Consider the following 57671-nt stretch of genomic DNA (forward strand, 5'->3'; position numbering starts at 1 on the left):
ACATATGATCTTCGGGCAGCGAAAAAGCTGGATAATGAAGTGTTAGTAGGGATAAGAGAATTATAAAGATGCTAAATAGGAAATTCGTTTATTCACTTTTGTAATCGGTTATTGTGATTTAACGTTAATAATTATAATAAAAAGTAATATATTGAATAGAAATGAATAAAGAATAAATAAAAGGTTTAATGACTATGATTTTCGATTCTACCTCGTTTACACGTTACATATAATTATAACAATGGTTCGTCCATATTGTATGGATGAAACCCTTGTTCTACAAATTTAAAAGTGGAGTCAGGGGGTAACAGGTTGGATAAAATTTATGTGTTAGATACGAATGTACTTTTGCAGGATCCTTTATCTATTTTTTCATTTGAAACCAATGAAGTAGTGATTCCAGCAGTTGTATTAGAAGAGGTTGATTCGAAAAAACGTTATATGGATGAAGTAGGACGAAACGCTCGTTATGTATCTAAGTTAATAGATAAATTTCGTGAAATAGGAAAGCTGCATGAAAGTATCCCGCTAGAAAACGGCGGAACATTTCGTATTGAATTGAACCATCGTTCATTTGTTCAACTACAAGATATTTTTGTAGAAAAAACAAATGATAATCGAATTTTAGCTGTAGCAAAAAATCTATCTTTAGAAGAACAGGAAAAAGAGGACGGGAAGTCTGTTATTTTGGTAAGTAAAGATGTACTCGTAAGGGTAAAAGCTGATGCAATTGGTTTGAAGGCTGAAGATTATTTAAGTGATCGCGTAATTGAAGTAGAAAATATATATTCTGGCTTTTTAGAAGGATATATATCAAAAGAACAATTGGATTATTTTTATGAGAAAGGTGAATTGCCTCTATCTGAAATTGCGAATCATCCTTTTTACCCAAATCAGTTTGTAGTGATGAAAGATGCATTAGGGGGCTCTAGTTCTGCTCTTGGCATTGTGGATCACTTAGGTAAGAAGGTAAAGAAACTTATTTTTCACAATGAACAAGTATGGGGGATACGACCACGAAACGTGCAGCAAATTATGGGATTAGAATTGTTGCTTCGTGAAGATATTCCGCTTGTAACGTTAACGGGGAAAGCCGGCACAGGAAAAACGTTACTTGCGTTAGCTTCGGGACTTATGCAAACAGAAGACTTAGGGTTATATAAAAAATTACTTGTGGCAAGACCAATTGTTCCAGTCGGAAAAGATATCGGTTATTTACCAGGAGAAAAAGAAGAAAAGTTAAGACCATGGATGCAGCCAATTTTTGATAACCTAGAGTATTTATTTAATACGAAAAAGCCAGGAGAGTTAGATGCTATTTTAGCTGGAATGGGTTCGATTGAAGTAGAAGCCCTTACTTATATACGCGGGAGAAGTATTCCAGATCAGTTCATTATCATTGACGAAGCACAAAATTTAACAAAGCATGAAGTGAAAACGATATTAACTAGGGTAGGGGAAAAGAGTAAGATTGTATTGATGGGAGATCCTCAGCAAATCGATCACCCATATTTAGATGAATATAATAATGGCTTAACATATGTTGTAGAGAAGTTTAAAGAACAGCGTATTAGTGGTCATGTGAAGTTTGTTAAAGGTGAGCGATCTAATTTAGCTCAACTAGCAGCAGATTTATTGTAAAAAGGAGTGAGCTTAAGCTCACTCCTTTTCTTTAAATAATTGTAAATTTACGGATGTTACGGATTGGATTTTGTTGATTAGATCCATCATTGAAATAGAGATGAACAGGTCCGTCTTCTTTTAATGGTTTTCCTTCTTTTGAAAAGCCTAGTATAGCATTTTTGACAGTTTCTAATGGAAGTGTCATTGTATGATCTACCGTTTCAATTTCAACTTGCGTAGCGTCCTCTAAAATTTCAGCGTTAGCAAGAAATGGATGAAATGGTATACCAAATGTTCCAGTAATCAGCTGTTCTTTTTTATATTTCTTCACACTTTGTTGTATTGGAGGAAAAGCGGCACCATCACGGATTTCGCGATCCCAATGTTCTGAAGTGTTTTTTAAATAAGTTTCTAGTTCAGACGTGTTTTCTCTAGTTTCATCAAAGTAAGTTGTCAAATCTACTTTTCGATCATCAAAGATCCAAACAGTTGGATCAATAGTGATTGGAAAACGTACTTTTCCGTTAATAAATAAAATTTCGCTCATTGTTGTTCCCCCATTTGTGTTATACTCCCACTTTTCAGTATAATAGTATTAGACACTGTTGTCACAAAAAATGTTTCTATTGCAATTTATTAAAACTATCGCTAATATTAATAGATAGGATAGAGGAGAGTAGGACGGAAACGGAGGGAATCAATTTGGCGTCTGAGACAGTAGCAAATCATCAGGAAAAGGCACTAGCCCTTCTACAAGCGGATGCAGAGAAGATTTTAAGACTTATTAAGGTGCAAATGGACCATCTTACAATGCCGCAATGTCCATTATATGAAGAAGTGTTAGACACACAAATGTTTGGACTATCCCGCGAGGTCGATTTTGCGGTTCGCCTTGGTCTTATTGCAGAAGAACAAGGGAAAGCAATGTTAGGTGAGCTCGAACGTGAGTTATCTGCACTTCATGAAGCATTTACAAACAAACAACAATAACGGGTTCAAATAAGGGGGCTCAAACTAAATTAGTTTGAGCTTTTTATTTGTATAATAAAGCAGGAAGAATCAATGTACATATGGAATACAACAATAATTAAATTGAAACAGAAAGAGGAAATGAAATGAAAAAAGTATGGAAATCAATGGATTATTCATTATTACTTCCTCTTGTTATCTTATGTGTGCTGGGAGTAATAATGGTATATAGTTCTAGTTCCATTGTTGCGATTTCGAGGCATAACTGGCCGGCAAATTACTTTTTTAAAAAACAATTAATAACTTTAGCTATTGGAACGGTATTGTTAGTAATTGTAGCTTCGTTACCTTATAAGTTTTGGAGAAAACGAATAATTTTATCGGCGATGGGGCTAGGGAGTATTGCTTTACTAGCAGCAGCCTTGATTTTTGGTAAGGAAATAAATGGTGCAAAAGGTTGGATATTAGGTATACAGCCCGCTGAATTTGTTAAATTATCGATTATTATTATATTAGCTCGCTTTTTTGCAAGGAGACAAGAAACAAATACACCTGTTTTTAAAGGGTCGGGACTTACACTTGGTTTTGTTGGAATGGCAATGTTTTTAATTTTAAAGCAAAATGATTTAGGTACCGATTTGTTAATTGCAGGAACAGTAGGGATTATGTTTCTTTGTTCAGGAGTAAGGATTAATTTATGGATTAAACGAATTGTTTTAACTTCTATAGTATGGATTCCAGCTCTATATTTTTTGGCTAATTATAAATTAAGTGGATATCAAAAGGCACGTTTTTCAGTTTTTCTTGATCCATTCAATGATCCTCAGAATGATGGATTCCAATTAGTAAATTCTTTTATTGGAATTGCTTCAGGAGGGCTAAATGGTCGAGGATTAGGAAATAGTGTGCAAAAATATGGTTATTTACCAGAACCTCAAACAGATTTTATAATGGCAATTATATCTGAAGAATTAGGTTTTATTGGTGTAGCTATTATTTTAATTTGCTTGCTACTTATTATTATTCGTTCATTCAGGATTGCTCAAAAATGTAACGATCCTTTTGGAAGTTTAATTGCAATCGGAATTGCAAGTTTAATAGGAGTACAAACTTTTGTTAATGTTGGTGGTATGTCTGGATTAATACCGCTTACTGGAGTGCCTTTACCGTTTATTAGTTATGGTGGAAGTTCCTTAATAGCTAATCTACTTGCAATGGGAATACTACTTAATATTGCTAGTCACGTGAAACGACAAGAGAAACAACAGAATGGTGTAATGAAAGAAAGAGAACAAAATGGACCACATCTTGTAGTTGTAAAATAAAAACACATTGTGCTTTAGAGCATGATGTGTTTTTTATTTTTAAGTAGTTTTAAATATGATGTACTAATTTCTCTTTCAGTTAAAAGATATATCACATTAAGTTAAATGTGATATACAATTAAGTTGTTAGAAAAGGAAGAGGTATGCTATACTATTTTTGTGAAACAAATTGCACAGAAAACTTATCATTTGTTAGAAAATAAGGTATGATGGATAAAAATAAAGTGAAGCTTTCTAAGTATAATATAATGTGGAAAGTGAAGAACTTCACGCTTTTTAAGGTGTGTATATATTTTATCTCTAGAGTGGTAGGAAAGTAGAGGGGGAAAATCATGACAAAGCTGCAACGTATTCAAAAAGTATTGGTAGCTAACCGTGGAGAGATTGCAATTCGTGTGTTTCGAGCTTGTTCGGAACTTGGATTAAAAACAGTTGCAATCTATTCTAAAGAGGATAGTGGTTCTTATCATCGCTATAAAGCCGATGAGTCCTATTTAGTTGGGGAAGGAAAAAAACCAATTGATGCTTATCTAGATATTGAAGGCATTATTGAGATTGCAAAAAGTAATCATGTAGATGCAATCCACCCTGGATATGGTTTCTTATCAGAAAATATTCAATTCGCTAAACGTTGTGAAGAAGAAGGAATTATCTTTATCGGTCCGAAAAGTAAGCATTTAGATATGTTTGGAGATAAAGTGAAAGCAAGAACACAAGCGCAGCTAGCACAAATTCCAGTTATACCTGGTAGTGATGGTCCAGTAAATTCATTAGAAGAAGTCGAAAAATTTGCTGAAAAGTATGATTACCCGATTATTATTAAAGCATCCCTTGGGGGTGGCGGTCGTGGTATGCGTATTGTGCGTACTAGTGAGGAATTAGGAGAATCATATAATCGAGCGAAATCAGAAGCGAAAGCAGCTTTTGGTAATGATGAAGTTTACGTCGAAAAATTCGTTGAAAAACCTAAACATATAGAAGTACAAATTTTAGCAGATGAAGAAGGCAATGTTGTTCATTTATACGAGCGTGACTGTTCTGTACAACGTCGTCATCAAAAAGTTGTAGAAATTGCACCGAGTGTATCACTTTCAGATGATCTGCGTCAGCGTATTTGTGATGCTGCTGTGAAGTTAACGAAAAATGTAAACTATTTAAATGCAGGAACAGTAGAATTCCTTGTAAAAGATGATGAGTTTTACTTTATTGAAGTAAATCCACGTGTTCAAGTAGAACATACGATTACAGAAATGATTACGGGAGTAGATATTGTTCAATCACAAATTTTAATAGCGGATGGACATTCATTACATAGCAAAATGGTAGGTGTTCCGAAGCAAGAGGAAGTAGTTGTACATGGATTTGCAATTCAATCTCGTGTAACAACTGAAGATCCGCTAAATAATTTTATGCCGGATACAGGAAAAATTATGGCGTATCGATCAGGTGGTGGTTTTGGTGTGCGTCTTGATACAGGGAATAGCTTCCAAGGTGCAGTTATTACACCGTACTACGATTCTTTACTTGTAAAAGTTACAACTTGGGCACTTACTTTTGAGCAAGCTGCTGCAAAAATGGAACGTAACTTAAAAGAATTCCGTATTCGTGGTATTAAAACAAATATTCCATTCCTAGAGAATGTAGTAAAGCATAAAAACTTCTTATCAGGAGAATATGATACTTCATTTATCGATGCGTCACCTGAATTGTTCTTGTTCCCGAAACGTAAAGACCGTGGAACGAAAATGTTAAATTACATTGGTACAGTAACAGTAAATGGTTTCCCAGGAGTAGGGAAAAAAGAAAAACCAATATTCCCAGATGCTCGTATTCCATGTTTAAAACATTCAGAGCCAATCCAAAATGGAACGAAACAAATTTTGGACGAGCGTGGAGCGGACGGATTAGTAAAATGGGTACAGGATCAAAAACGTGTACTTTTAACGGATACAACATTCCGTGATGCACACCAGTCATTACTTGCAACTCGTATTCGTACAAAAGATTTACATCAAATTGCGGAGCCAACAGCGAGAATGTTACCGAACCTATTCTCAGCGGAAATGTGGGGCGGTGCAACGTTTGATGTTGCGTATCGTTTCTTAAAAGAAGATCCATGGGAACGATTACTAGATCTTCGTGAAAAAATGCCGAACGTGTTATTCCAAATGTTACTTCGTTCTTCAAACGCAGTTGGATACAAAAACTATCCAGATAATTTAATTCAAAAATTTGTGGAATGTTCTGCTCAAGCAGGCATTGATGTATTCCGTATTTTTGATAGTTTAAACTGGGTGGAAGGCATGAGAGTTGCAATTGACGCTGTACGAGACACTGGTAAAATTGCAGAAGCAACAATGTGCTACACAGGGGATATTCATGATCCACTGCGTAGTAAATATGATTTAAATTATTATAAAAATTTAGCAAAAGAGTTAGAAGCATCAGGAGCTCACATTTTAGGTATTAAAGATATGGCGGGCTTACTAAAACCAAATGCAGCATATGATTTAGTTTCTGCATTAAAAGAGACAGTGTCGATTCCAATTCATCTGCACACGCACGATACGAGTGGAAATGGTATATTAACGTATACGAAGGCAATTGAAGCAGGTGTTGATATCGTCGATGTAGCAGTGAGTTCTATGGCTGGTCAAACGTCACAACCAAGTGCGAACACGCTATACTATGCGTTAGGCGGAAACGAAAGACAACCAGATGTTAATATAGATTCTTTAGAAAAACTATCTCACTATTGGGAAGATGTACGCAAATACTATGCACCGTTTGAAAGTGGTATGAATGCCCCTCATACAGAGGTATATATGCATGAAATGCCGGGTGGGCAGTATAGTAATCTTCAGCAACAAGCGAAGGCGGTTGGTTTAGGAGATCGCTTCGATGAAGTGAAAGTAATGTACCGCCGTGTGAATGACATGTTTGGAGATATTGTAAAAGTAACACCATCATCAAAAGTTGTTGGTGATATGGCATTATTTATGGTTCAAAACCATCTGACAGAACAAGATGTTTTAGAGCGTGGACATGCGATGGACTTCCCAGGGTCTGTTGTTGAAATGTTCTCTGGTGATTTAGGTCAACCGTACGGTGGTTTCCCGAAAGAATTACAAAAGATTATTTTAAAAGGGAAAGAGCCATTAACAGTAAGACCAGGTGAATTACTAGAGCCAGTAGATTTCGAAGCGTTAAAAGAAGAATTATTCCATAAACTTGGACGCGAAGTAACGATTTTTGATGTAGTAGCATATGCTTTATATCCAAAAGTATTTATGGATTATGAAAAAGTTGCTGAGCTTTATGGAAATGTATCTGTACTTGATACACCGACGTTCTTCTATGGTATGAGACTAGGTGAAGAAATTGATGTAGAAATTGAACAGGGTAAAACATTGATGGTTAAACTAGTATCAATTGGAGAACCTCAGCCGGATGGAAACCGTGTTCTTTACTTGGAATTTAACGGTCAACCACGTGAAATTATCGTGAAAGACGAGAGTGTAAAAGCAACAGTTGCACAACGTGTGAAAGGAAACCGTGAGAATCCAAATCATATTAGTGCAACGATGCCAGGAACGGTAATTAAAGTAGTTGTAAAAGAAGGCGACGAAGTGAAAAAAGGCGATTCTATGGCAATTACAGAAGCGATGAAAATGGAAACGACAGTTCAAGCGCCGTTCAATGGTAAAGTGAAGAAAGTATATGTTAACGATGGTGATGCGATTCAAACGGGTGATTTACTTATTGAATTAGATCACTAAAATAAGAAAAGAGCTGTGTAAATACAGCTCTTTTTTTATTGCAAAAAATCCCTTGCCGAATTGGCAAGGGATTTTAGTTTTAAATTATTTTGTTTGTTTAGAAGTTGATTCGGCTTCTTTGGCATTCACTTTACTTCTTGTTCCTAGCATAACTAAATAGCATAGTACGGCAAACAAGCAAGAAATGAATAGAGAATGTAACAATGCCATTGCTAAACTAGCGTTTGTAAATACAACTAAAACTCCTACTACAGCTTGAAGTGTAACAAGGATAAATGAAATAATCCATCCCCAATATACTACAGATTGCTGCTTGTAATGGCGAATAGCGAGAATCATCGCGTATAGTATCCAAGCGAAAATTAACATCGCTGCAACTCTATGGCCCATTTGAACCCATTCATGTAGTTGAGTTGGCATAGGTCTGTTTTTGCTACATAAAGGAAAGTCTGGACAGGCTAAGCTAGCTCGTTCGTGACGTACTAAAGCACCTGTGTAGACGACGATATAACTGTAAATTGTTACACCATAAATATGAAATTTCATTTTTTTGTCCATAATAAGTGAACGTGCATCAAATTTTTGGTCAATTTCAAAGATAAGACACGTTAATAAAATGACAGAAGCAAATGAAATTAAGGAAATACCGAAATGGATAGCAAGTACAGCTGGCATTTGTCCCCAAACAACTGCTGCTGCTCCCATTAATGCTTGTGCAACTAAAAATACGAAGGATAAAATTGCTAACGTTTTTGTTTCACGCACATGTTTATAATATTTCCAGGACAAAATACAAAGTAGAGTGACAAGAATTCCAGCTGATCCTGATGTTAATCGGTGGCTAAGTTCAATAATAGTTTCCATTGATAAATTAGATGGAACAAATTCACCGTTACAAAGTGGCCATGATTTACCACAACCTTGACCAGAACCTGTTTTTGTAACTAAAGCGCCTCCTAATAAAACTATTAATAAATCAAGGCTTGTAATGACTGCTAACCATTTAATAAAGCGTTGCAATCTCTTTCACCATCTTTCTGCTATGAAGTTATTGCGAAATATTTTCATTCCATTATGTATAGAATAAAACGCGCTAGTTCCTATGATATATAAAAAATAATAAAATAGCAAAGAAATGGAGGGGGAAGGAAAGGGAGAGAAAATAGGTGTAAAAACAGGGTTCGCAAGGAAAATTTTGGGTGAAAAATAGGCTATTTTGAAAAGAAATGGGGAGAATACGTGTTAAATAGGACAAAATAGTTTATTATAGAAGGTAACATCATGTTATGATAAGGACAAGTCAGAATGAAGTTTTTTATATTCGACACAAAAAGTTCATGTTTTCTTCACAAAATGTTCGGGAAATATGATTTAATATATTGGAGTATGGGCGTAGATTAGTAGTAGAATGGGTTAACAATGTTTCTACTGTAATAATATTGCTATATAGAAGCGAATTATTTCATTTGAAATAGGCGCAAAAAGAAAGATGAAAGTTTTAAGAGGGGGTTAGAGTGATGAACCATGCAACAAGTGAGCTGCATGATGAGTCCGCTGTTACAAGTGTACCGGAAACAACTCGGTTACAAGATTTAAAAGCACTCGTTAAAATGGGGATTGTAAACTCAAATACACTTACTGTATTTACAGGATTTTGGTTGGCATTACACTTTAATGGATTAAGTGTAATGGATAATCTGGATAAGTTATTCTTTACAATCGTTGGTTCAGGATTAATTATGGCAGGGGTATGTTGTTTAAACAACTACATTGATCGAGACATCGATCCATTAATGGAAAGAACAAAGACCCGTCCAACGGTTACTGGAAAGTATAAACCAGGATTTGCACTTACATTTGGACTAGTCATATTACTTCTTGGTTTTGTATTTTTATTATTAACAACACCAATGGCAGTCTTAATGGGATTTATTGGTGCTTTCACATATGTTGTTCTATATAGTTTATGGACAAAGAGAAAGTATACACTAAATACTGTTGTAGGTAGTATATCTGGTGCAGTTCCTCCTTTAATTGGATGGGCAGCAATCGATCCATCTTTAGGCCATCCAATTGCTTGGATGTTATTTTTAATTATGTTTATTTGGCAAATCCCACATTTCCTTGCATTAGCAATGAAACGTGTTGATGAATATCGAAATGCAGGAATTCCAATGCTTCCTGTAGTTCATGGATTTGAAATTACGAAACGCCAAATTATGATTTGGACAGTATGTTTATTACCACTACCATTTTATATGAGTGGACTAGGGATAACATTTATGGTAATTGCAACACTGCTTAACATCGGATGGATCGTTTTAGGATTTTATGGCTTCCGTAAGAAAGATGACATCAAATGGTCCGTGCAAATGTTTGTTTATTCCCTAAATTATTTAACAATCTTATTTGTATCAATGATTGTAGTTACATTCTTCTAAGACAACGACATAATTGGATTTCTTTACGTTGAGATTTACTTTACTTAACTATAAAGTACAATCTAATTCACAAGGAAAGTGGGGGTTGTTTGTATGAAGAAACAGTGGCGACTGCTTTCGTTCGTTTCACTGCTGGCTTTACTGTTAGGGGGATGCGGTAAAGCCTTTCAATCTACTTTAATTCCGCAAGGAGAAGTAGCAAAAATGCAATATGATTTACTTCTACTGGCGAGTGCAATCATGGTAGGAGTAGTACTAGTAGTTACTATTATTTTCTTATATGTAATTGTGCGTTTCCGACAAAAGAAAGGTCAGGAAGATTATATTCCAGAGCAAGTTGAAGGGAATCACAAGCTAGAAATTATATGGACAGTTATTCCGATTATTCTTTTACTAATCTTAGCTGTTCCAACAGTTACATATACATTCAAACTTGCTGATGTAAGTGCGATGGAGAAAAAGAATATTGATAAAGATACTATCGTTGTTGATGTAACAGCGAATCTTTATTGGTGGGAATTTTCTTATAAATCAGAAAAGATAGTAACTTCGCAAGATTTGGTCATCCCCACAGGTAAGAAAGTGTATTTAAATTTGAAGGGTGCCGATATTAAACACTCATTTTGGGTTCCATCTTTAGCAGGGAAAATGGATACAAATACAGACAATGTGAACAAAATGTGGTTAAAGGCAGATAAATCGGGCACTTATAATGGTTTTTGTACAGAATTTTGCGGCCCATCACATTCTTTAATGCAATTTAAAGTGAAAGTTTTAGATGAAAGCGAGTACAAAAAATGGCTTGCTGATATGAAGAAGATTGATGGGAAGAAAGAAGTAGCTTCAACAAAGGCGCAAGAGGGCCAAGAGATATTTAATAAAAGCTGTATTGGTTGTCACGCAGTTGGATCTAATGATAGTAGACCACCTTCCGCTCGTATCGCACCAAACTTAGCAAACTTTGCGGATCGCGATATGGTTGCCGGTATTGCCGAAAACAATGAAGAAAACTTAAAAAAATGGCTGAAAGATCCTGAAAATATGAAGCCAGGAAACAAAATGACTGGCAAATATGGCAACTTAACGGATGATCAAATTGATGCATTAAATGCATACTTACAAACGTTAAAAGTTGAAAAGTAAAGAGGGACTATTCGCGAAGGGGAGGTTGAAAACGTGAGTTCTGTAGCAAAAAAACAGGGGATGGGTGCTGTCATATGGGATTATTTAACGACAGTAGACCATAAAAAGATTGCCATTCTCTATTTAATTGCAGGTGGATTGTTTTTTGTAATAGGCGGAATAGAAGCTCTATTTATTCGCCTTCAATTAGCGATTCCTAACAACGCTTTTCTTGTTGGGGATGCTTATAATCAAGTATTAACGATGCACGGTACAACAATGATTTTCCTCGCAGCTATGCCACTCGTGTTTGCATTTATGAACGCCGCTGTACCACTTCAAATTGGTGCACGTGATGTAGCGTTCCCGTTTTTGAATTCACTCGGATTTTGGTTATTTTTCTTTGGTGGAGTATTTTTAAATTTAAGTTGGTTTTTAGGTGGAGCACCTGATGCAGGATGGACATCTTATGCATCTTTAGCTTTAGCCTCTAAAGGTCATGGTGTTGATTTCTATGTACTCGGCTTGCAAATCTCAGGTATTGGTACACTAATTGGAGGAATTAACTTCCTTGTAACCATTATTAATATGCGCGCTCCAGGAATGACGTATATGCGTATGCCGATGTTTACATGGACAACATTTGTAACATCTTCGCTTATATTATTCGCTTTTCCGCCGTTAACTGTAGGATTAGGACTTTTAATGTTAGATCGTTTATTTGGAACAAGTTTCTTTAATCCGGCATTGGGCGGGAATACAATTATATGGGAGCATTTATTCTGGATTTTCGGTCATCCAGAAGTATACATTCTTATACTCCCAGCTTTCGGAATATTCTCAGAAATCTTCGCAACATTTTCGAAAAAACGATTGTTTGGTTATTCATCGATGGTGTTTGCGACTGTATTAATTGGATTTTTAGGATTTATGGTATGGGCGCACCATATGTTTACTGTTGGACTTGGTCCAGTTGCTAATGCTATTTTCTCAGTTGCAACAATGGCGATTGCGGTTCCGACTGGTATCAAAATATTCAACTGGCTCTTTACAATGTGGGGCGGAAGTATTCGTTTTACGACACCAATGATGTGGGCAGTAGCTTTCATTCCATCATTCGTAATGGGTGGAGTTACAGGGGTTATGCTAGCATCTGCACCAGCTGATTATCAATTTCATGATAACTATTTCGTAGTAGCACATTTTCATTATGTAATCGTTGGCGGTGTTGTATTTGGTTTACTTGCAGGAGCTCATTATTATTGGCCACTGATGTTTAATAAAGTATTAAATGAAACATTAGGAAAGATAACGTTTTGGCTATTCTTTATCGGCTTCCATTTAACTTTCTTTATTCAGCATTTCCTTGGCTTGATTGGTATGCCACGCCGTTACTACACATATCTTGAAGGGCAAGGGTTGGAAATGGGGAATATGATTAGTTCCATCGGAGCGGTGTTTATGGCTCTTGGAACGATTGTTCTTCTATTCAATGTAATTAAAACGACAGTATCAAAAGAAAAAGCTGGTCGTGATCCGTGGGATGCACGTACATTAGAATGGACAATGCCAGCACCGACACCAGAATATAACTTTAAACAATTACCATTTGTTCGCGGATTAGATCCGTTTTGGATTGAAAAACGTGAAGGTAATAAAGAAATGACAGCAGCGGAACCAGTTGGTGATATTCATATGCCAAATCCTTCGTTTTCACCATTTGTCATTTCTTTCGGATTGTTTATAGCGGCATTTGGTGCGATGTATATGCAGGGCGGAAAAGATAAGTTCTGGTTATTAGTAGCAATTATTGGTTTAATCATTACATTTGGCACAATGTTCCTACGTTCAGTAATTGATGATCATGGGTATCATATTCATAAAGAAGATTTAGAGGATAAGGGGGGCAAGGCATAATGCATGTAGATGAAAAATTAACGAATGAAACATTTCCAGCAGAGCCTGAAAAAGCAACCCTTGAAGGGAAAAATAAGTTTGTCGGTTTTTGGTTATTTCTTGGAGGCGAAACAGTGTTGTTCGCTTCCTTATTCGGAACATATTTAGCGTTAAAGAATTCTACAAATGGTGGACCAACATCTCAAGAGATGTTCCAAATGCCACTCGTTTTCATTATGACGATGCTTTTATTAACGAGTAGCTTAACGAGTGTATATGCGATGTATCACATGAAAAACTTTAACTTTAAGAAAATGCAGCTTTGGTTACTAGTAACAGTATTGCTAGGTTTAGGGTTTTTAGGATTTGAGATATATGAGTTTTATCATTATACACATGAATTTAAGCATACTATGAGAAGTAGTGCCTTTGGCTCTGCGTTTTATGCTCTTGTTGGTACACATGGACTCCACGTATTGTTTGGGTTATGTTGGATTTTAACATTAATCTTTAGAAATGCGAAGAGAGGTCTAAATTTATACAATGCACCGAAGTTTTATGTTGCATCGATTTATTGGCACTTTATTGACGTAGTTTGGGTGTTTATTTTCACTGTAGTATATTTAATGGGAATGGTGGGATAAACAATGGCGATAAAGCAAACGAATAATCCTAAAGTTGATCTTGTTTATCGGAAGAGAAAAAGTGCGGAGGAAATGAGGCATCAAGTTATTACGTTTGCATTAATGATTTTTTTAACATTAGTTGCATTTGTAGCAGTGGCGTATCCAAAAACTTTTAGTCCGATTTTCTCTGTACCGTTTATTTTACTATTAGCAGTGGTACAAGTAATTTTTCAATTGTATTATTTTATGCATATGAGTCATAAAGGACATGAAGCAGCAAGTTTCTTTCTTTACTCTGGTCTGCTAATAGGGTTAATTACAATTTTAGCTTTTATGACAATCGTGTGGATTTGAAAAGTGAAAAATAAGGGAGCTTGTGTTGTCACAGCTCCCTCTTCATATTATGAGATAACCTTACGAAGGCAGGTGTGAAAATGAGTAACTTGTGGATATTTGGTTTTCAGGCTTTATGGAGTCCAATCTTTTTATTATTTATGCTTTCGATTCTTATTGGGTACTTCTTAATTATTGGACCATATAGAATGCGATTTGAAAATGCGACGAAGGTAAGTAAGAAGCAAATTTTTTATTTTACGACTGGTATTGTTCTTTTGTATTTTGTAAAGGGAGGGCCTATTGATTTAATTGGCCATATTATATTTAGTGCTCATATGTTTGAAATGGCAGTCATGTATATTGCAGTTCCACCGTTACTGTTGCTTGGTATACCAATTTGGTTATATCGTTACATTACTTCTTTTAAGTTCGTTCAAATTATATTAAAGGCATTTGCTAAACCACTTATTGCGTTGTTTGTATTTAACGGCCTGTTTTCTTTTTATCATTTACCAGTTGTTTTTGATACAGTAAAACAAAGTCAAATAGCTCATCCTATTTGTCTCGCTATATTGTTTTTTACAGCAATCATGATGTGGTGGCCGATGTTAAATCCATTACCAGAATATCAAACGTTAAGTGATATAAAGAAACTTGGTTATATGTTTGCTAACGGCATATTATTAACGCCTGCATGTGCGTTAATCATTTTTGCGACAGCCCCGTTATTTGCAACGTATACGGATCCGGCTGCTTGGATGAAAGCGATGGAACTATGTGTACCAGCGGGCACTTTATCAGATTTAAATATAACGGGACCAGAATTTTTGCACTGGATGCCAGTCGTACAAGATCAGCAAACTGGTGGTATCATAATGAAAATTGTCCAGGAAATAGTGTACGGTACAATTATAGGTTATGTATTCTTTAGATGGGCACGTAGAGAACGTGAAAAGGATAAGGAGCAGTTGCAACAATTGCCGCCGTATTTACAGATTAAGTAAAAAAGTGTATGTGATTCCATGCGCTTTTTCTTTTTTAGTTACCTTAAAAAGATTGAATTTTCTAACTTTTTATGTTAAGTTAGTGTAGGCGTGTACTAAAAGTGGAGATAAAATTTACTACTAGCTTTCATGCGTAATAATTCCATATGTAGTGCAAGTTTTTTAGAGAGTTACAAATATATATTGTTATCTTTAATAAACACGAACTATTTTAAGGGGGAGTTTAAATGGGTAGTAGTGGAAGTATGGTAAAGCCGATTAGTGGTTTTTTGACAGCACTAATTCAATATCCAGTACCAGTAGTAGAATCGCGTACAGACATTGATAAACAAATTCAACAAATCATAAAAACAATTCATTCGACCAAATCAGGTTACCCTGGTTTAGAATTGATAGTATTTCCTGAATATAGTACACAAGGGCTCAATACAAAAAAATGGACTACAGAAGAATTTTTATGCACAGTGCCTGGGCCAGAAACAGACTTATTTGCTGAGGCATGTAAAGAATCTAAAGTATATGGTGTTTTTTCAATAATGGAGAAAAATCCTGATGGTGGAGAGCCGTATAATACAGCAGTTATTATTGATCCACAAGGTGAAATGATTTTGAAGTATCGTAAGCTAAATCCTTGGGTGCCAGTCGAGCCTTGGAAAGCTGGAGATTTAGGCTTACCTGTTTGTGATGGACCTGGAGGAAGTAAATTAGCTGTTTGTATTTGTCATGATGGCATGTTCCCTGAAGTAGCTCGTGAAGCGGCCTATAAAGGTGCAAATGTCTTAATTCGTATTTCTGGATATAGTACACAAGTTAGTGAACAATGGATGCTAACGAATCGTTCAAATGCATGGCAAAATTTAATGTATACATTGTCGGTAAACTTAGCGGGTTATGATGGTGTATTTTATTACTTTGGTGAAGGACAAGTATGTAATTTTGATGGGACTACTTTAGTACAGGGTCATCGAAATCCTTGGGAGATTGTTACTGCTGAAGTATATCCAGAACTAGCAGATCAGGCTAGATTAGGATGGGGATTGGAAAATAATATATATAATCTAGGTTCAAGAGGATATGTAGCAACTCCTGGTGGGGTGAAAGAAAATCCATATACGTTTGTAAAAGATTTAGCTGAAGGTAAATATAAGGTCCCTTGGGAAGATGAGATTAAAGTAAAAGATGGATCTATTTATGGATATCCAGTAAAAAAAACGATTCATTCTTAGGGAAGGGAAATGAAACAAGCGCATCATATTGATGCGCTTGTTTTTGTTAATCAATAATTTGAAATTCTTTTAACTCTTTTTCGACATTTTGTAGGAGTTGTTCGCTTTTTTGAAGTACATTCGTTGGGAAAGTCTCATCATCACCATATTCAACGCCGTGAGGATAATAATGTTTTCCTAATAAGGGGGGGAGTAGTTTTACTTCAGCGTGTCTACTGCCAATGTCACCTTCAACAGCAACTCCTTGCACTCGTAAATAATAAACATCCTTTAATATTTCAAATTTATAATCGTATGTAACTCGTTCATAATCCCACTGTCCGGCAAGTACGAAGTGGTTGTTTTCCATGATTTCAGTTAAAAGAGTTAATTCAACGACGGCTCCATTAAATTTCGTATTTGTAAATTGCATATAATACCTCCTTTTTTAATGTTACACCATTATTTTTATAATAGTATGAATAATAAGAAAGTGCAATTCATATTGAGAGAAAAGGGATAATCCAGACTTTTTTCACAAAAATATGATATAGTGAAAAGAGTACGGTACACACAAAAAGAAAGAAAAGGATTTGTGTATATCTCAATTTTATGTTTTGTTCAGGAGGTATATCGTTTGAAGAAATTATTGCGTATCGTAATGATTACATTTTTAATTTTAGCTGTTGATTTATACGGGAAATTACTCGTTTCACAATATATATTAACCCCATCTCAATCAAAGCAAGAAAATAAAATTGTGAAAAAGAAAAAGCAAATTAAGGAAGACTCCTCAGACACTGTTTTAAATATGATTGGTGAAGACTCTGAAAACCTATTAGCGAAGTGGGGAGAACCCTCTCGAATAGAGCCATCTGCATACGGATATGAATGGTGGGTATACAACCAGGATTTAACTCAGTATGTTCAATTTGGAGTTTCTGAACGTAAAGTTGTAACGGCATACGCAGCTGGTGAACAAGTTAAGGTTCCACCTTATTATATAAATGAAAAATATGAAGAAGTATATAAAAAAAGTCCGCTTTCGCATGAAATTTCATTAAAAAGAGGGAAAAATAGTTATCAATTTGAGCTATCTGATACCGAAGTCATGGAACAACCGTTAATACCTGTAGAAGATGGATGGGCGCAATTGTATTTTGATCAATTTACACATGAGCTTGTTGGTGTTCGTTATATGGATGATGAAACTTTATTACGCCAAAGACCGTATCAGCTCGTTTATTCAGGTGAATTAATAGCAGAACAACCATTGACTCCAGAAAAAATAAAACAAGTAGAAAATGGGAATATGCAACAAATTTTTGATTTAACAAATATCATTCGAAGTCGTCATAAATTACCATTATTAACATGGGATCAGGAAACAGCAGATGTTGCTGTTGGTCACAGTAAAGATATGAAAGACAATAATTATTTTTCTCATGACTCACCTACATTAGGTACACTAGGAGATCGTTTGCAGCGCGGGAAAGTAGGATTTCAACTTGCTGGTGAGAACATAGCGGCGCAACATAGTGACGGAATTGCGGCAGTGCAAGGTTGGTTAAATAGTGAGGGGCATAGAAAGAATTTATTAAATGAACAATTTACAGGATTAGGTGTTGGTGTATACGATAAATTTTATACACAAAACTTTATTCGAAAATAAAGCGAAACTGTAAGCGGTGGGGTGTTACATCACCTAATTAGTTACTTCGTATTCACTGAATTGTAGGTGGGAATCTGACCGTATGCAAATAGCAGAAAAAAAGGTGCATGAATCGTCTAAAAATAGGCGAACCATGCGCCTTTTTTTTCTTACTATATAGTAGATATACATGGAGAGGTGAGGATTATGCCAACAACAAAAGGACCGTTACATCCATCGGTTCAACAGTTTAAAGAATTTGTAAACCATCACCCTAAAATGGTTCATGAGGTTAGAAGTGGTCATAAAACATGGCAACAATTTTATGAAGAATGGTACTTACTTGGTGAAGAAGATCCAATATGGGCAACTTATAGACCGGATGGAGCGCCTGCTTTTTCTTCGGTAAAAGAAAATAAAAAAGAAAAAGATAATCGAACTGAAGAGGAAAAAACTGCTGATGTGATGGGGCAAATGCTTTCTTTTTTTAAAAAGTTGGACGTGGAACAAATGCAGAACCATTTAGCCAATGTGACGAGTGCAATTGGGAGCGTGCAACAAGTTATTCAGCAATTTCAAGGTAACCGTACGCAGCAAGAGCAAAGTACTTCAGAAAATAACCCGTTTTTCTTTCAAAAGGATTAGGGGGAAAGATGATGAGAGCAGAAATTATGGAGTTTATAAAGGCTGATGAGGATTTATCTCGTTATATTAGAGAGCAACCGTACTGGTATAGAAAATTAACACGAAATCCTGAAGAAAAAGAGGCTTTTGAGTTAGCGGCGATGCAACATTTCAAAAAAACGATACCAGATAAAGTGGAAAAGTTTCAAAATCAATTGGCCGTTGCTTCGATCATGATTGATATGTTTCAGTATATGAAGCAACAAAACGCAACCTAATTGGAAGTGAAAAATATGTCCGTCATGCAGAACTTTTGTTACAATAGAAGTTGATTATTTAAAAAGGAGTTGCAGCATGACGGAAATTTGTTTAGTACGACATGGACAAACTGATTGGAATTTTCAAGAAATTATTCAGGGGCGAGAAGATATTCCGCTTAATGAAGTTGGTAAGAAGCAAGCGAGTCAAAGTGCAGCTGCTTTACAAGAAGAAACGTGGGATATCATTATAAGTAGCCCGTTAATTAGAGCGCAAGAAACGGCTAATGAAATCGCAACGGCAGTTGGATTACAATCGATTTTATTAGATGAGCGATTTGTTGAACGGAATTTTGGAGAAGCTTCAGGGAAGCCGGTTGCGGCTGTTAGAGAGTTGATTGCTGAGGGTAAAGTAGAAGGTATGGAGCGAGATGAAGAGATTGTAGCTCGTTGCTTTGCTGCTTTAGAAGATGTTGCGACAACTCATTTTGGCAAACGTATTATTATTGTTGCTCACTCACACGCGATAAAAGCGATTTTACATGCCATTGAACCAGATGAAATTACATTTAAGACACCATTAAAAAATGCGTGTATTAGTTATGTGAAACAAAATAGTGGAAAATGGGATGTTCTTAAATATAATATAGCGGAACATATTAATGTATAAGTGTGTACGGATATAGTGTAAAAATAGTTACGTTATATCTTTCTTTTGAGTAAGTCACTTCAATTAGTAGTTCTAATCTAAATGTGGTATGATGGATACTCGGAGGTGTCTCTCATGATTGTAGCGACGCTAGAAAGCGTATTAATATTAGATAAGGCAGAGCAGCTTGCAAAAGCGATTATCTGTTCAGATATAGCAGAAGATTATCGTAAGTATTATAGAGAATTACATGAAGATATGGAACTTCAGACGCTAATTCAGCAATTTACAGCGATGAAAGAACGGTATGAGGAAGTACAGCGTTTTGGAAAATACCATCCTGACTATACTACCGTGTCGATGAAAATGAGAGAATTAAAGCGTTCTGTGGACTTACATGATAAGGTTGCAGCTTTTAAAAGAGCAGAAACTGCTTTGCAGAAGTTATTAGACGAAGTTAGTGTAGCAATCGGTTCGGAAGTGTCTTCTTCCATTAAAGTGCCAACAGGAAATCCATTCTTTGATGCTGGTGGCTGTGGTGGAGGTTGTGGTACTGGCGGAGGTTGTGGTTGTAAAAAAACGGGGTGATGTACCCCGTTTTTTAGAAGTTGGAAGAAAACGTATACAGAGTTTGTCCTGTAATGTTATAAATTTCTGATTGGTTTTCATAGAATATAAAATATATGTTTTTAAAAGGAGAAGATGGAGAAGATTATGTTCGGGCAACGACAAAGTATGATTGTTTATTTACATTCATTGAAACATGCCAAGATTTTAAGGAAATATGGTAACATACATTACATATCAAAACGATTAAAATATGCTGTAGTATATTGTGATATGGAACAAATTGAGCATATGATGCATAAGTTGAACAAACTTCCTTTTGTGAAAAAGATAGAACAGTCGTATCGCCCGTATTTAAAAACGGAATTTGAAAATTCCCGTCCTGATCGAGCAAAAGAATACGATTATAGCTAATAGAAAAAATCCCCTGCTAAATTTAAATTTAGCGGGGGATTTTTCACTTGAAATAACGTGTTATTTCATCGGAGGAATGAAATTGTTCATTCGTAAAATACCAATTAAATGATTAAAAAATAGTTCTTTTTCTGGGAAAGTTGTAGATGGTTTTACAGTAAAGGTAGCCACTTTTTTCCCGAGTTGTTCTGCCGTTTCTTCAAATAAAATGACACGTTTACTTTTTTTATTTTCAAATACAGGAATGCCTTCACGACATATGTATAATGGTTGGAAATCACCAGTAGTAGTTGGTTTTAATATTACAACAAGCGAACACACTTTTTTATCGTTTTTTATCGTTTCAAATTGTAACATATGTGCTATACGTTCTTGATTTGTTTTGGCAATTTCAAGTAATTCATATAAATCAGAGTAGCCTTCTCCAAGTTCTATAAAGCGTTGAATCATATCTTTTCCTCCTCTTTCTTTTACTGTACCATTTCACTTTTTAAATGAAAAGCACACAAAGAAAAAAAACCCTGCATAGCAGGGCCCTTCTTATACTAGCATGTACTAGTAAGAAGGCAAAGGGAGAGGAGAAACCGGAGGAAGAACTTATGGGGAAACGTAAGTCTTCTCCGCGGTTGGCAACAACATCGAAGGTGATGTTGTTATAATTATTTATGTCCAATCTAAATGAAGATATACATAATGAAATTAAATTTTATGTTGGGCTTTTTATTTTTCTTTTTTTTATTTTGTGATAGGATAAAAAAGATAAAGTGGAACTAATATACATATTGGGTTCATATTAGTGAATGATGAGATGAATACATAAAAATAACGAGAGGTTATTTGAGGCCGAGTTTTTCTATAGTTAGGTGAATGTGGTTTGTTAACGGTTACCGAAGTGGGAATGGCTTTCTATAATCGCTCGATAGATTGAAATAAAGGTAGTGACAACAGATGAGAGTAGTTTCAGGAAAATGTAAAGGACACCCACTTAAAGCGGTTCCTGGTAATACAACACGTCCAACGACAGATAAAGTAAAAGAATCTATTTTTAATATGATAGGTCCTTATTTTGATGGTGGTATCGCCCTTGATTTATTTGGTGGTAGTGGTGGTCTTGGAATTGAGGCTTTGAGCAGAGGGATCGATAAAGCAATTTTTGTTGATCGGGATAGTAAAGCGATAAAAGTAATTCATCAAAATTTAGAAAGTTGTAGAGTACAGGAACAAGCTGAAGTATATCGAAATGATGCTGAACGTGCAGTAAAGGCGTTAATAAAACGTGAAATGTCATTCGATCTTATATTAATAGATCCTCCATATAAAGAGCAAAAAATTGTATCTTTAATTAGTGTAATGGATCAACATGGATTGCTACATAGTGATGGATTAATTATGGCAGAGCATGGTAATGATGTAGTTTTACCTAATTCAATAGGAAGGCTTGTAAAAGTACGAGCTGAGAATTATGGGATTACTGCAATATCGATTTATAAGTATGAAGGTGAGGGGACAGAATGACAAGTATAGCTATTTCTTCAGGAAGTTTTGATCCAATTACCCTTGGGCATCTGGATATTATTAAAAGGGGAGCAAAAGTATTTGATGAGGTGTACGTAGTCGTTTTAAACAATTCATCAAAAAAACCATTCTTTTCAGTTGAAGAGCGATTAGAACTAATTCGAGAAGCGACAAAGGATATCCCGAATGTAAAGGTAGATTCGCATAGTGGGCTATTAGTAGAGTATGCAAAAATGCGTAATGCAAATGCAATATTACGTGGTTTACGAGCAGTTTCTGATTTTGAATATGAGATGCAAATTACTTCTATGAATCGAAAATTAGATGAAAATATTGAAACATTTTTTATTATGACAAACAACCAATATTCATTTTTAAGCTCGAGTATTGTAAAAGAAGTTGCGAGGTATGGAGGAAGTGTAGTGGATCTTGTACCTCCTATTGTAGAGCGTGCTTTAAAAGAAAAGTTTCAAACCCCGTTAAAGTGAACGGGGTTTTTCTTTATACGTGCGCAAAAATAATAAAATAACATATAAGTATAGACAAAATAATGTAAAAATTGGTCCATAATGTATAAAAGATGTCCAAATTTCATGTAGTATAGAAGGATGCTCGGATAAAAATACAGGAATATCTTTTGGCATAGGTGAGAAAGAACTCACTTTCTCATAAAATGGTGTCCAAAATACAAATGTAAAAATAGGGGCAAGAATACTTTGAATAATTCGTGCGAAAAAATAGGGTTTAAATCGGATATCTGTTTCAGCTAATATGCTAGCAACTTGTGCCTGAATAGAAAGACCGCTAAATGCTAAAATGAAGCTTGTTACCATAGCTTGTTGTAAGAGCGGTGTTTCATTTATTTGACTAATCATTTGGCTTCCGAGTGTCATTTCGAAAATACCTGATAATATAGGTATACTAAAATCTGTACTTAGTTGGAAGAATGATAAAATATGTTGCATAATAAAAGAAAGAGCTGCTGTAATGTGGAATACAGTAATCATTTTATTTAACACAGAGAATAAAATAATAAATCCGCCAATCATAAGTAATGTTTGAATAGAAGAAACAATGGCATCCCCAAGTAATTTACCAATTGGTCTTTTTTCTTGTAAGCGTGTCTCGTGAAGAATTAAAAAAGGGTTTTGAAAGCGACGTTTTTTTGTAGTGTGTGTATTATTTTTGTAAGCGGTATTATCGCCGTAAAAACGCATAATTAATCCGACAGCAAAGTTACTGAAATAATGGGCAGCGGCTAATATAATTCCTAATTTCGGATTATTAAAAAAACCGATAGACACAGCACCGAAAATAAAAAGTGGATTAGAAGAATTTGTGAAAGAAACGAGGCGCTCTGCTTCAATCTGAGTTAAAAGATTGCTTTTTCGTAGTCTAGCGCTTAATTTGGCGCCTGCAGGGAAACCAGAAGCCATTCCCATCGCCCAAACAAATCCGCCTATCCCTGGAACGCGAAAAAGTGGGCGCATGAGTGGTTCTAATATAACGCCAATAAATTTTACAACACCGATACTAATTAGAAGTTCCGCAATGATGAAAAACGGTAGTAGTGAAGGGAATACAACTTCCCACCATATATTTAACCCGCGAATAGAAGCTTGCAAAGCGGCTTGGGGGTGGAGTACAAGAGAAAAGGTTAAAAATAGCGTTGATATGGTAAGGAAAGCGGTTTTCCATTTTTCATACATGTAAGTAAATCCCCCTTTGTCCCAAAAAACGTTCATTTCAGTATACGTGGATACGTAGTGAATTTAGACCATAAGTATGAAAAAGGAATGAAAAAAATTAAAGGGTGAGAAAAATGAAAGAACCAAAGATTGGTTTAGCACTTGGGTCTGGAGGAGCCAAAGGGTTTGCTCATATTGGTGTAATAAAGGTTTTAAGGGAAGCTGGTATCCCTATTCACATGATTGCAGGAAGTAGTATGGGGGCGCTAATAGGTACGTTTTATGCGGCAAGTAGTAACGTTGAAAGATTGTATAAATTGGCATCTGTTTTTAAGCGGAAGTATTATTTAGATTTCACGGTACCGAAAATGGGATTTATTGCTGGAAAACGTGTCAAAGATATGATTAAAATGTTTACATATAATAAAAATTTAGAAGAGTTAGATATCCCGACGGCTGTTGTGGCTACTGACATATTGAAGGGGGAAAAAGTGGTTTTTACAAGTGGGCCAGTTGCAGATGCGGTGAGGGCTAGCATATCTGTTCCTGGAGTGTTTGTACCAGAAAAAATAGATGGAAGATTATTAGTGGATGGTGGAGTCATTGATCGCATCCCAGTATCGGTTGTGAAAGAGTTAGGGGCCGATATTGTTATCGCTGTTGATGTATCTCCAATTAAGGTGAATGGCGATGTTACGTCCATTTATGACGTAATCATGCAAAGTATTGAAATTATGCAGCATGAGCTTGTAATGAATCGGCAAATTGCATCGGATTTAATGATGCGACCAGCTGTAGAGCAATTTAGTTCACGTGCTTTTACAAACATTGAAGACATTATTCGAGTTGGAGAAGTAGAAGCAGAAAAACATGTTTCAAATATTTATTTATTAATTGAGCAGTGGAAGGAGAAACATAATGTTTAAGCGTTTTCGGTTTATATATGCAATCTTAATAGGGGTTATATTGGCGATGTTACTTGTTTACGTACGTTTACCGTATTATATAACAAAACCAGGAATGGCTGCCAAATTAGAGCCTTATGTTCAAGTTGAGGGTGGAACGAAAGAATCTGGTGATTTTATGCTTGTTACGGTTTCAATGGGACCAGCAAATGTGGTGAATTTAATAGCGGCACAGTTTAATAAATATACACATATTTCGAAAGCGGAAGAAATATTGCAAAAAGGTGAGAGTGATGAAGAATATCAATTTCGCCAAAATTATGCGATGAAAGATTCGCAAAATGCAGCAATTTATAATGCATATAAACGTGCAAATCGCTCAGTATCTTTTGAAAATAAAGGTGTATTAGTTGCTGGTGTGGCAAAAGGAATGCCGTCAGAAGGAAAGCTTAAGCTTGGTGATGTTATTATAGCTGTTGACGGAAAAACATTTGAAAAGACGGAGCAATTTATTGAATATATGACAGGGAAAAAAGAAAACGATGCTGTAAGTATTGAGTACATGAGAAATGGAAAACAATTGAAAGAGAATTTAAATGTAAAGACGATTCCTAATGGGAATGGGCGTGTCGGCATAGGTGTTTCTATCGTTACGGAAAGAGAATTAGTGGTCGATCCGAAAGTGAAAATTAATTCTCATGAAATTGGTGGACCATCCGCAGGTTTAATGTTCACATTAGAAATATATAATCAACTTGTGGAAGAAGACTTAACGAAAGGACATGAAATAGCTGGAACAGGTACAATTAATGAAAAAGGAGAAGTGGGCCCAATTGGTGGTATAAATCAAAAAGTGGTGGCTGCTAGCGATGCCGGGGCTGAAGTGTTCTTTGCGCCAAATGAAAAAGGTGCGGAGAAATCGAACTATAAAGATGCACTTGAGACTGCAAAGGATATTAAAACAAAAATGAAAATTGTACCAGTAGATACGCTGGATGATGCGTTAACATATTTAGAAAAGATGGATAAGGAAAAAACCTCTCTGAAATAGAGAGGTTTTTTTATAGGAATTTTGTAGTTGTTTCATCATAGCGAACAGGATGGTGTGTTATATCCTGTTTTAATAGTTGTGTGCGTAACGGTTCGTGCATGATGGAGAAATATACAGAGTTTGCTTTTTTCTCTATATCTAAAGCGGCATGGTCGAATGTTTTTGTATGAGTAAGGATTGGAAGTTCGATTTTTTTCTTGTTTTTTGAAAGGTAAGTTTGTCCTTTTTGTGACATACCTAGCAGGCGAATATATGGTGCGTGTTGTTCTATATTTGCGCTACGTATTTCCTCTTTTGTTGTGTTTGTTAAAATGTGTGTACAAGCTCTTTGTAATCTAGTCCATGTATAACGTTTTGTTTTTAATGCTTCCATGAATGAATAGAAGGAGGAACTGTTTTGTATTTTTGATAAAATACGATGCTCTAAACCTTCTTCTATTTCATATATATGTCGTAAGTCCCCTGGAGACATCGTCATGAGTCTATATTTAAAAAATGAAAAGTATTGTTCCCAATTATGTAATATCCCGTAATTTTGTTTGTAATTTGCTAAAAGCGAAGTGGTTGCCTGTGGGAGAAAAGGTTCAATTGTTGTAAATGATCCTTCTTCGCTAAAGAGTTGTTTTCGGATGCTTGTCGCGCTTGCAATATGTTGGTCATTAAATGTTTCATCATGATAATGAGAGGCAAATCTTTTTATAGTTTGAGCTTGTATAGAGCTATTTTGTGACAGAATTGCTTTCATATATTGGAAGCCTAAAATATTATTTGGTTGTGACATATCTATGTTTTTTTCAGATGTTAAAATGTGTGAGAAAGCATCCGATGTTGCTTTTGCATAACTATTACCAGCGTCCATGAATTGTTTTACAAGGTAGTTAAAAGTCTCTTCTTCGTTTTTTTGTACGGAGATGGTATTATAAAAATTTTCGATTTGTCCATCCTCACTACCGAAACAAATTTCAGAAACACGTAGGGCATTTAAAATGGAAATAGCACCATTTGCGAAGGTTTCAGCCTTTTGTGTTGCAAAGATGTATGGAAGCTCTACAACAAGGTCTACGCCGTTTGCTAAGGCCATTTTAGTGCGATACCATTTGGAAATGAGTGCGGGCTCACCACGCTGTAAAAAAGGACCACTCATAACGGCAATTATTATATCAGATTGTGTTAACTTTTTTGTCTGTTGCACATGATAAAGATGACCGTTATGAAAAGGGTTATATTCAACAACAATACCACCAGCTTTTATGGTAATCTCTCCTTTCGATGTAGCATCTTTTTGAAAAACGTGATACTCTATATATTATTTACTATGATGACTTCATTATAGTGTAAAGAAAAAACATTGACAAATATAAAATGGCTAGCTATAATTTTGTTTGTTGCCTTGAGGTGATATGATATGAAATGGTCCATCCATCAATTGAATAAATTGAGAAATAAAGGATTGACATTGGATGAGATGGTAGATGTAAGTGAGCTAAAAGAGGTCGAGAAAGATATTCGTGAAATTAATCCTGTTCATGTAACGGGAAGAGTTGATTTTGGCTCCGGTAAGTTTACGTTTCATCTACATATAACTGGAAGCATGGTTTTACCATGTTCTCGCTCTTTAGTAGATGTGACATTACCATTTGACATTAAAACAACTGAGGTGTTCCAAACTTCACAAGAAGAATTTGAAACTGAAGCTGAAATTCATTCTTTAGAAGGAGAAGTACTTGACTTACTGCCCGTAATCAAGGAAAATATACTTTTGGAGATTCCAATGCAAATTTTCAGTGATGATGTTTCTGGTGGAGCACCGACGCAAGGTCAAGACTGGCAAGTGATTTCGGAAGAAGACAAAGAAAAGACTGTTGATCCAAGATTGGCAGGACTTGCAAAGTTTTTTGACAAATAATCGGAAGACTGGTTCAGGCCTTCATATGAAAATAACTATTTCTTTTAAGGAGGTGGGAAGAATGGCTGTACCTTTTAGAAGAACTTCTAAAACAGTAAAAAGAAAGCGTCGTACGCATTTCAAATTATCAGTACCTGGTATGGTAGAGTGCCCAAGCTGTGGTGAAGCGAAATTAGCTCACCGTGTATGTAAAGCATGCGGTACTTACAAAGGTAAAGAAGTAATCAGCAAGTAATTGCGGGAAAATAAACGCAGAAGATATCTTCTGCGTTTATTTTTTTGTCTTAATCTTTAGTTGTTGTATTCTATCTTTTCTAGTAACTGCATATGCTTAATAAAAAATGCATAGGGAGGACTAGAGAGATGGCGACAACAAGACAAGATGCTTGGACTGATGATGAAGATTTGCTTCTGGCAGAAGTAGTACTCCGGCATATTCGAGAAGGTGGAACACAACTTTCTGCCTTTAAGGAAGTGGGGAAAAATTTATCTCGTACACCAGCAGCATGTGGGTTTAGATGGAATTCTTACGTAAGAAAGCAATATAAAGAACGTATTGAGGAAGCAAAGCAACTTCGTAAAGTAGAAAATTATGAAGTGAAAGAGACAAAGGTGTTAGAACCTACGTCAATTACGTTGAATGATGTTATTGATTTCTTGCAAAATTATAAAGATGAAAACTCTTTAACGGTGTTGCAACAACAAGTTGAATCATTACAAACAGAAAGAGAGCGTCTTCTGGAGCGATTATCAGTATATGAAGAAGAGTATAGAACACTACTTGATTATATCGATCAAAAAAGAAGTGTAATGGTAGCGGAAAGAAACAATGCTCGCTCGAATGAGAAGTTAGAGAAGCTTAAGAAATAAAAAACAGCTGTTATACAGCTGTTTTTTTATTTCTTAAGCCGATTCTTCGTTTGTAACCGCATTCAAATTTGCTTCTGGATGCCAAATATAAAAATCTCCATCAGTTACTGATACGGGGTTGAAATTTAATTTATCCCAAAAACCAGCTGAATGAATACGTGCTATCGTTTTAATAGGAAATTGCATTTGTTTCGCATGATTTACAAGCATTTGCCCGAATCCTTGTTTTTGAAAAGTTGGTAATACTTCAAGTTTATAAAGTTCTAGGTAGGGACCTGTAATTTCGAATGGTTCTCCGCCGTTTCTTTTCATATATAGACTCATACGTGCGATTAGTGATCCGCCATAATAAATACCGTAAAATGGAGATTCACTGTCGTTTTCAATAATGTTTGCTTGTAATTCTTCCAGCATAGATAGTTCCTGGGCTCCGCACCCTTTAAATTTTTTGAATTCATCTAACGTTTTATAATTGATGAGCAAGCGCTCAACTTTTGGGAATCCCATTACATCACATCCTTTTCTTGTCTCGTTGAATGCAGAAAAGTAAAAATATTTATAATAATAGTATAACTCATTTTTTTATTTTTATGAAGAAGATAGTATATTTCTTTTTTTATTTTTTTGAGGATTTGCTAAACTAAGAGTAGAAGCGTATTAATAGGTGGTACATACATAGTGAAAAATGAGAGTATATTTGTTGGGCAGAGGACAGCGGAATTATAGGGCGTGCTCAGGTGCTTTAAAAAGATATAAAGGGGGGAAGGCAAGGGCACTTAGTGTGAATTCCTTGTGTGAAAATGAAAATTGGAATTGTCGGACCAGGTGCTATTGGTCTATTGTATACATTTTATTTACAAAAAAATAACCAAGATGTTACGTTGTTTACAAGAACAGCTAAACAAGCTGAAGAATTAAATGAAACAGGTGTAACTTGTATTAGAGATGGAAGATGTGAAACAGTATATCCATCTGTTTTACCGATAGAAAGTATGGTAGCGCAAAATTTAGATTATATATTTATTGCTGTGAAGCAATATCATATAGAGGACGTACTACCGTTTGTGGAAGGGGCATCATCATTAATCTTTTTGCAAAACGGAATGTCGCATCTTCAAAAGATGCTGAACATAGGGAGTAAAAATATAGCTGTTGGTATTGTAGAACATGGTGCGAAAAAAGAGGGAGGGCATATCGTTCATCATACTGGGATAGGGGTAACAAAATTTGGAGTGGTTTGTGGTCAATCTATACATTTTAAAAAAATATTCAATTATTTTCCTGTTGCTTATTTTCCAGTTCAAATAGAAACGGATTGGGAAGAGATTATGCATAAAAAATTAGTAGTAAATGTATGTATCAATCCGTTGACAGCACTATTGGGAGTTAAGAATGGTGAATTAATCACGAATCGTTTTTTTTATCAAATGATGGAGCAAGTGTTTCAGGAGGCAGCATTTCTTATTAGAGGAGAAAAAGAAATGGTATGGCAAATGGTACGAAATGTGTGTGAAGGAACGTCTCGTAATACATCTTCTATGCTAGCGGATGTAAGAGCGAGTAGAAAGACGGAAATTAATGCGATTGTTGGATATGTATTAGAAGAAGCTAAGAAACAGCAACGACCAGTTCCGACACTTCAATTTTTGTTCGATGCAATAAAAGGTTTAGAAACAAGAGTATAAGTGTTATTCTTTGCTTTTACGTGAAACATTGACTACAATGTGGATTGGTGAGAGAACTGGATACGAAAGGAAGAATTATATGGAGATAAAAGAAATCTCTGTTCCGCAACAAGGTATTGTAGCGGACTATATGAACGGTAAAAAAGAGATACAGTCATGTTTTGATTATATGTTAACAGAAGATGCTTTTAAACAACGTTTACATGATTTGCGTGAAAGGGAGTTTTTCCGCCAAGATTTAGTAGCGCATTTATTAGAATATAATAAAAAATTACAAGCGGGAGAATCTACACTTCAAAATGTAAAAGCGCTTGGAGATGAAAATACATATGTTGTTATAGCTGGACAACAAGCGGGGTTATTAACTGGACCGCTTTATACAATTCATAAAGTTATTTCAATTTTACAGCTTGCAAAGGAAAAGGAAGAAAGTTTAGGAGTTAAAGTTGTCCCTGTCTTCTGGATTGCGGGTGAAGACCATGATATGGATGAGATTAATCATACTTTTGTAGCGAAAAATAAAAAGATGAAAAAAACTATTTTTTATGACCGTAATCCGAAAAAGGCAAGTGCTTCTGAGTCTGAACTTTCTGTTGAAGATTGTAGAAATTGGATTGAAGAGATTTTTAAAACATACCCAGAAACAAATTTTACAAAAGATGTATTAAAATTTGTTGATGATGCTTTGAAAAAATCGAATACGTATGTAGATTTCTTTGCTCATCTTATTACGAAAATCTTTGCTAATTCTGGTTTAATCCTTGTTGATTCACATCATCCTGAATTAAGAAAGTTAGAAATTCCATTTTTCAAGCGAATTATAAGTAAGTATAAAGAGGTACAAGAGGGCCTTCGTAATCAGCAGGAAGTAATTAAAGAACTAGGATACAAACCGATTATTGAAACGAAGTCTCATGCAGTGCATATATTCATGGAAATAGATAATGAACGAGTATTGCTTGAAGAGCATCAAGGTAAGTTTGTTGGAAAGGATGGGGCGCATTCCTTTTCATACGAAGAGTTGATTGAAGAGATGGAGAGAAATCCGGCACGTTTTAGTAATAATGTTGTAACACGTCCTCTTATGCAAGAGTATGTATTTCCTACGCTCGCATTTATTGGAGGTCCAGGGGAATTAGCTTATTGGAGTGAATTACAACAAGTATTCCATACTGTCGGTTTTCAAATGCCACCTGTCGTTCCTCGTCTTACAATTACTTATGTGGAGAGAGATATAGCGACAGATTTATTCGATCTGCAATTGAGAGAAATTGATCCGTTTTTAAATGATGTCGATAAACTGCGTGAAAACTGGTTGTCTAATCAAATAGAGGAACCGATTGATGATCATTTTGAAAAGGCGAAAAAAGAAATTGCCGATATTCATACATCTTTACAGCAATTTGTAAAGAAAATAGAGCCAGGGTTAGGTGCGTTTGCAGGGAAAAACGAATTGAAAATTAATGAACAAATTGAACTGTTGGAAAGAATGTTGAAAAGAAATGTTGAGAAAAAGTATGAGGTTCAGCTAAATAAATTCCGCCGTATACAATTCGCACTTCGTCCATTAGGTGCGCCGCAAGAACGTGTGTGGAATGTATGTTATTATTTAAATCAGTTTGGTTTGGATTTCGTTGATCGTGTAATGGAAAACCCTTTTTCTTGGGACGGAAAACATCATGTTATAAAACTATAAAATCTTGCTCTTTGGAGCAGGATTTTATTTTTATTCCGTTGAATTTACTGTGAAGTGATTTTTTTCTGAATTATCAATCAAAAAATGTTAGATATGGCAATTGTGTTGGATACTTAAATATATGACAAAATAGCACAAAATGTAAACGTATTATTCGCTTTTTCGACAGTTTTTTATTTAAATTCCCGCAAAAGATGATAAAATTTAGTATATAATAAAAGAAAATAGCGATTTGTATAGTATGTTGCCTTTGTTGGTAAGTTAAATGAGTCGTTCTTTCGTATTATTTCATTCTCTAAGCGTGAAATATGTGTTTAGAGGAAGGGATACATTCAACATAATTAATTGGAAAAAGAGTAGGTGCAACAATGTTTAAACACGTAACAGTGCTTTTAAAGGAAACAGTAGACGGCTTAGATATAAAGCCAGATGGTACATATGTAGATTGTACACTGGGGGGAGGAGGACATAGTTCTTATTTATTATCCCAATTAACTGAAGGTGGAAAATTAATAGCGTTTGATCAAGATGAGATAGCGATTCAAAACGCGAAAGAAAAGTTCTCTTCATACGGTGAACAGTTTATAACAGTAAAGAGTAACTTCCGTTATTTAGCTGAAAAACTGCAGGAAATAGGTATAACAGAAGTAGATGGTATTTTATTTGATTTAGGTGTTTCATCCCCACAATTAGATACACCAGAACGAGGCTTTAGTTATCATCATGATGCACCGCTAGATATGCGGATGGATCAAGATGCCCCATTAACAGCGTATGATGTTGTAAATAGCTGGTCATATGAACAACTTGTAAGGATTTTCTTCCAATACGGTGAAGAGAAATTTTCAAAACAAATTGCAAGAAAAATTGAAGCTTATCGTGAGAATAAAGCTATTGAAACGACAGGAGAATTAGTAGAGCTAATTAAAGAAGGTATTCCGGCTCCAGCTCGTAGAACGGGTGGGCATCCTGCTAAGCGAGTGTTTCAGGCAATTCGTATAGCTGTAAATGATGAATTAAAAGTATTTGAAGAAGCATTGGAATCTGCTATTGAGATGGTTAAGCCAGGTGGAAGAGTTAGTGTTATAACATTCCATTCATTAGAAGATCGTATTTGTAAAACAACGTTTAAGCGAAATAGTACAACGCCACAATTGCCGCCAGGATTACCGATTATTCCTGATGAATTTAAGCCGAAATTAAAGCTTATTACAAGAAAACCGATTTTACCTTCTGATATAGAGCTAGAAGAAAATAATCGTGCGCGTTCTGCGAAGTTGAGAATCGCTGAAAAACGATAAAAGGGAGAGAGAGGTATGACTAATTTAGCTGTAAAGTACAAACAACAAGCGCAAGAAGAGGTGCAAATTCAAACGCCCCCACAGCAGATGGCTAAGCCGAAGGTTAAAGCGAAAATTACAAGAATCGAAAAACTGTTGTATGTAGCGTTTATTGGCTTTTTATTGTATGCCTGTGTCGCGTTTATTGGAAATAAAGCAGGCCTTTATCAAGTTAATGTAGAAGCAGCGACGATAGAAGAAAAAATTGTACAGCAGCAAAAAGAAAATCAAGAATTACAAGCTGAAGTAGAGAAGCTAAGTCGCTATGAACGAATCGCTGAAGTTGCAAAAAAACACGGGCTAGAAATTAATGCGAATAATGTGAAAGGCCTCAAATAAGGCAATAGGTGTGAAGGAACGATGAAGAAGAATATGACTAAATTTCATACCAATAAGGGAGCAGGTTATTTTATGATATTTTTCCTCCTGCTCTTTTTGCTGTTATTAGCCCGATTTTTTTACATACAATCAACAGGAACAGTTCATAATCAGGATTTAGATGCACTTGCTAAACAAAAGCATAGTAAAAAAGGAGTTCTTGAAGCGAACCGAGGAACCATTTATGATCAAAACGGTCATGTGTTAGCGCAAGACGCAAACTCTTACAAAATGGTAGCTGCACTAAAAGGTGCTAACTCAGTTGAGAATAAAGAAGATACTGCAAAGAAAATTGCAGGAGTACTTGGAAAAGGCGAAGAGGATATTTTAGCGACGTTAAATAAAGATAAAAGTCAAGTGGAATTTGGGAAGATAGGTAAGGGCTTGACGAAAGAAAAGAAAGAACAAATAGAAGCATTGAAATTGCCAGGGGTTTCTTTTATTACGGAAAATGCGAGAGTTTATCCAAATGGTGATTTCGCATCTTATGTTATAGGGCATGCGAAACCGAATGAAGATGGAATTGCAGTAGGTCAATTTGGATTAGAAAAAAGTTTGGATAAATATTTAGGAGCTTCAAATGGAGAGGTAGCTTATACAGGTGATCGTAGGGGGGTATCTCTTGACGGTGGGAAAGTGAATGTGAAGGCACCTAAAAATGGAGATAATGTATATTTGACAATGGATCAACGTATTCAAAGTTATTTAGAAGACGCGATGAAATCGGCGAGTCAACATTATGAGCCGGAAAGTTTAATTGGAATTGTGGCGGATCCGAAAACGGGGAAAATATTAGCAATGTCTAGTAAACCTAGTTATGATCCGAACATAGAGAATAATAAATACTTTTATAATGACGCAATTGCCAATGCATTTGAACCTGGATCAACAATGAAAATTTTCACGTTAGCGGCAGCTATTAATGAAGGTGTGTACAAAGGCCAAGATTATTATCAGTCCGGGACATATCAAGTCGGAAATAGGAAAATAAAAGATCATAACGGTGGTGCTGGTTGGGGCTCTATCACGTTTGATGAAGGGGTAGAGCGTTCTTCAAACGTAGCGTTTGCAATTTTAGGAGATCAAAAACTTGGTCCAGAACGTTTCCGAAAATATATTCATAGTTTTGGATTAGATGAAAAAACGAACATTGATTTATCAGGTGAAGGATCGAATACAATTTTATTTGATCAGCAAATACAACAAGTGACAACAGCTTTTGGACAAGGTTCCACTGTAACACCAATTCAGCTTGTACAAGCTGCAACGGCCATTGCAAATGATGGGAAAATGATGAAACCTTATGCAATTGATAAAATTGTAGATCCGATAACAGACAAAGTAAAATTAGAACATAAGCCAGAAGAAGTAGGAAAACCTGTTACAAAGGAAACAGCAGCGCAAGTAAGACAATTATTAGAACGTGTTGTTACATCTCCGAAAGGTACAGGGACAGCTTATAAAATTGATGGATATTCAGTTGGTGGTAAAACAGGTACAGCGCAAATTCCGGATGGAAAAGGCGGCTATATGACAGGGAGACAGAATTATATATTCTCATTCTTAGGTATGGCACCAATGGACGATCCACAACTTGTTGTGTATGTAGCTGTTAAACAGCCTAAATTAAAAGATGATGAGAACGGTGCACAACCGTTAGCTGATATTTTTAAATATGTAACAAAAAATAGTTTAGAGTATTTAAAGATTAAGCCAAATGAAGTTAAAGATCCGAAAAAACATCTGAAAGAACAACAAACTACTGTTCCGGATGTAAATGGTAAAACGATGGCTGAAGCGGGGAAAGCGATTGATAAAGCAAAACTTCGTCCAATCGTGCTAGGTGAAGGGAAAGTACAGCAACAAGTACCAAAAGCGACTGAACAAACATTAAAAGGCGACCGAGTCTTCTTGGTAGGAGATAAGCCTACAATGCCAAATATACAAGGATGGGCACTGCGTGATGTTATGAATTTAGCGAAGACATTACAGCTTAACTTGAAACCTTCTGGTACAGGATACGTAACAGAACAAAGTGTGGCGGAAGGAACATTATTACAACCTGGTACAGAATTAGGTGTCACACTCGTACCGCCACTCGAACCACAGCAAGAAGCAGAAAAGCCGTAATGGTAAAAGAGAATAAGTTCTAATTAAATAAGTACAAGCATATATTGGAACAAGCTAGGCGTAAGGGAGGCTTGTTCCAATATGCGTGTATCAAATGTAACAGTTAGAAAACGACTTATTTTTATACTTATATCAGGTATACTTATTTTCACGATTATCGATATTCGTCTTGGATATGTGCAATTTTTTCTTGGGAATATGTTAACAGATCGTGCGAAAGATTCATGGAGTCGTAATATTACTTTCGAACCCGAACGTGGGAAAATTTTAGACCGAAATGGTGTGGAACTTGCCACGAATAAAAGTGCTCCAACTGTCTTTGTTGTACCGAGGCAAATTGAAAAACCAGCGGAGACTGCAGAGAAGTTAGCTGCAGTATTAGGTGTGGAAAAAGATGAGATTTATAAAAGGATTACAAAAAAAGAATCGATTGTAAGGTTAGATAAAGGCGGAAGGAAAATATCACATGACAAAGCGAAAGAAGTACGAGGATTAAGTCTGAAGGGCGTGTATATCGCAGAGGATTCTATCCGGTACTATCCATTTGGAAACTTTTTATCACATGTATTAGGTTTTGCAGGTAGCGATAACCAAGGTCTTATGGGACTAGAAAAATATTATGATAAAGAGCTAAATGGGGACAAAGGTCATGTGCGTTTTTTTGCAGATGCGAAAGGACAAAGGATGCCTAATGTTGGTGATGATTTCAAAAAGCCAGAAGCCGGTTTAAATTTAGGATTAACAATCGATGCGCGTATTACAAGGATTATGGAAAGAGAAATGAATATTGCGGAGTCAACTTATAATCCTGACGGTATGATTGCGATTGCAATGAACCCTAAAAATGGTGAAGTTTTAGGGATGTCTAGTCGACCGAGTTTTGACCCAGCGGATTTTCAAAGTGTCTCTCCAGAAGTGTATAACAGAAATCTACCTGTATGGAGTACGTATGAGCCTGGTTCAACATTTAAGATCATTACATTAGCTGCAGCATTGAATGAAAATTTAGTAGACTTAGAGAAGGATACGTTTTATGATGATGGAGCAGCTGAAGTAGGTGGAGCTAGATTGAAATGCTGGAAAGCAGGAGGTCATGGCAGTCAAACGTTTTTAGAAGTCGTTCAAAACTCATGTAACCCGGGATTTATTGAACTTGGTGATCGCCTTGGTAAAGACCGATTATTTAAATACATTCGTAATTTTGGTTTTGGGCAGAAGACTGGAATTGACTTGCAAGGTGAAGGCAGTGGGATTTTATTTAATTTAGATAAAGTTGGTCCAGTAGAGCAAGCAACAACTTCATTCGGCCAAGGAGTTTCTGTTACGCCGATTCAACAAGTAGCAGCTGTAGCGGCGGCTGTAAATGGTGGAACATTGTATCAGCCGTATATAGCTAAGGAGTTTATTGATCCGAAAAATAATCAAGTTGTTAGTAAAAAGACACCTGTTGAGAAAAGAAAAGTTATTTCCAAGGAAACTTCAGAAAAAGTTCGTTATGCATTAGAGAATGTTGTAGCGAAAGGTTCTGGTAAAGGTGCTTATATTGATGGATATCGCGTAGGTGGAAAAACGGGTACTGCTCAAAAGGTGAAGGATGGTAAATATTTAGAGAATAATTATATAGTATCTTTTATCGGATTTGCTCCAGCGGATGATCCAGAGATTGTTGTGTATGTAGCTGTTGATAATCCAAAAGGGGTTACACAGTTTGGTGGAGTGGTAGCAGCTCCGATTGTCGGGAATATCCTTCGAGATGCGCTTCCTGTTATGGGAGTGAAACCGAGAAAAGAACAAGTTGAGAAAGAATATAAATGGGGCGATACACCAACTGTGGAAGTTCCGAATTTAATTGGAATGAAAAAGAAAGACTTACAAACACAACTCGTCGATTTGAAGCTTGATATAAGTGGAGATGGAGAGAAAGTAATTAAACAATCACCAGAAGCGGGAGCTAAAGTAAAAGAAGGCTCAAAAATTAGAATTTACTTCGGGAATTAAAGGTAACATAGTACGTTTTATGGTACAATTGGTGGAAGTGAGTTCTTTATAGAACAGTTACTTAATTTGAGACAGTAAGTGTCTCATTCATAAATAGGTCAGTAGCACTTACCTCCTTATATAGGAGGTAATGTGTTGCTTACTGAAAAAAGATAAATAAACAATGTAGAGAGGGTTTAGTGAAATGAAGTTGCATACACTTGTATCATGTTTGCATGATTTTCCAGTTGTTCCAAAAGAAAATCCAGAAATCACATCTATAGAAGCTGATTCACGTAAAGTGAAAGAGGGAAGCTTATTTGTATGTATGAAAGGATATACGGTTGATAGCCATGATTTTGCTAAGCAAGCAGCGGCACAAGGAGCGGCTGCTATTGTTGCGGAAAGACCAATTGATGTTGACGTTCCAGTTGTACTTGTGAAAAATACTTTTCGTTCGTTAGCGGTTTTAGCTGATTATTTTTATGGTCAACCGACACACAAGTTACATTTAATCGGAATTACAGGTACAAATGGAAAGACAACAACATCGCATATTATGGATGAGATTATGCGAGCACATGGTCATAAAACAGGGCTAATTGGAACGATTAATATGAAAATCGGTGATGAAACATTTGAGGTGAAAAATACAACACCAGATGCACTAACACTTCAACAGACGTTTTCAAAAATGGTTGAACAAGGTGTGGACAGCACGGTAATGGAAGTTTCGTCACATGCGTTAGATCTTGGTCGTGTACACGGATGTGATTACGATGTAGCGGTGTTTACGAATTTAACACAAGATCATTTAGACTATCATAAAACGATGGAAGAATATAAACATGCAAAAGGGTTACTATTTGCACAGCTTGGCAATAGTTATAATCATAATCGTGAAAAGTACGCTGTGCTGAATAGCGATGATAATGTAACAGAAGAGTATATGAGAAGTACTGCAGCAACAGTTGTAACATATGGTATTGATACAACAAGTGACATTATGGCAAAAAATATCGTTATGACGAGTGGCGGGACTACATTTACGCTTGTCACACCATATGAAAGTGTAAATGTTACGATGAAATTAATAGGTAAATTTAATGTATATAACGTACTTGCAGCAACAGCAGCAGGACTTGTTTCGGGTGTGAAATTAGAAACAATCATTGCTGTTATAAAAGAACTAGCTGGGGTTCCAGGGCGTTTTGAAGTTGTTGATGGAGGACAAAATTATACAGTTATTGTTGATTACGCACATACGCCGGATAGTTTAGAAAATGTATTAAAAACTGCAAAACAATTTGCAAAAGGTGATGTGTATTGTATCGTTGGTTGTGGCGGCGATAGGGACCGAACGAAGAGACCGATAATGGCAAGTGTTGCAACAAAATATGCAACTCATGCAATTTACACATCAGATAATCCAAGAAGTGAAGATCCAGCGGCTATTTTAGATGATATGGTACATGGTGCAAGTGGGAAAAATTATGAAGTGATTATTGATAGAAAAGAAGCGATACACCATGCAATCACTAAAGCGAAAGCAGATGATATCATTATTATTGCTGGTAAGGGTCATGAAACGTATCAAATTATTGGTAAAGAAGTTCATCATTTTGATGATCGTGAAGTTGCTAAAGAAGCAATTAAAGGGCGTTTAAGCAACGAAGAGTAACAACGTGAGAGGAGGACTACATGTGCTTGAGCAAGGTTTATTAGTAACGGCTGGGGTAGCATTCTTAATTTCTGTTGCCCTTTCGCCATTGTTTATTCCATTTTTAAGAAAATTAAAGTTCGGACAGAGTATTCGTGATGAGGGACCAAAGTCACATCAAAAAAAATCAGGGACACCGACAATGGGTGGTATCGTCATATACGTATCTATGATGGTAACTTCACTTATTATGGCGATTAAGTTTAATTATTTAGGTGCAGAGGTTTCGTTATTACTATTAGTGACGTTTGGTTACGGCTTGATTGGATTTTTAGATGACTACATAAAGGTAGTTAAGAAGAGAAATCTTGGTTTAACATCAAAACAAAAATTAGTAGGTCAGCTTGTTATTGCTATTGCATTCTTTTTAATTGGAAAAGGGCAAGCGTTCCACACATACATCATGATTCCGGGAACGGATGTTAAGTTTGAATTAGGTTGGGCGTATTTCGTACTTGTACTATTTATGCTTATTGGTGGATCAAATGCAGTTAACTTAACTGACGGTTTAGATGGTTTATTATCAGGAACAGCTGCTATTGCATTTGGAGCATTTAGTATTATTGCTGTGGCACAAGAGCAATTTGGAGTGGCGATATTCTGTATGGCAGTTGTAGGAGCTGTACTTGGATTTTTAGTATTCAATGCGAATCCAGCAAAAGTGTTTATGGGAGATACAGGTTCATTAGCTTTAGGTGGAGCCATTGCAGCTGTAGCGATTTTATTAAAACAAGAATTGCTACTTGTAATTATCGGCGGAGTATTCGTAATGGAAACTTTATCGGTTATCATTCAGGTCATTTCATTTAAAACAACAGGAAAACGTGTCTTTAAAATGAGTCCATTACACCATCATTATGAATTATGTGGTTGGTCAGAGTGGCGTGTTGTTGTGACGTTTTGGTCTGCAGGATTTTTATTAGCTGTGTTAGGAATTTATATCGGGGTGTGGATGTAATTGAAAACTGTAACTGAATTTCAAAATAAGAATATTCTTGTATTAGGCATTGCAAAAAGTGGTTATGCAGCAGCTACATTGTTACAAAAGTTAGGGGCAAATGTTATTGTAAATGACGGAAAGCCTTTAGCAGAGAATGTACTTGCTGCAGAATTACAAGCAAAAGGAATGGACGTTGTATGCGGTGGTCATCCTTTAGAATTATTAGAGAGAAATATTTCTCTTGTAGTAAAAAATCCAGGAATCCCGTATTCTAATCCAATATTAGTTGCTGCGAAAGAAAAGCAAATTCCGATTGTTACGGAAGTTGAATTAGCATATCGTATTTCAGAAGCACCATTTGTTGGGATTACGGGGTCTAACGGTAAAACGACGACGACAATGCTGACATTTGAAATGCTAAAAGAAGGACAAAAGCATCCTGTAATTGCAGGGAACATTGGAACTGTAGCGTGTGAAGTAGCACAGGATGCAAAAGAAAATGAAGTTGTAGTTACAGAACTTTCATCGTTTCAATTGATGGGAGTAGAATTGTTCCAACCTAAAATTGCTGCGTTTTTAAATTTATTTGAGGCCCACTTAGATTATCATGGGACGAAGAAAGAATATGGTTTAGCGAAAGCAAATATTTTTAAAAACCAAACAGAAAATGATTATAGTGTAATAAATGCGGATGATGCAGATGTGATGGCTTTGTCTGCGTATTCTAAAGGTCAAAAAATCCTGTTTTCGACAACGAAAGAAATTGAAGATGGCGCGTGTATAAAAGATAACGCTCTTTATTTCAAAGGTGAAAAAGTTGTTGAAGTAAGCGATATCGTTTTACCTGGTCAACATAATCTAGAAAATATTTTAGCTGCGATGAGTATTGCGAAATTATTAGGTACTTCTAATGAAGCAATTACGGTCGTGTTAAAACGTTTTACGGGTGTAAAACATCGTTTAGAATATGTAACAACGATTAACAACCGTAAGTTTTATAACGATTCAAAAGCAACGAATATGTTAGCGACTGAGAAAGCACTATCTGCGTTTACACAACCGATTGTGTTACTAGCAGGTGGGCTTGATCGCGGAAATGAATTCGATGATTTAATTCCGTATTTCAAAAATGTAAAAGCGATTGTAACATTTGGACAAACAGCTCCCAAACTAGTAAGAGCGGCAGAAAAAGCGGGATTAGATATAATTGAAAGTGTCGATACTTTAGATGAAGCAGTGGTGAAGGCTTATGCTCATTCTAAAGATGGCGATGTCGTTCTTCTTTCTCCAGCGTGTGCAAGCTGGGATCAATTTAAAACATTTGAAGAAAGAGGAGACATTTTTATACAAGCTGTGCATAAACTTATATAAAGTAAATCAAAACATCAGTAGGCTAACACCTACTGATGTTTTGTTACATAGGGCAAAAGGTTCTGCCTAAAGAGGTGGTGTTTGTGGGTAATGAAGAAAACGCCTGATTTTATTCTCATCATCGTAACACTTTCATTGTTGACAATCGGAATGATTATGGTTTATAGTGCGAGTGCAGTTTGGGCCTCTTATAAAATGGGGGACTCATTCTTTTTTGCAAAAAGACAATTACTGTTTGCGGGTCTTGGTGTAGTAGCTATGTTTTTTATTATGAAAATTGATTATTGGGTGTGGCGTACGTATTCAAAAGTGATTTTGCTAGTTTGCTTCATTCTTCTTATTCTCGTTCTTATTCCTGGAGTAGGTCTTGTTCGAGGAGGAGCACGAAGTTGGATTGGAATCGGAGCATTTTCGATTCAACCGTCAGAATTTATGAAGTTTGCGATGATTATTTTCTTGGCAAAGTTTTTAGCAGAACGTCAAAAATTGATTACATCTTTTAAACGTGGTTTATTACCGGCTCTTAGTTTTGTTTTTCTTGCTTTTGGGATGATTATGTTACAGCCAGACCTTGGGACAGGAACGGTAATGGTTGGGACATGTATCATTATGATATTCATTTCGGGAGCGAGGGTCTTTCACTTTGCAATGTTTGGTTTGATTGGTGTAGCAGGATTTGTAGGGTTAATTGCATCAGCACCGTATCGAATGAAACGCATTACATCATATTTAGATCCGTGGTCAGATCCGCTCGGAAGTGGATTTCAAATTATCCAATCATTACTTGCAATTGGACCTGGTGGATTATTTGGGCTTGGACTTGGACAAAGTAGACAAAAATTTCTTTATTTACCTGAACCGCAAACTGACTTTATATTTGCGATCTTATCCGAGGAATTAGGTTTTATTGGTGGTTCATTTGTGTTATTATTATTTAGTCTATTATTATGGCGCGGGATTCGTATCGCATTAGGAGCGCCAGATTTATATGGTACGTTTTTAGCAGTAGGTATTGTGGCGATGATTGCGATTCAAGTAATGATTAATGTTGGTGTTGTAACAGGACTGATGCCTGTTACGGGTATTACCTTGCCGTTTTTAAGTTATGGTGGATCAAGTTTGACATTAATGTTAATGGCAGTAGGTGTATTATTAAATATAAGTCGCCATTCTCGCTACTAAACCCTGTTTATAAGACAGGGTTTTTCGTATGTGTGTAAAAATGCAATATGTATATAGAAATAAATATAATGGAAATAAGAAAAGAGAAGCGGAGGAGTTAGTAGTGCGTGTATTAGTGAGTGGTGGGGGTACTGGTGGTCATATTTATCCAGCTCTTGCTTTAATTAGAGAAATAAAAAAGTTAAATCCAGAAGCAAGATTTTTATATATTGGTACGGAAAATGGACTAGAGAGTACAATCGTTCCAAAAGCAGGTATACCATTTCAATCTATTGTTATAAGTGGATTTAAACGAAAAATATCATTAGATAATGTGAAAACAGTAATGCGTTTTCTAAAAGGTGTACAGGATAGTAAACGATATATTCGTCGTTTTAATCCGGATATTGTAATTGGAACGGGTGGATATGTATGTGGACCAGTTGTATACGCTGCAGCCAAATTAGGTATTCCAACTATTGTACATGAACAAAATAGTGTACCAGGTGTAACGAACAAGTTTTTAAGCCGTTATGTTGATAAAGTTGCTGTTTGTTTTGAAGCAGCTATAGAGCATTTTCCAGAGTCAAAAGTGGTAATGACAGGTAATCCACGAGCATCAGAGGTAATGGATCAAAATGGAATGAAGGGGAAACGTTCAGTTGGGCTTTCTCTTCCTAAAAAGTCTGTACTTATATTTGGTGGAAGTCGTGGGGCTAGACCGATTAACGATGCCTTCGTTGAAGCAATTGAACAGTTTGGGAACAAAAGCTACGAAATACTATATGTAACGGGTGAAGTACATTATGATAAAGTGATGGAAGCCGTGAAGCAAAAAGGGAACCCAAGCAATGTTATTATTAAGCCGTTCATTCATAATATGCCAGAGGTACTAACTGGTGTAGACCTTGTTGTTTCAAGGGCTGGGGCAACAACACTTGCAGAATTAACAGCGTTAGGAAAACCAAGTGTGTTAATACCGAGTCCATATGTAACAAATAATCATCAGGAAAAGAATGCACGTTCAGTTGTTGATAAAGGAGCGGCAAAAATGTTACTTGAAAAAGATTTAACAGCTGAAACGCTTATTCGTGATATTGATGAGATTTTATTGAATGCACAAACATTACAAAATATGAAGCTAGCGGCTAAGCAACTAGGTATTCCAGATGCAACAAATAAGCTGTATGAAGTAATGAATAAGCTTGTAAAAAAATAAAGTGAGGCTTTAATTAGTGGGGAGTGATTCTCTCTCGTTGATTATTATCTTTCACTAATCGGATGTTTACTGACATCCTGATTCCGCCTAATTTCTTTGTTATCGCCGAATTTTGATTTAGGAGCTGTACTGCCCGTAAATAGAGGGATAACGTTAGGTGAACGCCCTGCATATTATTGTCATAAGGAGACTTAATATGGGGGAGATTGTCTATGGAACAATTAGTAAATGAGCTTATAGAAGCAGACGTTGGTCGTGTTTTAGTTAACGAGCCGTTAGCACGTTATACAACTATGAAAATAGGTGGACCAGCGGATATTTTAATTGTGCCAAAGCATGTAGCCGGTATTGAAAAAACATTACAGTTAGTAAAGCAATACAAAACGAAGTGGACTGTAATTGGTCGCGGTTCAAACCTTCTTGTATCTGATCAAGGCATAGAAGGTGTTGTTATTCGTTTAGGAGAAGGATTAGATCACTTAGAGGTCGAAAAACATAAGGTAAGAGTTGGTAGTGGATATCCTCTTATTAAATTGTCAACTTTACTTAGTCGTCAAGGGTTAGCTGGATTGGAGTTTGCGAGCGGTATTCCAGGAAGTGTCGGTGGTGCAGTATATATGAATGCAGGTGCACATAAATCGGATATATCGAGTGTATTATCGAAGGCTCTCATTCTGTTTGAAGACGGTACAATTGCCTGGTTAACGAATAAAGAACTGGAGTTTTCTTATCGGTCATCTGTATTGCAAACGACACGTCCTGGTATTGTTTTAGAGGCGGAGTTTCAATTACAGGCGGGAAAACGTGAAGAAATTGTACGTAGCATGCAAAATAATAAAGACTACCGCCGTGAAACGCAACCATGGAATCATCCGTGTGCAGGAAGTATATTTCGGAATCCAATCCCACATTTTGCAGGAGATTTAGTAGAAAAAGCAGGGCTTCGTGGTTATAGGATTGGTGGAGCTCAAATTTCTGAAATGCATGGCAATTTTATTGTTAATACCGGGGGAGCTTCAGCGCAAGATGTATTGTCTTTAATTGAATTAATAAAACATACAATTAAGGATAAATTTGATGTAGATATGCACACAGAAGTAGAAATCATTGGAAGATAACGGTTATTCGTTCCGCTCATTATCATTTATGTTATAATAAGAAGATAAGAACGGCATGAGGAACATGCCGTTCTTTATGTTACATAGGGGGATCGTACATGAATAATAGTAAAGTGATTAAACTACAAGATCGTGTACCAAAATTGAAAAATCAAAAGAAAAAAAACAAAAAAAATGTTAATCATCGATTGATTTTATACATATCAATTTTATTTTTATTAGTGCTCTTTTTAATTTATTTTCGGTCTCCGCTTAGTAATATAAAAAAGATTAGTGTGTTTGGAAATCACTATATGACGGATGAGCAAGTAATGAAGGATTCAGGCGTGACATATGATACAAGTTATTTCCGAGTGACAGCACATAAAGCTGAAGAAAACTTAACGAAGCGAAAAGAAATTAAAGCAGTAAATGTAAAAAAACGTTTTCCAAACAAGATTGATATTCATATCGAAGAATATTTAACGATTGGTTATATAAATAAAGAGGGAAAATTACAACCGTTATTAGAAAATGGAAAAACGCTTGATGTACTACCTAATGGAAAACTTCCTGTTGCAGCACCGATTTTCGAACCTTTTAAAGAAGAGAAAATGAAGGAGTTAATTGCTGAACTAGAAAAATTAACACCAGCTATTTTAAAATCTATTTCGGAGATTCGCTATTCACCAACGAATGCGAATGAAGATCATCTTACTTTATATATGAATGAAGGTTATGAAGTGAGCACTACGATTCAAAATTTCGCAAAACGTATGGAAGCCTATCCACTTATTTTAAAAACAATTGAGCCAGGTAAGAAGGTATTAATTGACTTAGAAGTAGGTGCATATACGAAAGAATTAGGTGCGGAAGAAAAAAAAGAATAGAATGGTAGTTTTCGTTGCTCATAGCAGAAAAAACGAAACGAATGTTCTATTATATGTATACGAATTTAGAAGAATGGTTCATTTGATGAAAAATATGTAAAAATTCTTAGATTCATACTAGTATTGGTACAAGTTTCACTTTTCTATGAGTACATCTTAGTGTAGACTTATACTTGGCGGTAAACTTTACACTCGAAATAGAATTATTTCAAGATAAGCAGTTATTCATAGTTTACTGCGATATTCTTAATTGAATGCTAAATAAAAATAAGAAAAATATAGGGTTAAAAAAGGGAAACGTATAAAGACGTTGAATATTTTTCTTATAAATAGTAAAGTTGCGATTGTTGTTCCATATATTGAGTTGTATGGTATAAATAAAGAAGGAGGTGCCAAAGAATGAACAGCAATGAAATATATGTTAGTCTTGACATCGGTACATCCAATGTTAAAGTCATCATTGGTGAAATGGTTAATGACAGCTTAAACATTATTGGTGTTGGAAATGTAAAATCAAATGGTTTAAAGAAGGGATCGATAGTTGATATAGACGAGACTGTTCGATCAATTAAAAAAGCAATTGAACAAGCTGAGCGCATGGTGGGAATCCACATTGAGCAAGTTGTAGTAGGTGTCAATGCAAACCAGGTACAGCTACTTCCTTGTCACGGAGTAGTCGCTGTTTCAAATGAAGATCGTGAAATCGGGAATGAAGATGTCTTACGCGTTCTAGATGCAGCACAAGTTGTGTCAATTGCTCCAGAACGTGAGTTTATTGATGTGGTACCTCGACAGTTCATCGTAGACGGTCTTGACGAGATTAACGATCCACGCGGGATGATCGGTGTAAGATTAGAAATGGAAGGTACACTTATTACAGGCTCGAGAACTTTACTACATAACCTACTTCGTTGTGTAGAAAAAGCAGGTCTTGAAATTGTTGATATTTGCCTTCAACCTTTAGCGGCTGCAACAGTTGCTATATCTTCAGATGAAAAAAATAGAGGAGTAGCCCTTGTTGATATGGGGGGAGGATCTACAACTTTATCTATTTTTAAAGATGGAGAGTTACAAGCGACGAGCGTATTACCATTAGGTGGAGACCATATAACGAAAGATATTGCGATTGGGTTGAAAACTTCAACAGAAAATGCAGATCAAATTAAGTTGAAATATGGACATGCTTTTTATGATACAGCATCTGAAGAAGAGATGTTTACGGTTCCTATTATGGGAAGTGATCAAACAGAACAATATTCTCAGTTGGAATTATCGGATATAATAGAGGCTCGTGTAGAGGAAATTTTAATGTTTGTTCAAGATGAAGTGCGTAAGTTAGGAGTAAAGCAAGTGGCTTCTGGTTATGTACTAACTGGCGGAATTGCTTCTATGCCAGGTGTTCTTGATCTTGCATATGATATTTTACATGAAAATGTTCGTGTAGCAACTCCTGATTATATTGGTGTGCGTGAGCCCCAATATACAAGTGGAGTTGGATTAATTAAACATTCTTATCAAAAAGCTAAATTACGTGGGAAAAATGTGCAGGAAAAGCAAGAGCATTTTGAACCAGTACCAGCACCAGCACCAACGCCGGTACAACAGCAACCCGCGAAACAAAAAACTCGTAATCAAAACAATAATAATCAAAATGATGACCGCATGATGTCAAAAGTAAAACGTGTATTCCGTTATTTATGGGATTAAAATTGGACACGAAAAATGAGGTTCTAGGGGGATTTCGACATGTTAGAGTTTGATACTACTCAAGATCAATTAGCGAATATAAAAGTTATCGGTGTCGGCGGTGGCGGAAACAATGCTGTAAACCGTATGATTGAACACGGTGTACAAGGTGTAGACTTTATCGCTGTGAACACTGATGCACAAGCATTAAATCTATCAAAAGCTGAAACAAAAATGCAAATTGGTGGAAAATTAACGCGTGGACTTGGTGCAGGCGCAAACCCTGAAGTAGGGAAAAAAGCTGCAGAAGAAAGTAAAGAACAGATCCAAGAAGCACTTCGTGGTGCGGATATGGTCTTCGTAACTGCCGGTATGGGCGGTGGAACTGGAACTGGTGCAGCTCCAGTTGTTGCTCAAGTTGCAAAAGAATTAGGTGCTTTAACAGTTGGTGTTGTAACACGTCCATTTACTTTTGAAGGACGTAAGCGTGCGACGCAAGCAGCATCTGGTATTGCAGCATTTAAAGAAAATGTAGATACTCTTATTGTAATTCCAAACGATCGCTTATTAGAGATTGTTGATAAAAATACGCCAATGTTAGAAGCATTCCGTGAAGCTGATAACGTATTACGTCAAGGTGTTCAAGGTATTTCGGATTTAATTGCAACGCCAGGTTTAATTAACTTAGACTTTGCAGACGTAAAGACAATTATGTCTAATAGAGGTTCTGCTTTAATGGGTATTGGTTCTGGTAACGGGGAAAATCGTGCTGCAGAAGCTGCGAAAAAAGCGATTTCTAGTCCATTACTAGAAACATCTATTGATGGAGCTCAAGGTGTTATCATGAACATTACGGGTGGCGCTAACTTAAGCTTATATGAAGTACAAGAAGCGGCAGATATCGTAGCTTCAGCTTCAGATCCAGAAGTAAATATGATCTTCGGTTCTGTTATTAACGAAGGATTAAAAGATGATATCGTTGTAACTGTAATTGCAACTGGTTTTGATGATAGCATTGCAACTCAACCACCAAAACCAATTATTCGTCCGAATGCGAACCACACGCAACAACAGCAACAACCAGTAGCTCAACCTTCAAAACAACGTGAAGTAAAACGTGAAATGAAGCGTGAAGAGCCAGTTGTACATGAGCGTCATTCAGATTCAGATGATATCGATATTCCAGCATTTTTACGTAACCGTCGTAGACGATAAAAAAAGGAGCTTTCATGCTCCTTTTTTGTTTTTTAAATGGAAAAGACCTGCTAAGCAGGTCTTTTTTTTTATTTGGTATATTTTGTTGGTGAAAATAAGAGTATATCATTCTATGAATTTGTACTTTTATTTTTTACCGACAGATTATGTCTAGAAATCACAAAATAACAAAAAAACACCTCCGCAAATTGACACACTTTCCTATTGGATATGCATTATACTAGTCTCAACTTGAAAAAAGAGGTGAATTGTTTGGTTGTTTACGCCGACGTTGTTTGGTTGTTAAACGCCTGCATTGATTTTCTTTTGCTTTTATTAACAGCTACCGTGTTAAAAAAGAAAATCAAAAAATGGAGGCTTGTGTTAGGGGCATTTATAGGTTCAACTATTGTTATTTTTGCCTTTACTCCTTTTGCTTCTATGATGACACATCCAATTATGAAACTACTGTACTCGTTACTTATTGTGTATACAGCATTTGGGTTTACAACATTTAGAAATTATGCACAAACTGTTTTTACTTTTTACTTTGTAACCTTTATGGTTGGCGGAGGATTAATTGGAACTCATTTCTTTTTGCAAACGAATGAAATGGTAAATGGATTGGTTCAATCTCAGTCAATTTCTTACGGTGATCCAATTAGTTGGTTATTTGTTATTTTTGGTTTTCCAGTAATTTATTATTTTTCTAAAAAGCGTATTGAAAGCGTAGAGGTCACGAAAATACACTATGATCAAATTGTGAAAGTAAAAATTCAATTAGCAGAAGAAGAACTAGAACTGGCAGGTCTTATTGACAGTGGGAACCAACTTTATGACCCATTAACAAAAACACCCGTTATGATTATGCATGTTTCATCATTAGAACATTGCTTACCATCTTGGTTAACAGAACAAATTTATTCCAAAACAGAAATTCCTCAAATACCAGAAAATGATTCTGGTTGGGCGACAAAATTACGCTTAATTCCTTTCCGTGCAGTAGGAGTAGAGAGTCAATTTTTGTGGGCAATTAAGCCTGACAGTGTGCAAGTTGACCATGAAGGTAGTTCTATTGTTGTAAACAAAGTATTAATTGGATTAAATACACAACAGCTTTCTACTAATGGGGAGTATCAATGTATTGTGCATCCAAAAATGTTGATTTCGCAAAAAATGGTAATCGCTTAATAATGAGAGGCGGGATAATATGATGAAATTAAAATTTTATTTAGTATACCTTTGGTATAAAGTATTGCTGAAATTAGGAATTAAGACCGATGAAATTTATTATATTGGTGGAAGTGAAGCGTTGCCACCACCGTTAACAAAAGAAGAAGAGGAAGTTCTTTTGAATAAATTGCCAAAAGGAGATCAGGCAGCAAGGTCATTACTTATTGAACGTAACTTAAGGCTCGTTGTATATATAGCAAGAAAGTTTGAAAATACAGGGATAAATATTGAAGATTTGATTAGTATAGGAACAATCGGCCTTATTAAAGCGGTAAATACATTTAATCCAGAAAAGAAAATAAAATTAGCAACATATGCATCGCGTTGTATAGAAAATGAAATTTTAATGCATTTACGTCGAAATAACAAAAATCGTTCGGAAGTTTCTTTTGATGAACCACTAAACATTGATTGGGATGGGAATGAACTGTTATTGTCTGACGTGTTAGGTACAGATGATGATATTATTACAAAAGATTTAGAAGCTACTGTAGATCGTCACCTTTTAATGAAAGCATTACACCAATTAAATGATCGTGAAAAACAAATTATGGAACTTCGGTTTGGGCTTGCTGGAGGAGAGGAAAAGACGCAAAAAGATGTGGCTGATATGCTTGGGATTTCACAGTCATATATTTCGCGTTTAGAAAAAAGAATTATAAAAAGATTACGAAAAGAATTTAATAAAATGGTGTAAAGAATAAGACCAGCCGTTATGTAGGCTGGTCTTATTCTATTTAGTTGTATTAGGAAAGATAATTTAAATAACAAATCGTGAAAAAACCACATGCATAAAATCCCCTTCAAAGGAAATACTTTACACTGTACAGCAACTCCCGATAGGAGGGAACACTTTGACGAGAAACAAAGTAGAAATTTGCGGTGTTGATACAGCTAAACTTCCAGTATTAAAAAATGAAGAGATGCGTAAATTATTTCGTGAAATGCAAAGTGGAGAGATAAGCGCAAGAGAAAAATTAGTGAATGGAAACTTACGTCTTGTACTGAGCGTCATCCAAAGATTTAATAACAGAGGAGAATATGTTGACGATTTATTTCAAGTTGGTTGCATCGGACTTATGAAATCAATTGATAATTTTGATTTAGGCCAAAATGTAAAATTTTCAACGTATGCTGTGCCGATGATTATTGGGGAAATACGCAGATATTTGCGTGATAATAATCCGATTCGCGTATCGCGCTCATTGCGAGATATTGCGTATAAAGCTTTGCAAGTAAGAGAAAAGTTGATTGCAGAAAATTCAAAAGAACCAACAGCAATGGATATTGCAAAAGTGCTAGAAGTAACTCATGAAGAGATAGTATTTGCTTTAGATGCAATTCAAGATCCAGTTTCATTATTTGAACCGATTTATAATGATGGGGGAGATCCTATCTTTGTTATGGATCAGTTAAGTGATGAAAAACAAAAGGACGAGCAGTGGGTTGAAGAATTAGCATTGAAAGAAGGAATGAAGCGTTTAAATGATAGAGAGAAAATGATTATTAGAAAACGTTTCTTCCAAGGAAAGACACAGATGGAAGTTGCAGAAGAAATTGGGATTTCCCAAGCGCAAGTATCACGTTTAGAGAAGTCAGCCATTAAACAAATGAATAAAACGATTCAAGGATAAGGTCTCACCAATTATGGTGAGACCTTTTTATATGTAATATGGTTTGTGCTCATAGTAGGGGATTTGTGTTCATATAATGAAACTAGCATGGTGTTTCGTGTAGGTGGCTTCCTGTAAATATGAGAAACAGTTTCCAATTTGTCATATAAGGGAGAGGATAAAAATGGTGATACGAATTTCAGAGTTACAGATGAAGGATGTTATAAATATTTCAGATGGAAAAAGGATTGGGAATATTGGAGATATTGAAATTGATATGAACACAGGGAAAATTTGTTCTGTTATTATTTCCAAACAGACACGTATGCTAGGTATTTTTGGAAAAGATGTTGAGATTGTAATTCCTTGGAAGGAAATTGTGAAAATTGGGGAAGATGTCATACTTGTAAGAGTAAATCCTGTTAATTCTGTAACAGAATCAATACAAACACCGACAATTTCATAAAGAATATTACAAATTCCTCTTTTTTTTCTGTTAGGATTATGAAAAAATAAAAGTATGGTAAAATAGACAGGAAGTACCATGCTTTTTTCTGTTATTTTAATTAAAAGGAGCCGCTTTATTATGAGAGAACCATTTAAATATGTGGACGGTATACTGTATTTACAAGCGTGGAAAGAACTTGGAAACATTACTGCTGGATTTACGACAAAAGATGGTGGGATAAGTACGGGCTCCTTTCATGCGATGAATTTAGGATTACATGTGAATGATATCGTGGAGAACGTTCATGAAAACAGACGCATTTTAGCAAATAAGTTACAAAAACCATTAGAAAATTGGATTTGCTCTGAACAAGTTCATGCTCATCATGTTGAAAAAGTAGGGCAACAGGAAAAGGGAAGTGGTGTCTATTCATATGAGGACGGCATTTCAAAAACAGATGGCATTTATACGAGTAATGAAGATGTTCTGTTAACGTCTTGTTACGCGGATTGTGTTCCGCTCTATTTTTATGCACCATCACATGGTATGATAGGACTTGCGCATGCTGGATGGAAAGGCACTGTACAAGAGATTGCAAAGGAAATGATTCAAAAGTGGAATGCAGAAGGTATTTCAAGTGATGAAATTCATGTTGCAATTGGGCCGTCGATCGGATCTTGTTGTTATGTTGTGGATGATCGTGTATTAACAGCAGCACAGGAAGTAGTTAGGGGTGCTGTTCCTCATCAAAAAATTTCTGACGGGCAGTACGCAATTAATTTAAAAGAAATTAATCGTATATTATGTGTACAAGCAGGCATAAAAGAAGAGCATATTGTAATGTCATCTCTTTGTACAAGCTGTGAAGAGCAACTATTTTTCTCTCATCGTCGTGATCAAGGTAAGACAGGAAGAATGTTGAGTTTCATAGGTTTTAAGGAGGAAGAAAGCAAGTGACAGTACAAGAAAATTTAGAAATTGTAAACGAAGCTATTAAAGAATCTTGCGCTCGAGCTGGACGTTCGTTGCAAGATATTAAACTTGTTGCAGTTACAAAAACTGTAGGGATTGAAAAAACAAACGAAGTAATTGAAGCTGGAGTTATCGATTTAGGTGAAAATAGAAATGAAGGTTTCTTACAGAAATACGAGCATTTCGGTTCAAAAGTTAATTGGCACTTTATTGGCTCATTACAAACGAGAAAAGTAAAAGAAATCATTAATGAAATTGATTATTTACATTCGTTAGATCGTCTTTCACTGGCGAAAGAAATTCAGAAACGTGCTGATAAGAAAGTGAAATGCTTTATTCAAGTGAAAACCTCATCTGAAGAATCGAAGCAAGGATTGGCAATAGAAGAGGTTGTTTCTTTTATTCAAAGTTTGCAAGAATTCGATAAAATTGAAGTGGTTGGACTAATGACGATGGCTCCATTTACAGAAGAAGAGGAAGAAATCAGACGCTGTTTTAAGGAATTACGTATGCTGCAAACAGAGGTGCAGGAGCTAGAGTTATTACATGCGCCATGTAAAGAATTATCAATGGGAATGTCCAACGATTACAAGATTGCAATTGAAGAAGGGGCTACATATATTCGTTTGGGAACGATTTTAGTAGGAAAAGCGTAAAAGGAAGGAGAATCTTATTATGAGTTGGTCAAAAGTAAAATACTTCTTTTTTGATACACCGGAAGAAAAAGAAGCAGCTCAATATGGTTATGAAAAGGAGCAAACAGACATGAAAAAGCAGCAAGATCCACCAGAACAACAAGACGTTACGTTTCCGAAAGCGCAACCGAAGCAAAATGTTGTGAGTATTGAAACAGCAAAACAATCTTCAAAAGTTGTTTTATTAGAACCACGCACATATTCGGAAGCACAAGGGATTGCGGACCACTTAAAAGGTAGACGAGCTGTTGTAATTAATTTGCAGAGAATGTCTACTGATCAAGCGGTACGTATCGTTGACTTTTTAAGTGGTACTGTATACGCTATAGGCGGGGACATTCAAAAAATAGGGCCGAAAACATTTATGTGTACACCTGAAAATGTAGATATTGTTGGTGCGATTTCAGAGTTATTCGGTGAAGAAGAAGAAACAAATATAAAGAGGTGGTAATACGCCATGACAACAGTTTTTATAGTGTTAAGTTATGCTATCGAGATTTACTCGTGGGCACTTATTATTTACATTCTCCTATCATGGTTTCCTGGTGCAAAGGAATCATCTTTTGGAGAGTTCCTGGCACGTATTTGTGAACCGTATTTAGAACCATTCCGCCGCTTTATTCCGCCGCTTGGAATGATTGATATTTCTCCAATCGTTGCAATCTTTGCGTTGAAACTTGCTAAAACTGGTTTGTTCAGTTTATTAAGCTATTTCTTATAGTAAGAAGGTAAATACATGAGCATCTACGAACATTTTAGGCCTGATGAGGAGGTCTTTGTGGATAAAGTGCTAGAGTGGAAGCGAGCGGCGGAGTACCATCAAGTGAAGTTAACGGATTTTCTTGATCCTAGGCAACAACAAATTGTTTCTATGGTAATAGGACAAGGTGATGTTGCTGTGCAATTTGGTGGTGCAACGCCTAATGCAGAGCGTAAAAGAGCACTTATTTATCCAGACTATCTAGAATTAAATGAAGAAGAATTTCAAGTAGAAGTATTAGAAATTGACTATCCTTCCAAGTTTTATACGCTAGAACATAGGCAAATATTAGGTACATTTATGTCTCTTGGTTTAACAAGAGAAAAATGTGGTGATATTTTGCTGCAAGAAAATCGTGCCCAAATTGTAGTTGCGAAAGAAATTGTATCGTATATTGAGATGAACTTACAATCAATAGGGAAAGTAAAAGTCTCTTTAGCGTCAGTGCAAGGAGAACAAATTCTACAGATACATGAAACGTGGGGAGAGAAATCTGGAACGGTTTCTTCACTTCGTTTAGATGTTATGTTAGCTGAAATGTTACATTTATCTAGACAGAAAGTACAACCTTTCATAAAAAATGGTTTAGTAAAAGTCAATTGGAAAACAGTGGAGCAAACTTCTTATGAATGTTATCCAGGAGATGTTTTTTCTGTTAGAGGATATGGCCGAAGTAAATTATTTTCTGTAGAAGGTAGAACAAAACGCGACAAATGGAGAATTTTGTATGGTATACTAAAATGATTGGTTTTTTAGAAGGAAATCCTCCTATTTTGTCGAAGAAAAGATATAATTGAAAGAGGAAATTTAGATAACTACTTGGAGGTGGCGTTGTGCCGTTAACACCATTAGATATTCATAACAAAGAATTTGGTCGCGGATTCCGTGGCTATGATGAAGATCAAGTAAATGAGTTTCTTGATCAAATTATCAAAGATTATGAATTGGTCATTCGTGAGAAAAAAGCTTTAGAAGAAAAAGTTGCGCAGTTAGAAGGGAAGTTAGATCATTTCTCTAATATTGAAGATACGTTAAACAAATCTATCGTTGTTGCACAAGAAGCAGCGGAAGAAGTAAAACGTAATGCGCAAAAAGAAGCGAAATTAATTGTGCGTGAAGCTGAAAAGAATGCTGATCGTATTATTAACGAAGCATTAGTAAAATCAAGAAAAGTTGCTTTTGATATTGAAGAGCTAAAGAAACAAGCGAAAGTATTCCGAACTCGTTTCCGTATGTTATTAGAAACACAGCTTGAGATGTTAAACAACGATGATTGGGATAAACTAATTGAATTAGAAGACGAAGTAGATGAACTGTTGAAAAAAGAAGAAACAGTGTAAGCTTGACGTTTTTCTCATTATTACATATAATTTTAAACAACATATTTATTAAGAAAAACGAAGATAGGGATAAGTACCTTTTCAAACCTTATATAGCGAACTGAGGATGGTGTAAGCTCAGGATAAGGAGATAGTGGGAATATCACCCTGGAGTTCCGCGCTGAACAAATAGAGTAAGCGTAGGCGTGTATTCGCGTTAAGAATATAAAGAGGATTCTATACATATGTATATAATCTACTAGGGTGGTACCGCGGGAGACTTTCTCGTCCCTTTTGGGGATGAGAAGGTCTCTTTTTTATTCCGTTTTTTAAGTATTTCTTTTATACATGTAAGGAGGAATTGAGCATGGAGTACAAAAATACATTACTGATGCCAAAAACAGAGTTCCCAATGCGTGGGAATTTACCAAAACGTGAGCCTGCAATGCAAGAAAAATGGGCTGAAATGAATATTTACGAAAAAGTACAAGAACATACAAAAGGTCGTCCTTTATTTGTATTGCATGATGGACCTCCATATGCGAATGGTGATATTCATATGGGACATGCATTAAATAAAGTATTAAAAGACTTTATTGTTCGTTATAAATCAATGACTGGTTTTAGTGCGCCATATGTTCCGGGATGGGATACGCACGGTTTACCAATTGAACAAGCTTTAACAAATAAAGGTGTAAAACGTAAAGAAATGACAGTTGCTGAGTTCCGTAAGTTATGTGCAGAGTATGCATATGAACAAGTAGAACGTCAACGTGAACAATTTAAGCGTCTAGGTGTACGTGCAGATTGGGATAATCCATATATTACTTTAGAGCCAGCTTATGAAGCACAACAAATTAAAGTGTTTGGTGACATGGCGAAAAAAGGTTATATCTATAAAGGTCAAAAACCAGTTTACTGGTCTCCAACGAGTGAATCTGCTTTAGCGGAAGCTGAAATTGAATATCAAGATAAAAAATCAGCATCTATTTACGTAGCATTCCCTGTAAAAGATGGAAAGAACGTATTAGAAGGTGATGAAAAGTACATCATTTGGACAACAACACCTTGGACATTACCTGCAAACTTAGGTATTTCTGTTCATCCAGAGCTTGAATATAGCATTGTAAAAGTAAATGATGAGAAATATATCATTGCTTCTGAGCTGTTTGAGACAGTTGCAAAAACGTTAGAGTGGGAAAATGCTGAAGTTGTGAAAACAGTAAAAGGTAGCGAACTTGAGTATACAGTTGCAAAACATCCATTCTACGATCGTGATTCATTAGTTATGCTAGGAGATCACGTAACAACAGATGCAGGTACAGGTTGTGTTCATACAGCACCAGGACACGGGGAAGATGACTTCGTTGTTGGTAAAAAGTATGGATTAGAAGTACTTTGCCCAGTCGATGATAAAGGTGTATTAACAAATGAGGCACCTGGATTTGAAGGCTTATTCTATGATAAAGCTAACAAACCAATTACAGAAAAATTAGAAGAAGTAGGCGCGTTACTGAAACTAACATTCATTACACATTCATACCCACATGATTGGAGAACGAAAAAACCAATTATTTTCCGTGCGACAGCACAGTGGTTTGCATCTATTGAAGCATTCCGTAAAGAATTAATAGAAGCTGTAGCAGAAACAAAATGGGTACCAGCATGGGGAGAAACTCGTCTTCATAATATGGTTCGTGACCGTGGTGACTGGTGTATTTCTC

At 35.9% G+C, this 57671-nt stretch carries 58 protein-coding genes and 1 other annotated feature (2 of these 59 only partly in view); of the genes, 51 read left to right on the top strand and 7 right to left on the bottom strand.

Going from position 1 to position 57671, the window contains the following annotated elements; all coding sequences use genetic code 11:
* Positions 1–66, top strand: the 3' end of a protein-coding gene (locus tag AC22L0_RS16985) for a pyridoxamine 5'-phosphate oxidase family protein (protein WP_000024597.1). Its footprint begins 390 nt before the window's first position; the window shows 66 of its 456 coding nt (coding positions 391–456); its start codon lies off the left edge, out of view; its stop codon occupies positions 64–66.
* A gap of 246 nt (positions 67–312) precedes the next feature.
* Positions 313–1641, top strand: a complete 1329-nt coding sequence (locus AC22L0_RS16990; protein WP_000358083.1) for a PhoH family protein — start codon at positions 313–315, stop codon at positions 1639–1641.
* Between the two features lie 31 nt (positions 1642–1672).
* On the opposite strand, the gene AC22L0_RS16995 is transcribed toward AC22L0_RS16990, so the two are convergent.
* Positions 1673–2170 carry a molybdopterin-binding protein gene (locus AC22L0_RS16995; protein ID WP_001289809.1) on the bottom strand — a complete coding sequence of 166 codons (498 nt, stop codon included), beginning with the start codon at positions 2168–2170 and terminating at the stop codon, positions 1673–1675.
* A 155-nt stretch (positions 2171–2325) separates the two neighbouring features.
* Here AC22L0_RS16995 and AC22L0_RS17000 point away from each other — a divergent pair, with 155 nt between their 5' ends.
* From AC22L0_RS17000 to pyc, 3 genes are all read left to right on the top strand, one after another.
* On the top strand, positions 2326–2613 hold the full coding sequence (locus AC22L0_RS17000; RefSeq protein WP_000135694.1) for an Fpa/YlaN family protein: 288 nt from the start codon (positions 2326–2328) through the stop codon (positions 2611–2613).
* A gap of 125 nt (positions 2614–2738) precedes the next feature.
* Positions 2739–3917, top strand: coding sequence for an FtsW/RodA/SpoVE family cell cycle protein (locus AC22L0_RS17005; protein ID WP_000758413.1), 1179 nt, complete (start codon positions 2739–2741; stop codon positions 3915–3917).
* A gap of 332 nt (positions 3918–4249) precedes the next feature.
* The gene (gene pyc, locus AC22L0_RS17010; protein WP_000164087.1) at positions 4250–7696 is read left to right on the top strand and encodes a pyruvate carboxylase; all 3447 of its coding nucleotides are present in this window, start codon (positions 4250–4252) and stop codon (positions 7694–7696) included.
* Between the two features lie 84 nt (positions 7697–7780).
* On the opposite strand, the gene ctaA is transcribed toward pyc, so the two are convergent.
* Positions 7781–8716 carry a heme A synthase gene (ctaA, locus tag AC22L0_RS17015; protein WP_001188747.1) on the bottom strand — a complete coding sequence of 312 codons (936 nt, stop codon included), beginning with the start codon at positions 8714–8716 and terminating at the stop codon, positions 7781–7783.
* A 497-nt stretch (positions 8717–9213) separates the two neighbouring features.
* On the opposite strand from ctaA, the gene ctaB reads away from it, so the two are divergent.
* From ctaB to AC22L0_RS17050, 7 genes are all read left to right on the top strand, one after another.
* Positions 9214–10137: a protoheme IX farnesyltransferase gene (gene ctaB / locus AC22L0_RS17020; RefSeq protein ID WP_001015056.1), complete on the top strand. Its 924-nt coding sequence runs from the start codon at positions 9214–9216 to the stop codon at positions 10135–10137.
* A gap of 93 nt (positions 10138–10230) precedes the next feature.
* Positions 10231–11280, top strand: coding sequence for a cytochrome c oxidase subunit II (gene coxB / locus AC22L0_RS17025; RefSeq protein WP_487272362.1), 1050 nt, complete (start codon positions 10231–10233; stop codon positions 11278–11280).
* Positions 11281–11340: 60 nt separating this feature from the next.
* Positions 11341–13176, top strand: a complete 1836-nt coding sequence (gene ctaD, locus AC22L0_RS17030; RefSeq protein WP_153578907.1) for a cytochrome c oxidase subunit I — start codon at positions 11341–11343, stop codon at positions 13174–13176.
* On the top strand, positions 13176–13799 hold the full coding sequence (gene ctaE / locus AC22L0_RS17035; protein ID WP_000557861.1) for a cytochrome c oxidase subunit III: 624 nt from the start codon (positions 13176–13178) through the stop codon (positions 13797–13799). Before ctaD ends, ctaE begins: the two co-directional genes overlap by 1 nt.
* Positions 13800–13802: 3 nt before the next feature.
* Positions 13803–14135, top strand: coding sequence for a cytochrome c oxidase subunit IVB (gene ctaF, locus AC22L0_RS17040; RefSeq protein WP_000985706.1), 333 nt, complete (start codon positions 13803–13805; stop codon positions 14133–14135).
* An 80-nt stretch (positions 14136–14215) separates the two neighbouring features.
* Positions 14216–15121 (top strand): cytochrome c oxidase assembly factor CtaG, encoded by a 906-nt coding sequence (gene ctaG / locus AC22L0_RS17045; protein WP_000069022.1) that lies wholly within the window; start codon positions 14216–14218, stop codon positions 15119–15121.
* Between the two features lie 227 nt (positions 15122–15348).
* Positions 15349–16347 carry a formamidase gene (locus AC22L0_RS17050; RefSeq protein ID WP_000535813.1) on the top strand — a complete coding sequence of 333 codons (999 nt, stop codon included), beginning with the start codon at positions 15349–15351 and terminating at the stop codon, positions 16345–16347.
* 46 nt (positions 16348–16393) lie between these two features.
* Here AC22L0_RS17050 and AC22L0_RS17055 read toward each other — a convergent pair whose 3' ends face one another.
* Complete coding sequence (locus AC22L0_RS17055) at positions 16394–16759, bottom strand: YugN family protein (protein WP_001160947.1); 366 nt, start codon at positions 16757–16759, stop codon at positions 16394–16396.
* Between the two features lie 204 nt (positions 16760–16963).
* On the opposite strand from AC22L0_RS17055, the gene AC22L0_RS17060 reads away from it, so the two are divergent.
* The 6 genes from AC22L0_RS17060 to AC22L0_RS17085 all read left to right on the top strand — a co-directional run bounded on the left by AC22L0_RS17060 (position 16964) and on the right by AC22L0_RS17085 (position 20488).
* Positions 16964–17998, top strand: a complete 1035-nt coding sequence (locus AC22L0_RS17060; RefSeq protein WP_000735378.1) for a CAP domain-containing protein — start codon at positions 16964–16966, stop codon at positions 17996–17998.
* A gap of 186 nt (positions 17999–18184) precedes the next feature.
* Positions 18185–18622: a YlbD family protein gene (locus AC22L0_RS17065; RefSeq protein WP_001143346.1), complete on the top strand. Its 438-nt coding sequence runs from the start codon at positions 18185–18187 to the stop codon at positions 18620–18622.
* An 11-nt stretch (positions 18623–18633) separates the two neighbouring features.
* Complete coding sequence (locus AC22L0_RS17070) at positions 18634–18879, top strand: YlbE-like family protein (RefSeq protein ID WP_001200990.1); 246 nt, start codon at positions 18634–18636, stop codon at positions 18877–18879.
* Between the two features lie 76 nt (positions 18880–18955).
* Positions 18956–19528 (top strand): histidine phosphatase family protein, encoded by a 573-nt coding sequence (locus tag AC22L0_RS17075; RefSeq protein WP_000134947.1) that lies wholly within the window; start codon positions 18956–18958, stop codon positions 19526–19528.
* A gap of 114 nt (positions 19529–19642) precedes the next feature.
* Complete coding sequence (locus tag AC22L0_RS17080) at positions 19643–20095, top strand: YlbF/YmcA family competence regulator (RefSeq protein WP_000634366.1); 453 nt, start codon at positions 19643–19645, stop codon at positions 20093–20095.
* Between the two features lie 126 nt (positions 20096–20221).
* The gene (locus AC22L0_RS17085) at positions 20222–20488 is read left to right on the top strand and encodes a YlbG family protein (protein ID WP_002082261.1); all 267 of its coding nucleotides are present in this window, start codon (positions 20222–20224) and stop codon (positions 20486–20488) included.
* A gap of 60 nt (positions 20489–20548) precedes the next feature.
* On the opposite strand, the gene AC22L0_RS17090 is transcribed toward AC22L0_RS17085, so the two are convergent.
* Positions 20549–20938, bottom strand: a complete 390-nt coding sequence (locus AC22L0_RS17090; RefSeq protein ID WP_000616017.1) for a DUF7147 family protein — start codon at positions 20936–20938, stop codon at positions 20549–20551.
* A gap of 498 nt (positions 20939–21436) precedes the next feature.
* Between AC22L0_RS17090 and rsmD the strand changes: the two genes are divergently transcribed.
* Both rsmD and coaD read left to right on the top strand, forming a co-directional pair.
* Positions 21437–22003, top strand: coding sequence for a 16S rRNA (guanine(966)-N(2))-methyltransferase RsmD (rsmD, locus tag AC22L0_RS17095; RefSeq protein WP_001266979.1), 567 nt, complete (start codon positions 21437–21439; stop codon positions 22001–22003).
* A complete protein-coding gene (gene coaD, locus AC22L0_RS17100) occupies positions 22000–22491 on the top strand; it encodes a pantetheine-phosphate adenylyltransferase (protein ID WP_000200601.1) in 492 nt (163 codons plus the stop codon). The genes rsmD and coaD overlap by 4 nt, the downstream gene beginning before the upstream one ends.
* Here the strand turns inward: coaD and ylbJ are convergent.
* Positions 22483–23712 carry a sporulation integral membrane protein YlbJ gene (gene ylbJ, locus AC22L0_RS17105; protein ID WP_000273083.1) on the bottom strand — a complete coding sequence of 410 codons (1230 nt, stop codon included), beginning with the start codon at positions 23710–23712 and terminating at the stop codon, positions 22483–22485. The genes coaD and ylbJ overlap by 9 nt on opposite strands.
* 113 nt (positions 23713–23825) lie before the next feature.
* Between ylbJ and AC22L0_RS17110 the strand changes: the two genes are divergently transcribed.
* Together AC22L0_RS17110 and AC22L0_RS17115 are read left to right on the top strand one after the other, a co-directional pair.
* Complete coding sequence (locus tag AC22L0_RS17110) at positions 23826–24617, top strand: patatin-like phospholipase family protein (protein WP_000662590.1); 792 nt, start codon at positions 23826–23828, stop codon at positions 24615–24617.
* Positions 24610–25647, top strand: a complete 1038-nt coding sequence (locus AC22L0_RS17115) for a SepM family pheromone-processing serine protease (RefSeq protein WP_000476280.1) — start codon at positions 24610–24612, stop codon at positions 25645–25647. Before AC22L0_RS17110 ends, AC22L0_RS17115 begins: the two co-directional genes overlap by 8 nt.
* Before the next feature lie 10 nt (positions 25648–25657).
* On the opposite strand, the gene AC22L0_RS17120 is transcribed toward AC22L0_RS17115, so the two are convergent.
* Complete coding sequence (locus AC22L0_RS17120) at positions 25658–26839, bottom strand: nucleotidyltransferase (RefSeq protein WP_002103536.1); 1182 nt, start codon at positions 26837–26839, stop codon at positions 25658–25660.
* Between the two features lie 213 nt (positions 26840–27052).
* On the opposite strand from AC22L0_RS17120, the gene AC22L0_RS17125 reads away from it, so the two are divergent.
* From AC22L0_RS17125 to AC22L0_RS17135, 3 genes are all read left to right on the top strand, one after another.
* A complete protein-coding gene (locus tag AC22L0_RS17125; protein WP_000872149.1) occupies positions 27053–27553 on the top strand; it encodes a YceD family protein in 501 nt (166 codons plus the stop codon).
* Positions 27554–27614: 61 nt separating this feature from the next.
* The gene (gene rpmF / locus AC22L0_RS17130) at positions 27615–27788 is read left to right on the top strand and encodes a 50S ribosomal protein L32 (RefSeq protein ID WP_001984764.1); all 174 of its coding nucleotides are present in this window, start codon (positions 27615–27617) and stop codon (positions 27786–27788) included.
* Positions 27789–27916: 128 nt separating this feature from the next.
* Positions 27917–28423, top strand: a complete 507-nt coding sequence (locus AC22L0_RS17135; protein WP_000246468.1) for an RsfA family transcriptional regulator — start codon at positions 27917–27919, stop codon at positions 28421–28423.
* A 33-nt stretch (positions 28424–28456) separates the two neighbouring features.
* Here the strand turns inward: AC22L0_RS17135 and AC22L0_RS17140 are convergent, their stop codons facing one another.
* Complete coding sequence (locus AC22L0_RS17140) at positions 28457–28930, bottom strand: N-acetyltransferase (protein WP_000506692.1); 474 nt, start codon at positions 28928–28930, stop codon at positions 28457–28459.
* A 293-nt stretch (positions 28931–29223) separates the two neighbouring features.
* Here AC22L0_RS17140 and panE point away from each other — a divergent pair, with 293 nt between their 5' ends.
* From panE to ileS2, 26 genes are all read left to right on the top strand, one after another.
* Positions 29224–30108 carry a 2-dehydropantoate 2-reductase gene (gene panE, locus AC22L0_RS17145; protein ID WP_139894729.1) on the top strand — a complete coding sequence of 295 codons (885 nt, stop codon included), beginning with the start codon at positions 29224–29226 and terminating at the stop codon, positions 30106–30108.
* Positions 30109–30187: 79 nt separating this feature from the next.
* Positions 30188–31804: a bacillithiol biosynthesis cysteine-adding enzyme BshC gene (bshC, locus tag AC22L0_RS17150; protein WP_087967393.1), complete on the top strand. Its 1617-nt coding sequence runs from the start codon at positions 30188–30190 to the stop codon at positions 31802–31804.
* Positions 31805–32172: 368 nt separating this feature from the next.
* Entirely contained in the window at positions 32173–33105 is a 933-nt protein-coding gene (rsmH, locus tag AC22L0_RS17155) for a 16S rRNA (cytosine(1402)-N(4))-methyltransferase RsmH (protein WP_000472508.1), read from the top strand.
* A gap of 15 nt (positions 33106–33120) precedes the next feature.
* On the top strand, positions 33121–33483 hold the full coding sequence (gene ftsL / locus AC22L0_RS17160) for a cell division protein FtsL (RefSeq protein WP_000182804.1): 363 nt from the start codon (positions 33121–33123) through the stop codon (positions 33481–33483).
* Between the two features lie 21 nt (positions 33484–33504).
* Positions 33505–35652: a penicillin-binding protein gene (locus tag AC22L0_RS17165; RefSeq protein ID WP_000739961.1), complete on the top strand. Its 2148-nt coding sequence runs from the start codon at positions 33505–33507 to the stop codon at positions 35650–35652.
* An 81-nt stretch (positions 35653–35733) separates the two neighbouring features.
* Positions 35734–37650, top strand: coding sequence for a stage V sporulation protein D (locus AC22L0_RS17170; RefSeq protein WP_001266237.1), 1917 nt, complete (start codon positions 35734–35736; stop codon positions 37648–37650).
* Positions 37651–37834: 184 nt separating this feature from the next.
* Positions 37835–39310 (top strand): UDP-N-acetylmuramoyl-L-alanyl-D-glutamate--2,6-diaminopimelate ligase, encoded by a 1476-nt coding sequence (gene murE / locus AC22L0_RS17175; RefSeq protein WP_000766316.1) that lies wholly within the window; start codon positions 37835–37837, stop codon positions 39308–39310.
* 22 nt (positions 39311–39332) lie between these two features.
* The gene (mraY, locus tag AC22L0_RS17180; protein WP_000893060.1) at positions 39333–40307 is read left to right on the top strand and encodes a phospho-N-acetylmuramoyl-pentapeptide-transferase; all 975 of its coding nucleotides are present in this window, start codon (positions 39333–39335) and stop codon (positions 40305–40307) included.
* Positions 40308–41660, top strand: coding sequence for a UDP-N-acetylmuramoyl-L-alanine--D-glutamate ligase (gene murD / locus AC22L0_RS17185; protein ID WP_000860116.1), 1353 nt, complete (start codon positions 40308–40310; stop codon positions 41658–41660).
* A gap of 90 nt (positions 41661–41750) precedes the next feature.
* Positions 41751–42842, top strand: coding sequence for a stage V sporulation protein E (spoVE, locus tag AC22L0_RS17190; protein ID WP_000753520.1), 1092 nt, complete (start codon positions 41751–41753; stop codon positions 42840–42842).
* 103 nt (positions 42843–42945) lie between these two features.
* On the top strand, positions 42946–44040 hold the full coding sequence (gene murG, locus AC22L0_RS17195) for an undecaprenyldiphospho-muramoylpentapeptide beta-N-acetylglucosaminyltransferase (protein ID WP_487272431.1): 1095 nt from the start codon (positions 42946–42948) through the stop codon (positions 44038–44040).
* Between the two features lie 212 nt (positions 44041–44252).
* Entirely contained in the window at positions 44253–45158 is a 906-nt protein-coding gene (gene murB, locus AC22L0_RS17200) for a UDP-N-acetylmuramate dehydrogenase (RefSeq protein WP_087967395.1), read from the top strand.
* A 98-nt stretch (positions 45159–45256) separates the two neighbouring features.
* Complete coding sequence (divIB, locus tag AC22L0_RS17205) at positions 45257–46027, top strand: cell division protein DivIB (RefSeq protein WP_001065789.1); 771 nt, start codon at positions 45257–45259, stop codon at positions 46025–46027.
* A gap of 399 nt (positions 46028–46426) precedes the next feature.
* Positions 46427–47734 carry a cell division protein FtsA gene (gene ftsA, locus AC22L0_RS17210; RefSeq protein WP_001087557.1) on the top strand — a complete coding sequence of 436 codons (1308 nt, stop codon included), beginning with the start codon at positions 46427–46429 and terminating at the stop codon, positions 47732–47734.
* A gap of 39 nt (positions 47735–47773) precedes the next feature.
* Positions 47774–48928, top strand: a complete 1155-nt coding sequence (ftsZ, locus tag AC22L0_RS17215; protein ID WP_000888984.1) for a cell division protein FtsZ — start codon at positions 47774–47776, stop codon at positions 48926–48928.
* Between the two features lie 252 nt (positions 48929–49180).
* Positions 49181–50098: a sigma-E processing peptidase SpoIIGA gene (spoIIGA, locus tag AC22L0_RS17220; protein ID WP_000261970.1), complete on the top strand. Its 918-nt coding sequence runs from the start codon at positions 49181–49183 to the stop codon at positions 50096–50098.
* Between the two features lie 19 nt (positions 50099–50117).
* The gene (gene sigE / locus AC22L0_RS17225) at positions 50118–50837 is read left to right on the top strand and encodes an RNA polymerase sporulation sigma factor SigE (protein WP_000976948.1); all 720 of its coding nucleotides are present in this window, start codon (positions 50118–50120) and stop codon (positions 50835–50837) included.
* A 157-nt stretch (positions 50838–50994) separates the two neighbouring features.
* Complete coding sequence (gene sigG / locus AC22L0_RS17230; RefSeq protein ID WP_000197755.1) at positions 50995–51774, top strand: RNA polymerase sporulation sigma factor SigG; 780 nt, start codon at positions 50995–50997, stop codon at positions 51772–51774.
* Positions 51775–51937: 163 nt separating this feature from the next.
* Positions 51938–52219, top strand: coding sequence for a YlmC/YmxH family sporulation protein (locus AC22L0_RS17235; RefSeq protein WP_000236745.1), 282 nt, complete (start codon positions 51938–51940; stop codon positions 52217–52219).
* Between the two features lie 120 nt (positions 52220–52339).
* Complete coding sequence (pgeF, locus tag AC22L0_RS17240) at positions 52340–53158, top strand: peptidoglycan editing factor PgeF (RefSeq protein WP_001209006.1); 819 nt, start codon at positions 52340–52342, stop codon at positions 53156–53158.
* Positions 53155–53829: a YggS family pyridoxal phosphate-dependent enzyme gene (locus AC22L0_RS17245; protein ID WP_000218000.1), complete on the top strand. Its 675-nt coding sequence runs from the start codon at positions 53155–53157 to the stop codon at positions 53827–53829. The genes pgeF and AC22L0_RS17245 overlap by 4 nt, the downstream gene beginning before the upstream one ends.
* A 19-nt stretch (positions 53830–53848) precedes the next feature.
* Complete coding sequence (locus tag AC22L0_RS17250) at positions 53849–54319, top strand: cell division protein SepF (RefSeq protein WP_000119129.1); 471 nt, start codon at positions 53849–53851, stop codon at positions 54317–54319.
* 6 nt (positions 54320–54325) lie between these two features.
* Positions 54326–54589, top strand: coding sequence for a YggT family protein (locus AC22L0_RS17255; RefSeq protein WP_000214233.1), 264 nt, complete (start codon positions 54326–54328; stop codon positions 54587–54589).
* 15 nt (positions 54590–54604) lie between these two features.
* Positions 54605–55372 carry a YlmH family RNA-binding protein gene (locus AC22L0_RS17260; protein WP_002098127.1) on the top strand — a complete coding sequence of 256 codons (768 nt, stop codon included), beginning with the start codon at positions 54605–54607 and terminating at the stop codon, positions 55370–55372.
* An 89-nt stretch (positions 55373–55461) separates the two neighbouring features.
* Entirely contained in the window at positions 55462–55968 is a 507-nt protein-coding gene (divIVA, locus tag AC22L0_RS17265; RefSeq protein WP_001131611.1) for a septum site-determining protein DivIVA, read from the top strand.
* A 51-nt stretch (positions 55969–56019) separates the two neighbouring features.
* Positions 56020–56243 (top strand) — a binding site (T-box leader).
* Between the two features lie 71 nt (positions 56244–56314).
* Positions 56315–57671: the beginning of an isoleucine--tRNA ligase gene (gene ileS2, locus AC22L0_RS17270; protein WP_000455952.1), read on the top strand. The gene runs 1409 nt beyond the window's last position; 1357 of the gene's 2766 nt are visible here — the first part of the coding sequence; its start codon is at positions 56315–56317; its stop codon lies beyond the right edge, outside the window.

Source organism: Bacillus sp. LQ01, assembly GCF_057624735.1.

Excerpts from the sequence above, each read along its gene's own strand:
- AC22L0_RS16995 (WP_001289809.1), bottom strand. The coding sequence starts at position 2,170 with ATGAGCGAAATTTTATTTATTAACGGAAAAGTACGTTTTCCAATCACT.
- AC22L0_RS17005 (WP_000758413.1), top strand. The coding sequence starts at position 2,739 with ATGAAAAAAGTATGGAAATCAATGGATTATTCATTATTACTTCCTCTT.
- pyc (WP_000164087.1), top strand. The coding sequence starts at position 4,250 with ATGACAAAGCTGCAACGTATTCAAAAAGTATTGGTAGCTAACCGTGGA.
- ctaB (WP_001015056.1), top strand. The coding sequence starts at position 9,214 with ATGAACCATGCAACAAGTGAGCTGCATGATGAGTCCGCTGTTACAAGT.
- coxB (WP_487272362.1), top strand. The coding sequence starts at position 10,231 with ATGAAGAAACAGTGGCGACTGCTTTCGTTCGTTTCACTGCTGGCTTTA.
- ctaD (WP_153578907.1), top strand. The coding sequence starts at position 11,341 with ATGGGTGCTGTCATATGGGATTATTTAACGACAGTAGACCATAAAAAG.
- ctaE (WP_000557861.1), top strand. The coding sequence starts at position 13,176 with ATGCATGTAGATGAAAAATTAACGAATGAAACATTTCCAGCAGAGCCT.
- ctaF (WP_000985706.1), top strand. The coding sequence starts at position 13,803 with ATGGCGATAAAGCAAACGAATAATCCTAAAGTTGATCTTGTTTATCGG.
- ctaG (WP_000069022.1), top strand. The coding sequence starts at position 14,216 with ATGAGTAACTTGTGGATATTTGGTTTTCAGGCTTTATGGAGTCCAATC.
- AC22L0_RS17050 (WP_000535813.1), top strand. The coding sequence starts at position 15,349 with ATGGGTAGTAGTGGAAGTATGGTAAAGCCGATTAGTGGTTTTTTGACA.
- AC22L0_RS17055 (WP_001160947.1), bottom strand. The coding sequence starts at position 16,759 with ATGCAATTTACAAATACGAAATTTAATGGAGCCGTCGTTGAATTAACT.
- AC22L0_RS17065 (WP_001143346.1), top strand. The coding sequence starts at position 18,185 with ATGCCAACAACAAAAGGACCGTTACATCCATCGGTTCAACAGTTTAAA.
- AC22L0_RS17070 (WP_001200990.1), top strand. The coding sequence starts at position 18,634 with ATGAGAGCAGAAATTATGGAGTTTATAAAGGCTGATGAGGATTTATCT.
- AC22L0_RS17075 (WP_000134947.1), top strand. The coding sequence starts at position 18,956 with ATGACGGAAATTTGTTTAGTACGACATGGACAAACTGATTGGAATTTT.
- AC22L0_RS17080 (WP_000634366.1), top strand. The coding sequence starts at position 19,643 with ATGATTGTAGCGACGCTAGAAAGCGTATTAATATTAGATAAGGCAGAG.
- AC22L0_RS17085 (WP_002082261.1), top strand. The coding sequence starts at position 20,222 with ATGTTCGGGCAACGACAAAGTATGATTGTTTATTTACATTCATTGAAA.
- AC22L0_RS17090 (WP_000616017.1), bottom strand. The coding sequence starts at position 20,938 with ATGATTCAACGCTTTATAGAACTTGGAGAAGGCTACTCTGATTTATAT.
- rsmD (WP_001266979.1), top strand. The coding sequence starts at position 21,437 with ATGAGAGTAGTTTCAGGAAAATGTAAAGGACACCCACTTAAAGCGGTT.
- coaD (WP_000200601.1), top strand. The coding sequence starts at position 22,000 with ATGACAAGTATAGCTATTTCTTCAGGAAGTTTTGATCCAATTACCCTT.
- ylbJ (WP_000273083.1), bottom strand. The coding sequence starts at position 23,712 with ATGTATGAAAAATGGAAAACCGCTTTCCTTACCATATCAACGCTATTT.
- AC22L0_RS17110 (WP_000662590.1), top strand. The coding sequence starts at position 23,826 with ATGAAAGAACCAAAGATTGGTTTAGCACTTGGGTCTGGAGGAGCCAAA.
- AC22L0_RS17115 (WP_000476280.1), top strand. The coding sequence starts at position 24,610 with ATGTTTAAGCGTTTTCGGTTTATATATGCAATCTTAATAGGGGTTATA.
- AC22L0_RS17125 (WP_000872149.1), top strand. The coding sequence starts at position 27,053 with ATGAAATGGTCCATCCATCAATTGAATAAATTGAGAAATAAAGGATTG.
- rpmF (WP_001984764.1), top strand. The coding sequence starts at position 27,615 with ATGGCTGTACCTTTTAGAAGAACTTCTAAAACAGTAAAAAGAAAGCGT.
- AC22L0_RS17135 (WP_000246468.1), top strand. The coding sequence starts at position 27,917 with ATGGCGACAACAAGACAAGATGCTTGGACTGATGATGAAGATTTGCTT.
- AC22L0_RS17140 (WP_000506692.1), bottom strand. The coding sequence starts at position 28,930 with ATGGGATTCCCAAAAGTTGAGCGCTTGCTCATCAATTATAAAACGTTA.
- panE (WP_139894729.1), top strand. The coding sequence starts at position 29,224 with ATGAAAATTGGAATTGTCGGACCAGGTGCTATTGGTCTATTGTATACA.
- bshC (WP_087967393.1), top strand. The coding sequence starts at position 30,188 with ATGGAGATAAAAGAAATCTCTGTTCCGCAACAAGGTATTGTAGCGGAC.
- rsmH (WP_000472508.1), top strand. The coding sequence starts at position 32,173 with ATGTTTAAACACGTAACAGTGCTTTTAAAGGAAACAGTAGACGGCTTA.
- ftsL (WP_000182804.1), top strand. The coding sequence starts at position 33,121 with ATGACTAATTTAGCTGTAAAGTACAAACAACAAGCGCAAGAAGAGGTG.
- AC22L0_RS17165 (WP_000739961.1), top strand. The coding sequence starts at position 33,505 with ATGAAGAAGAATATGACTAAATTTCATACCAATAAGGGAGCAGGTTAT.
- AC22L0_RS17170 (WP_001266237.1), top strand. The coding sequence starts at position 35,734 with ATGCGTGTATCAAATGTAACAGTTAGAAAACGACTTATTTTTATACTT.
- murE (WP_000766316.1), top strand. The coding sequence starts at position 37,835 with ATGAAGTTGCATACACTTGTATCATGTTTGCATGATTTTCCAGTTGTT.
- spoVE (WP_000753520.1), top strand. The coding sequence starts at position 41,751 with ATGAAGAAAACGCCTGATTTTATTCTCATCATCGTAACACTTTCATTG.
- murB (WP_087967395.1), top strand. The coding sequence starts at position 44,253 with ATGGAACAATTAGTAAATGAGCTTATAGAAGCAGACGTTGGTCGTGTT.
- divIB (WP_001065789.1), top strand. The coding sequence starts at position 45,257 with ATGAATAATAGTAAAGTGATTAAACTACAAGATCGTGTACCAAAATTG.
- ftsA (WP_001087557.1), top strand. The coding sequence starts at position 46,427 with ATGAACAGCAATGAAATATATGTTAGTCTTGACATCGGTACATCCAAT.
- ftsZ (WP_000888984.1), top strand. The coding sequence starts at position 47,774 with ATGTTAGAGTTTGATACTACTCAAGATCAATTAGCGAATATAAAAGTT.
- sigE (WP_000976948.1), top strand. The coding sequence starts at position 50,118 with ATGATGAAATTAAAATTTTATTTAGTATACCTTTGGTATAAAGTATTG.
- AC22L0_RS17235 (WP_000236745.1), top strand. The coding sequence starts at position 51,938 with ATGGTGATACGAATTTCAGAGTTACAGATGAAGGATGTTATAAATATT.
- pgeF (WP_001209006.1), top strand. The coding sequence starts at position 52,340 with ATGAGAGAACCATTTAAATATGTGGACGGTATACTGTATTTACAAGCG.
- AC22L0_RS17250 (WP_000119129.1), top strand. The coding sequence starts at position 53,849 with ATGAGTTGGTCAAAAGTAAAATACTTCTTTTTTGATACACCGGAAGAA.
- AC22L0_RS17255 (WP_000214233.1), top strand. The coding sequence starts at position 54,326 with ATGACAACAGTTTTTATAGTGTTAAGTTATGCTATCGAGATTTACTCG.
- AC22L0_RS17260 (WP_002098127.1), top strand. The coding sequence starts at position 54,605 with ATGAGCATCTACGAACATTTTAGGCCTGATGAGGAGGTCTTTGTGGAT.